The organism is Cyanobium sp. Maggiore-St4-Cus (genome assembly GCF_024345615.1).
GTDB classification, from domain to species: Bacteria; Cyanobacteriota; Cyanobacteriia; order PCC-6307; family Cyanobiaceae; genus Cyanobium_A; species Cyanobium_A usitatum.
On the sequence record NZ_JAGQBL010000003.1, the window covers coordinates 54,865 to 107,440 of the forward strand.

The 52,576-nt window shown below is 61.3% G+C and carries 70 protein-coding genes, 1 tRNA gene and 1 pseudogene (2 of these 72 running past the window's edge); 45 read left to right on the forward strand and 27 right to left on the reverse strand.

Annotated features, from left to right (window positions below; genetic code table 11):
• From KBY99_RS03360 to KBY99_RS03415, 11 genes are all read left to right on the forward strand, one after another.
• Positions 1–210, forward strand: the final stretch of a protein-coding gene (locus KBY99_RS03360) for a carboxysome shell carbonic anhydrase (RefSeq protein ID WP_254997362.1). It extends 1,296 nt beyond the left edge of the window; only the last 210 of its 1,506 coding nucleotides appear in the window; the start codon falls outside the window, past its left edge; it ends in the stop codon at positions 208–210.
• Position 211: 1 nt separating this feature from the next.
• Positions 212–493 carry a carboxysome peptide A gene (locus tag KBY99_RS03365; protein ID WP_254941122.1) on the forward strand — a complete coding sequence of 94 codons (282 nt, stop codon included), beginning with the start codon at positions 212–214 and terminating at the stop codon, positions 491–493.
• Positions 493–744, forward strand: coding sequence for a carboxysome peptide B (locus KBY99_RS03370; RefSeq protein WP_254937079.1), 252 nt, complete (start codon positions 493–495; stop codon positions 742–744). The genes KBY99_RS03365 and KBY99_RS03370 overlap by 1 nt, the downstream gene beginning before the upstream one ends.
• A gap of 63 nt (positions 745–807) precedes the next feature.
• Complete coding sequence (locus KBY99_RS14855; protein WP_315857949.1) at positions 808–1,437, forward strand: BMC domain-containing protein; 630 nt, start codon at positions 808–810, stop codon at positions 1,435–1,437.
• Between the two features lie 5 nt (positions 1,438–1,442).
• Entirely contained in the window at positions 1,443–1,910 is a 468-nt protein-coding gene (locus KBY99_RS03385; RefSeq protein ID WP_254997364.1) for a bacterioferritin, read from the forward strand.
• 22 nt (positions 1,911–1,932) lie between these two features.
• Positions 1,933–3,792: an NAD(P)H-quinone oxidoreductase subunit F gene (locus KBY99_RS03390; protein WP_254997365.1), complete on the forward strand. Its 1,860-nt coding sequence runs from the start codon at positions 1,933–1,935 to the stop codon at positions 3,790–3,792.
• Positions 3,793–3,802: 10 nt separating this feature from the next.
• Positions 3,803–5,344, forward strand: coding sequence for an NADH-quinone oxidoreductase subunit M (locus KBY99_RS03395; protein ID WP_254997366.1), 1,542 nt, complete (start codon positions 3,803–3,805; stop codon positions 5,342–5,344).
• A complete protein-coding gene (locus KBY99_RS03400; protein ID WP_254997367.1) occupies positions 5,344–6,483 on the forward strand; it encodes a CO2 hydration protein in 1,140 nt (379 codons plus the stop codon). Before KBY99_RS03395 ends, KBY99_RS03400 begins: the two co-directional genes overlap by 1 nt.
• Before the next feature lie 45 nt (positions 6,484–6,528).
• Complete coding sequence (locus tag KBY99_RS03405) at positions 6,529–6,786, forward strand: 4a-hydroxytetrahydrobiopterin dehydratase (protein ID WP_254997369.1); 258 nt, start codon at positions 6,529–6,531, stop codon at positions 6,784–6,786.
• Positions 6,783–7,709 carry a CbbX protein gene (cbbX, locus tag KBY99_RS03410; protein WP_254997370.1) on the forward strand — a complete coding sequence of 309 codons (927 nt, stop codon included), beginning with the start codon at positions 6,783–6,785 and terminating at the stop codon, positions 7,707–7,709. The genes KBY99_RS03405 and cbbX overlap by 4 nt, the downstream gene beginning before the upstream one ends.
• A gap of 24 nt (positions 7,710–7,733) precedes the next feature.
• Complete coding sequence (locus KBY99_RS03415) at positions 7,734–8,222, forward strand: hypothetical protein (protein WP_254941114.1); 489 nt, start codon at positions 7,734–7,736, stop codon at positions 8,220–8,222.
• 24 nt (positions 8,223–8,246) lie between these two features.
• On the opposite strand, the gene dnaA is transcribed toward KBY99_RS03415, so the two are convergent.
• Positions 8,247–9,638: a chromosomal replication initiator protein DnaA gene (gene dnaA / locus KBY99_RS03420; RefSeq protein ID WP_254997371.1), complete on the reverse strand. Its 1,392-nt coding sequence runs from the start codon at positions 9,636–9,638 to the stop codon at positions 8,247–8,249.
• A 97-nt stretch (positions 9,639–9,735) separates the two neighbouring features.
• On the opposite strand from dnaA, the gene KBY99_RS03425 reads away from it, so the two are divergent.
• Genes KBY99_RS03425 through KBY99_RS03435 form a run of 3 tightly spaced genes read left to right on the forward strand, consistent with a single transcriptional unit; the run spans position 9,736 to position 12,202 of the window.
• Positions 9,736–10,860, forward strand: a complete 1,125-nt coding sequence (locus KBY99_RS03425; protein ID WP_254997372.1) for a trypsin-like peptidase domain-containing protein — start codon at positions 9,736–9,738, stop codon at positions 10,858–10,860.
• A complete protein-coding gene (locus KBY99_RS03430) occupies positions 10,857–11,474 on the forward strand; it encodes a TIGR04282 family arsenosugar biosynthesis glycosyltransferase (RefSeq protein WP_254997373.1) in 618 nt (205 codons plus the stop codon). Before KBY99_RS03425 ends, KBY99_RS03430 begins: the two co-directional genes overlap by 4 nt.
• A complete protein-coding gene (locus KBY99_RS03435; protein ID WP_254997374.1) occupies positions 11,465–12,202 on the forward strand; it encodes a TIGR04283 family arsenosugar biosynthesis glycosyltransferase in 738 nt (245 codons plus the stop codon). The genes KBY99_RS03430 and KBY99_RS03435 overlap by 10 nt, the downstream gene beginning before the upstream one ends.
• A gap of 9 nt (positions 12,203–12,211) precedes the next feature.
• Here KBY99_RS03435 and KBY99_RS03440 read toward each other — a convergent pair whose 3' ends face one another.
• Positions 12,212–12,700: a GNAT family N-acetyltransferase gene (locus KBY99_RS03440; RefSeq protein ID WP_254997375.1), complete on the reverse strand. Its 489-nt coding sequence runs from the start codon at positions 12,698–12,700 to the stop codon at positions 12,212–12,214.
• An 8-nt stretch (positions 12,701–12,708) separates the two neighbouring features.
• On the opposite strand from KBY99_RS03440, the gene KBY99_RS03445 reads away from it, so the two are divergent.
• On the forward strand, positions 12,709–13,530 hold the full coding sequence (locus KBY99_RS03445; RefSeq protein ID WP_315857950.1) for an alpha/beta hydrolase: 822 nt from the start codon (positions 12,709–12,711) through the stop codon (positions 13,528–13,530).
• Positions 13,531–13,561: 31 nt separating this feature from the next.
• Here KBY99_RS03445 and KBY99_RS03450 read toward each other — a convergent pair whose 3' ends face one another.
• Complete coding sequence (locus tag KBY99_RS03450; RefSeq protein WP_254997377.1) at positions 13,562–15,361, reverse strand: ABC transporter ATP-binding protein; 1,800 nt, start codon at positions 15,359–15,361, stop codon at positions 13,562–13,564.
• Positions 15,361–16,008 carry an ATP phosphoribosyltransferase gene (hisG, locus tag KBY99_RS03455; RefSeq protein ID WP_254997379.1) on the reverse strand — a complete coding sequence of 216 codons (648 nt, stop codon included), beginning with the start codon at positions 16,006–16,008 and terminating at the stop codon, positions 15,361–15,363. The genes KBY99_RS03450 and hisG overlap by 1 nt, the downstream gene beginning before the upstream one ends.
• Before the next feature lie 52 nt (positions 16,009–16,060).
• On the opposite strand from hisG, the gene gloB reads away from it, so the two are divergent.
• On the forward strand, positions 16,061–16,804 hold the full coding sequence (gloB, locus tag KBY99_RS03460; RefSeq protein WP_254997381.1) for a hydroxyacylglutathione hydrolase: 744 nt from the start codon (positions 16,061–16,063) through the stop codon (positions 16,802–16,804).
• On the opposite strand, the gene KBY99_RS03465 is transcribed toward gloB, so the two are convergent.
• A complete protein-coding gene (locus KBY99_RS03465) occupies positions 16,801–17,916 on the reverse strand; it encodes an ABC transporter ATP-binding protein (RefSeq protein ID WP_254997613.1) in 1,116 nt (371 codons plus the stop codon). The genes gloB and KBY99_RS03465 overlap by 4 nt on opposite strands.
• A gap of 74 nt (positions 17,917–17,990) precedes the next feature.
• Here KBY99_RS03465 and KBY99_RS03470 point away from each other — a divergent pair, with 74 nt between their 5' ends.
• Positions 17,991–18,395, forward strand: coding sequence for a RidA family protein (locus KBY99_RS03470; RefSeq protein ID WP_254997382.1), 405 nt, complete (start codon positions 17,991–17,993; stop codon positions 18,393–18,395).
• A 15-nt stretch (positions 18,396–18,410) separates the two neighbouring features.
• On the opposite strand, the gene KBY99_RS03475 is transcribed toward KBY99_RS03470, so the two are convergent.
• Complete coding sequence (locus KBY99_RS03475; RefSeq protein WP_254997383.1) at positions 18,411–18,578, reverse strand: hypothetical protein; 168 nt, start codon at positions 18,576–18,578, stop codon at positions 18,411–18,413.
• A 358-nt stretch (positions 18,579–18,936) separates the two neighbouring features.
• Between KBY99_RS03475 and KBY99_RS03480 the strand changes: the two genes are divergently transcribed.
• Both KBY99_RS03480 and KBY99_RS03485 read left to right on the forward strand, forming a co-directional pair.
• Positions 18,937–19,083, forward strand: a complete 147-nt coding sequence (locus KBY99_RS03480; protein WP_254929442.1) for a hypothetical protein — start codon at positions 18,937–18,939, stop codon at positions 19,081–19,083.
• Between the two features lie 43 nt (positions 19,084–19,126).
• Positions 19,127–19,200 (forward strand) — tRNA-Pro (locus KBY99_RS03485).
• A gap of 207 nt (positions 19,201–19,407) precedes the next feature.
• Here KBY99_RS03485 and KBY99_RS03490 read toward each other — a convergent pair.
• On the reverse strand, positions 19,408–21,603 hold the full coding sequence (locus tag KBY99_RS03490) for a WYL domain-containing protein (RefSeq protein ID WP_254997384.1): 2,196 nt from the start codon (positions 21,601–21,603) through the stop codon (positions 19,408–19,410).
• A gap of 101 nt (positions 21,604–21,704) precedes the next feature.
• Between KBY99_RS03490 and KBY99_RS03495 the strand changes: the two genes are divergently transcribed.
• The 10 genes from KBY99_RS03495 to KBY99_RS03540 all read left to right on the forward strand — a co-directional run bounded on the left by KBY99_RS03495 (position 21,705) and on the right by KBY99_RS03540 (position 34,632).
• A complete protein-coding gene (locus KBY99_RS03495; RefSeq protein ID WP_254997385.1) occupies positions 21,705–22,619 on the forward strand; it encodes a hypothetical protein in 915 nt (304 codons plus the stop codon).
• 139 nt (positions 22,620–22,758) lie between these two features.
• A complete protein-coding gene (locus KBY99_RS03500) occupies positions 22,759–24,810 on the forward strand; it encodes a class I SAM-dependent DNA methyltransferase (RefSeq protein WP_254997386.1) in 2,052 nt (683 codons plus the stop codon).
• Positions 24,807–26,162: a restriction endonuclease subunit S gene (locus KBY99_RS03505; protein ID WP_254997387.1), complete on the forward strand. Its 1,356-nt coding sequence runs from the start codon at positions 24,807–24,809 to the stop codon at positions 26,160–26,162. The genes KBY99_RS03500 and KBY99_RS03505 overlap by 4 nt, the downstream gene beginning before the upstream one ends.
• A 281-nt stretch (positions 26,163–26,443) precedes the next feature.
• Positions 26,444–27,037, forward strand: coding sequence for a DUF4357 domain-containing protein (locus tag KBY99_RS03510; RefSeq protein ID WP_254997615.1), 594 nt, complete (start codon positions 26,444–26,446; stop codon positions 27,035–27,037).
• Complete coding sequence (locus tag KBY99_RS03515) at positions 27,034–30,159, forward strand: type I restriction endonuclease subunit R (protein WP_254997388.1); 3,126 nt, start codon at positions 27,034–27,036, stop codon at positions 30,157–30,159. The genes KBY99_RS03510 and KBY99_RS03515 overlap by 4 nt, the downstream gene beginning before the upstream one ends.
• Before the next feature lie 5 nt (positions 30,160–30,164).
• Positions 30,165–30,746 carry a hypothetical protein gene (locus tag KBY99_RS03520; RefSeq protein ID WP_254997389.1) on the forward strand — a complete coding sequence of 194 codons (582 nt, stop codon included), beginning with the start codon at positions 30,165–30,167 and terminating at the stop codon, positions 30,744–30,746.
• A 728-nt stretch (positions 30,747–31,474) separates the two neighbouring features.
• Positions 31,475–32,491, forward strand: a complete 1,017-nt coding sequence (locus KBY99_RS03525; protein WP_254997390.1) for a hypothetical protein — start codon at positions 31,475–31,477, stop codon at positions 32,489–32,491.
• A 35-nt stretch (positions 32,492–32,526) separates the two neighbouring features.
• Positions 32,527–32,979, forward strand: coding sequence for a hypothetical protein (locus KBY99_RS03530; RefSeq protein ID WP_254997391.1), 453 nt, complete (start codon positions 32,527–32,529; stop codon positions 32,977–32,979).
• A 227-nt stretch (positions 32,980–33,206) separates the two neighbouring features.
• Positions 33,207–33,509 (forward strand): hypothetical protein, encoded by a 303-nt coding sequence (locus KBY99_RS03535; RefSeq protein WP_254997392.1) that lies wholly within the window; start codon positions 33,207–33,209, stop codon positions 33,507–33,509.
• Positions 33,510–34,044: 535 nt separating this feature from the next.
• Positions 34,045–34,632, forward strand: coding sequence for a sigma-70 family RNA polymerase sigma factor (locus KBY99_RS03540; protein ID WP_254997393.1), 588 nt, complete (start codon positions 34,045–34,047; stop codon positions 34,630–34,632).
• Positions 34,633–34,663: 31 nt separating this feature from the next.
• Here KBY99_RS03540 and KBY99_RS03545 read toward each other — a convergent pair whose 3' ends face one another.
• The gene (locus tag KBY99_RS03545; RefSeq protein WP_254997394.1) at positions 34,664–34,801 is read right to left on the reverse strand and encodes a hypothetical protein; all 138 of its coding nucleotides are present in this window, start codon (positions 34,799–34,801) and stop codon (positions 34,664–34,666) included.
• 346 nt (positions 34,802–35,147) lie between these two features.
• On the opposite strand from KBY99_RS03545, the gene KBY99_RS03550 reads away from it, so the two are divergent.
• From KBY99_RS03550 to KBY99_RS03570, 5 genes are all read left to right on the forward strand, one after another.
• Entirely contained in the window at positions 35,148–35,366 is a 219-nt protein-coding gene (locus tag KBY99_RS03550) for a hypothetical protein (protein ID WP_254997395.1), read from the forward strand.
• A gap of 62 nt (positions 35,367–35,428) precedes the next feature.
• On the forward strand, positions 35,429–35,827 hold the full coding sequence (locus KBY99_RS03555; RefSeq protein WP_254997396.1) for a LexA family protein: 399 nt from the start codon (positions 35,429–35,431) through the stop codon (positions 35,825–35,827).
• A gap of 157 nt (positions 35,828–35,984) precedes the next feature.
• Positions 35,985–36,308 (forward strand): hypothetical protein, encoded by a 324-nt coding sequence (locus KBY99_RS03560; protein WP_254962242.1) that lies wholly within the window; start codon positions 35,985–35,987, stop codon positions 36,306–36,308.
• 345 nt (positions 36,309–36,653) lie between these two features.
• A complete protein-coding gene (locus KBY99_RS03565; protein WP_254997397.1) occupies positions 36,654–37,001 on the forward strand; it encodes a hypothetical protein in 348 nt (115 codons plus the stop codon).
• Between the two features lie 498 nt (positions 37,002–37,499).
• Complete coding sequence (locus KBY99_RS03570) at positions 37,500–37,652, forward strand: hypothetical protein (RefSeq protein ID WP_254997398.1); 153 nt, start codon at positions 37,500–37,502, stop codon at positions 37,650–37,652.
• Between the two features lie 104 nt (positions 37,653–37,756).
• On the opposite strand, the gene KBY99_RS03575 is transcribed toward KBY99_RS03570, so the two are convergent.
• Together KBY99_RS03575 and KBY99_RS03580 are read right to left on the reverse strand one after the other, a co-directional pair.
• Positions 37,757–37,993, reverse strand: coding sequence for a chlorophyll a/b-binding protein (locus tag KBY99_RS03575; protein WP_254937202.1), 237 nt, complete (start codon positions 37,991–37,993; stop codon positions 37,757–37,759).
• Between the two features lie 250 nt (positions 37,994–38,243).
• A complete protein-coding gene (locus KBY99_RS03580; RefSeq protein WP_094560385.1) occupies positions 38,244–38,387 on the reverse strand; it encodes a chlorophyll a/b-binding protein in 144 nt (47 codons plus the stop codon).
• Positions 38,388–38,653: 266 nt separating this feature from the next.
• On the opposite strand from KBY99_RS03580, the gene KBY99_RS03585 reads away from it, so the two are divergent.
• Positions 38,654–38,824 carry a hypothetical protein gene (locus tag KBY99_RS03585; protein ID WP_254937203.1) on the forward strand — a complete coding sequence of 57 codons (171 nt, stop codon included), beginning with the start codon at positions 38,654–38,656 and terminating at the stop codon, positions 38,822–38,824.
• A 132-nt stretch (positions 38,825–38,956) separates the two neighbouring features.
• Here KBY99_RS03585 and KBY99_RS03590 read toward each other — a convergent pair whose 3' ends face one another.
• The 12 genes from KBY99_RS03590 to KBY99_RS03645 all read right to left on the reverse strand — a co-directional run bounded on the left by KBY99_RS03590 (position 38,957) and on the right by KBY99_RS03645 (position 45,468).
• A complete protein-coding gene (locus KBY99_RS03590) occupies positions 38,957–39,109 on the reverse strand; it encodes a hypothetical protein (RefSeq protein WP_254937204.1) in 153 nt (50 codons plus the stop codon).
• A 16-nt stretch (positions 39,110–39,125) separates the two neighbouring features.
• Positions 39,126–39,386, reverse strand: coding sequence for a hypothetical protein (locus KBY99_RS03595; protein ID WP_254937205.1), 261 nt, complete (start codon positions 39,384–39,386; stop codon positions 39,126–39,128).
• 128 nt (positions 39,387–39,514) lie between these two features.
• A complete protein-coding gene (locus tag KBY99_RS03600; protein ID WP_254937206.1) occupies positions 39,515–39,727 on the reverse strand; it encodes a Nif11-like leader peptide family natural product precursor in 213 nt (70 codons plus the stop codon).
• A 149-nt stretch (positions 39,728–39,876) separates the two neighbouring features.
• On the reverse strand, positions 39,877–40,425 hold the full coding sequence (locus KBY99_RS03605) for a hypothetical protein (RefSeq protein ID WP_254937207.1): 549 nt from the start codon (positions 40,423–40,425) through the stop codon (positions 39,877–39,879).
• 3 nt (positions 40,426–40,428) lie between these two features.
• Positions 40,429–40,992 (reverse strand): hypothetical protein, encoded by a 564-nt coding sequence (locus KBY99_RS03610; RefSeq protein WP_254997400.1) that lies wholly within the window; start codon positions 40,990–40,992, stop codon positions 40,429–40,431.
• A gap of 111 nt (positions 40,993–41,103) precedes the next feature.
• On the reverse strand, positions 41,104–41,745 hold the full coding sequence (locus KBY99_RS03615) for a hypothetical protein (protein WP_254997626.1): 642 nt from the start codon (positions 41,743–41,745) through the stop codon (positions 41,104–41,106).
• On the reverse strand, positions 41,706–42,155 hold the full coding sequence (locus KBY99_RS03620; protein WP_254997627.1) for a hypothetical protein: 450 nt from the start codon (positions 42,153–42,155) through the stop codon (positions 41,706–41,708). The genes KBY99_RS03615 and KBY99_RS03620 overlap by 40 nt, the downstream gene beginning before the upstream one ends.
• Positions 42,156–42,325: 170 nt before the next feature.
• Positions 42,326–42,484, reverse strand: coding sequence for a hypothetical protein (locus KBY99_RS03625; protein WP_254997402.1), 159 nt, complete (start codon positions 42,482–42,484; stop codon positions 42,326–42,328).
• A gap of 284 nt (positions 42,485–42,768) precedes the next feature.
• The gene (locus KBY99_RS03630; protein ID WP_254997403.1) at positions 42,769–43,572 is read right to left on the reverse strand and encodes a hypothetical protein; all 804 of its coding nucleotides are present in this window, start codon (positions 43,570–43,572) and stop codon (positions 42,769–42,771) included.
• 13 nt (positions 43,573–43,585) lie between these two features.
• Entirely contained in the window at positions 43,586–44,083 is a 498-nt protein-coding gene (locus tag KBY99_RS03635) for a hypothetical protein (protein ID WP_254997404.1), read from the reverse strand.
• Positions 44,084–44,088: 5 nt separating this feature from the next.
• Complete coding sequence (locus KBY99_RS03640) at positions 44,089–44,517, reverse strand: hypothetical protein (RefSeq protein ID WP_254932206.1); 429 nt, start codon at positions 44,515–44,517, stop codon at positions 44,089–44,091.
• Positions 44,518–44,520: 3 nt separating this feature from the next.
• Positions 44,521–45,468 (reverse strand): major capsid protein, encoded by a 948-nt coding sequence (locus KBY99_RS03645; RefSeq protein WP_254997408.1) that lies wholly within the window; start codon positions 45,466–45,468, stop codon positions 44,521–44,523.
• 100 nt (positions 45,469–45,568) lie between these two features.
• Between KBY99_RS03645 and KBY99_RS03650 the strand changes: the two genes are divergently transcribed.
• Together KBY99_RS03650 and KBY99_RS03655 are read left to right on the forward strand one after the other, a co-directional pair.
• Positions 45,569–46,168 (forward strand): C39 family peptidase, encoded by a 600-nt coding sequence (locus KBY99_RS03650; protein ID WP_254997410.1) that lies wholly within the window; start codon positions 45,569–45,571, stop codon positions 46,166–46,168.
• A 167-nt stretch (positions 46,169–46,335) separates the two neighbouring features.
• Positions 46,336–46,632, forward strand: a complete 297-nt coding sequence (locus KBY99_RS03655) for a hypothetical protein (RefSeq protein ID WP_254942953.1) — start codon at positions 46,336–46,338, stop codon at positions 46,630–46,632.
• 47 nt (positions 46,633–46,679) lie between these two features.
• Here the strand turns inward: KBY99_RS03655 and KBY99_RS03660 are convergent, their stop codons facing one another.
• Positions 46,680–46,949 (reverse strand): hypothetical protein, encoded by a 270-nt coding sequence (locus tag KBY99_RS03660; protein ID WP_254937217.1) that lies wholly within the window; start codon positions 46,947–46,949, stop codon positions 46,680–46,682.
• Positions 46,950–47,653: 704 nt separating this feature from the next.
• Here KBY99_RS03660 and KBY99_RS03665 point away from each other — a divergent pair.
• The 5 genes from KBY99_RS03665 (at position 47,654) to brnA (ending at position 50,258) form a co-directional block, all read left to right on the forward strand.
• Positions 47,654–48,097: an SLOG family protein gene (locus KBY99_RS03665; RefSeq protein ID WP_254997412.1), complete on the forward strand. Its 444-nt coding sequence runs from the start codon at positions 47,654–47,656 to the stop codon at positions 48,095–48,097.
• A 52-nt stretch (positions 48,098–48,149) separates the two neighbouring features.
• Positions 48,150–48,779, forward strand: a complete 630-nt coding sequence (locus KBY99_RS03670; protein ID WP_254997414.1) for a siphovirus Gp157 family protein — start codon at positions 48,150–48,152, stop codon at positions 48,777–48,779.
• A 91-nt stretch (positions 48,780–48,870) separates the two neighbouring features.
• Positions 48,871–49,626, forward strand: coding sequence for an RAD52 family DNA repair protein (locus KBY99_RS03675; protein ID WP_254997415.1), 756 nt, complete (start codon positions 48,871–48,873; stop codon positions 49,624–49,626).
• 127 nt (positions 49,627–49,753) lie between these two features.
• Positions 49,754–50,017, forward strand: a complete 264-nt coding sequence (locus KBY99_RS03680) for a BrnT family toxin (protein ID WP_254961981.1) — start codon at positions 49,754–49,756, stop codon at positions 50,015–50,017.
• Positions 50,004–50,258 carry a type II toxin-antitoxin system BrnA family antitoxin gene (gene brnA / locus KBY99_RS03685; RefSeq protein WP_254997416.1) on the forward strand — a complete coding sequence of 85 codons (255 nt, stop codon included), beginning with the start codon at positions 50,004–50,006 and terminating at the stop codon, positions 50,256–50,258. Before KBY99_RS03680 ends, brnA begins: the two co-directional genes overlap by 14 nt.
• A 160-nt stretch (positions 50,259–50,418) precedes the next feature.
• On the opposite strand, the gene KBY99_RS03690 is transcribed toward brnA, so the two are convergent.
• Positions 50,419–50,631 (reverse strand): type II toxin-antitoxin system HicA family toxin, encoded by a 213-nt coding sequence (locus KBY99_RS03690; protein WP_254997417.1) that lies wholly within the window; start codon positions 50,629–50,631, stop codon positions 50,419–50,421.
• The gene (locus KBY99_RS03695; RefSeq protein WP_254931688.1) at positions 50,632–50,829 is read right to left on the reverse strand and encodes a type II toxin-antitoxin system HicB family antitoxin; all 198 of its coding nucleotides are present in this window, start codon (positions 50,827–50,829) and stop codon (positions 50,632–50,634) included.
• 337 nt (positions 50,830–51,166) lie between these two features.
• On the opposite strand from KBY99_RS03695, the gene KBY99_RS03700 reads away from it, so the two are divergent.
• Both KBY99_RS03700 and KBY99_RS03705 read left to right on the forward strand, forming a co-directional pair.
• On the forward strand, positions 51,167–51,451 hold the full coding sequence (locus KBY99_RS03700; RefSeq protein WP_254997418.1) for a galactose oxidase: 285 nt from the start codon (positions 51,167–51,169) through the stop codon (positions 51,449–51,451).
• A gap of 7 nt (positions 51,452–51,458) precedes the next feature.
• Positions 51,459–51,611: pseudogene (locus KBY99_RS03705) on the forward strand (hypothetical protein); the annotation flags it as partial.
• Here KBY99_RS03705 and KBY99_RS03710 read toward each other — a convergent pair.
• Positions 51,551–51,976: a hypothetical protein gene (locus KBY99_RS03710; RefSeq protein WP_315857952.1), complete on the reverse strand. Its 426-nt coding sequence runs from the start codon at positions 51,974–51,976 to the stop codon at positions 51,551–51,553. The pseudogene KBY99_RS03705 and the gene KBY99_RS03710 overlap by 61 nt on opposite strands.
• Positions 51,977–51,981: 5 nt before the next feature.
• Here KBY99_RS03710 and KBY99_RS03715 point away from each other — a divergent pair, with 5 nt between their 5' ends.
• Positions 51,982–52,266 carry a galactose oxidase gene (locus KBY99_RS03715; RefSeq protein ID WP_254997419.1) on the forward strand — a complete coding sequence of 95 codons (285 nt, stop codon included), beginning with the start codon at positions 51,982–51,984 and terminating at the stop codon, positions 52,264–52,266.
• Positions 52,267–52,440: 174 nt separating this feature from the next.
• On the opposite strand, the gene KBY99_RS03720 is transcribed toward KBY99_RS03715, so the two are convergent.
• Positions 52,441–52,576: the final stretch of a DMT family transporter gene (locus tag KBY99_RS03720; RefSeq protein WP_254997420.1), read on the reverse strand. Its footprint extends 953 nt past the window's final position; 136 of the gene's 1,089 nt are visible here — the last part of the coding sequence; the start codon falls outside the window, past its right edge — the gene reads right to left on this strand; it ends in the stop codon at positions 52,441–52,443.

Below are 52,576 nucleotides of genomic sequence, written 5' to 3' on the forward strand. Positions count from 1 at the left end.
CGCTTTGATTACAACGGCCAAGTGCCCGGGGCGAGGCAGCGAGCGATCCGCAATTGCCAGAGGGTGCAAGCCGCCATGGAAAACCGCTATCCCGAGTTGTTTGAGCAGGGCCTATTGCATGCTCTGCTTACCGTGCGGGATCAAGACCGTCACACCCCAGCTGAAGCTGTAGGTTCCACCATCACATTCGCGAGCGGAGGAGGGCACTGACATGTTGATCTGCAAGGTGGTTAAACCACTGGTGTCTACCAATCGCATTCCAGATTTTGAGCACAAGCACCTGCAGGTGGTGCTCGATGGCAGCACTCAGAAAGTGGCAGTTGATGCGGTGGGTTGCGTGCCAGGCGACTGGGTGATCTGCGTCGGCAGCTCAGCTGCGCGTGAGGCTGCTGGTAGCAAGTCGTACCCGAGCGATCTAACGATCGTGGGAATCATTGACCACTGGGATCCTGATGCTGGCAAGGCGCAAGCTCCGCCAGGAGGGGCTAGCTAATGGAAATCATGCAGGTTACCGGCTCTTTGGTTTGCAGCCAGCGGGTTGCTGGATTAGATCACTCCAATCTGCGCGTGCTTCGCACCGCTAAGGGCAAGCTGAGCGTTGCGGTAGACCCTGTCGGTGCATCCCCAGGTAACTGGGTATTCACCGCCAGTGGCTCTGCCGCCCGCTTCGCCTGTGGCAACCCCGAGGTGCAGACCGATCTGACGATCGGCGGAATCATTGATTTCTGGGAGCCCGATGGCTAGGTGGCCCGGGTAGCTAGCTGCCCGATCGACCTGTCATCACTCCAGCCCCCATACTCCTGAGCCATGGCCACCCCCACCCCTAAATCCACCACCAGCGGAGCTGCTGCTGCCAAACCCGCCCCCGCGGCAGCGGCAGCCAGCTCCACATCGGTGGCTGCAGCGGCGGCGGCCAGCTCGACCCCACCTGCAGCGGCCCCCAAAGCCCTGCCGGCGGCGGCAGCCCAGTCCCCTGCGGCGAAAGCCGTAGCCAAGCCAGCTGCCTCGACAGCGCGCCGTGCTTCCAGCACGACCCGCCGCTCTAGCGCCAGCTCAACCGGCGCCCGTACTGGTGCCGGCAAGGGCGCCGGCACCACCCCCCCAACCACTCCTTCGCGCAGCAACGCCATGGCTCCTTCCATTCAGGGCATCGCCCTCGGCATGATCGAAACCCGTGGCCTGGTGCCGGCGATTGAAGCCGCAGACGCCATGACCAAGGCCGCTGAAGTAACCCTGATCGCCCGTGAGTTCGTTGGCGGCGGCTACGTCACCGTGATGGTGCGCGGCGAAACAGGTGCGGTGAATGCAGCAGTGCGTGCCGGCGCTGATGCTTGTGAGCGCGTCGGTGACGGCCTGGTTGCTGCCCACATCATCGCCCGTCCCCACAGCGAAGTGGAGCCTGCCCTGATCGCAACTGCTGCCACCCGTCGCCTCTGATGGCCATGGGCGCCGTTCATCCGCGCGTCCTGGGTTACCTCGGCCGCGCCCTGAGCTTGGAATTTTCCGCAGTTCAGCAGTACATGACCCAGGCCTCCCTAGTGGAGCTCTGGGGTGATGGTGATTCGGCTGCCCGGTTTCGACGCGAAACCGTGGAAGAAATGCAGCACGCCGAACGCCTGGTGCAGCGCATGCTTGCTCTGGGGGTGGCTCCTGCCGCATCCCAGTTGAGGCCCGTTGCCCATGCCGCCGACCTGGTCGGACTGCTCCGGCTCAATCTCGCCCTCGAAAACGACCTGATCCATCACTACGCCGAGGCTGTTCGCTTTTGCGTTTTGGTGGGTGATGGCGCAAACGAAGTCCTGTTCAGGAGTCTCTTGAAAGACGAACAGCACCACGGCGAAGATCTGGGGGCCTGGCTGCGCAGCCTTGGCTACAGCCCCAACCCATCGATGGAACGGGCCACCTTCTGAGCCGACCGACGCCCATCCCCCCTTGTTCGCCCCACCCCTGCCACTTTCGATCCAGCTGGCCTGGTTGATCCCCCTCTATGGGTTCAGCGGGATGGTTTTGTCCCTGCCGTGGGCTGCTGGATGGATCAAGCGTCACGGTCCTCGCCCGGCGGCCTATCTCAACCTGATCGTCACGCTGTTGGCGGTGGTGCATGGCACCTTGATCCTGCAGCAGGTTTGGCTGCTGGGTCCCCAGCACATCGAGCTGCCCTGGTTTCAGGCTGCCGATCTCGACCTGCGCATTGGCTTCGACCTATCCCTGACCAATCTGGCCGCCCTGGAGTTGGTGACCGGACTGAGCTTGGTGGGTCAGGTTTTTGCCCTGGGCTACCTGGATAAGGAGTGGGCCCTGGCGAGGTTTTATGCCCTGGTGGGTTTCTTTGAAGGCGCCCTTGCCGGAGTTGTACTGAGCAGCAATCTGTTCATGAGCTATTTCCTGCTGGAAATGCTCACCCTTTCCACCTATCTGCTGGTGGGGTTCTGGTATGCACAGCCGCTGGTCGTTACGGCGGCCAGAGACGCCTTTTTGACCAAGCGGGTTGGCGATGTCTTGCTTTTGATGGGAGTAGTCGCTCTCTCAGCCTGGGCTGGCTCGATGGAATTCGACGACCTTTACGTGTGGGCAGCAGAAGCCCATGCCAATGGCTCCCTAACCCCGCTTGCGGGCACCCTGCTCGGGCTGGGCCTCATCGCCGGCCCCATGGGTAAGTGCGCCCAGTTCCCCATGCACCTCTGGCTTGACGAGGCCATGGAGGGTCCAAACCCTGCCTCGATTCTGCGCAACTCCGTAGTTGTGACAGCTGGAGCCCTTGTGCTGCTCAAGGTGATGCCGCTGCTGCAGTTTTCACCTCTTGCCGTTGATGTGTTGCTGGTGGTGGGCACAATCAGTGCCCTGGCTGGTGCCCTGGTGGCGATCGCCCAGGTCGATATCAAGCGTGCCTTCTCCTACTCCACAACCTCCTATCTGGGCCTGGTTTTCATCGCAATCGCCCTGCAGCAGCCTGCTATTGCCCTGTTGCTGTTGTTTGCCCATGGCCTGGCCAAGGCCCTGCTGTTCATGAGTGTGGGCAGCGTTATCGCCACCACCAGCTGCCAGGACCTCACCGAGCTGGGTGGACTGGGCTCACGCATGCCTGCCACCACAACCGCCTACCTGGTTGGTGGAGCGGGCCTGGTGGGTTTGCTGCCCCTTGGCTGCTTCTGGTGCTTCGGCCTGCTAGTGGAGGCGCTAGGCCGCACCGCACCATTTTTCGCCGCAGTTGTGCTGATCACCAATGCCCTGACAGCCTTCAACCTCACCCGGGTATTCCGGCAGGTGTTTATGGGAGCGCCACTGCCGAAAACTAAGCGGGCCCCTGAGGTGAACTGGCTGATGGCCTTACCAATGGTGAGTCTGACTGTGCTGGTAACCCTGCTACCAGCCTTGATGGCCCGGATAGATCCGGTACCTGGCCTTGCCTCCTTCCCCCTGCCCCTAGCCACTGCAGTGGTAGCAAGCGGGGTGGCTGGAGTAATCGGCGGCTGCCTGGCGCCGTTGCACAAGTTCTGGTCCCGATCCATGTTCCAGCCCCTGCGGTTGCTCCAGGATCTACTGGCATACGACTTCTACACCGAGCGCATCTACAAGGTGACGATTGTGGCAGCGGTAGCCGGCCTGGCTAGATTTAGCAACTGGATCGACCGGGCCCTAGTGAATGGCTTTGTCAATGGCATTGGCAGGCTGTCCCTGGCGAGCGCTGAAGGGCTGAAACTCTCGGTTAGCGGCCAGCTGCAGACTTACGTCCTGACGGTTTTGTTGGCCATCGTGCTGCTGCTCACCTCGCTGCAGTGGTTGCACGGATGAGGAGCACTCAATGCTGACCTTGCTACTGCTGATCCCCTTTGTGGGAGCTCTAGTCCTGGCCCTCTGGCCCGGCAACCCTGCGCCCGGACGCATGCGCACCGTGGCCCTGGTGGTGCTTGGCCTGCAGTTGGTCTGGAGCCTGCTGGTGCTGCTCCGCTTCGACACCGGCCTCAGTGGCATGCAGCTGCAGGAGTCATTTGTCTGGGTCGGCAGCATCGGCCTCGATTACCGGCTCGGGGTCGATGGTCTGTCGATGCCGCTGGTGCTGATCAATTCAGCTCTCACCTTGGTTTCGGCGATCTGCACCCGCGACATTAACCAGCGGCCCCGCATCTACTTCGCCCTTTTACTGGTTATCAGTGGCGCAGTCAACGGTGCTTTCTTAGCCGAAAACCTGCTGCTGTTTTTCCTGTTCTATGAGCTGGAACTGATCCCTCTCTGGTTTCTGATCAGCATCTGGGGCGGCGCCAACCGGGCCTACGCGGCTACAAAGTTTCTTATTTTTACAGCCGTCTCGGGAATTTTAATCCTCGGCGCATTCTTGGGCCTCTCCCTGTTAACCGGCAGTGTGGACTTCAGCCTCACCCCGGTCACCAGTGAAAGGCTGGCGATGGGAGGTCAGCTGGTGCTACTGGGGGCCCTGCTAGTGGGATTCGGCATCAAGGTGCCCCTATTCCCATTTCACAATTGGCTGCCCGATGCCCACACCCAGGCCTCTACACCTGTGTCAGTGCTGCTGGCAGGGGTGCTGCTGAAGCTGGGCACCTACGGCTTGCTGCGCTTCTGCATGGGTCTTTTCCCGGAAGCTTGGGCCCTGCTTGCGCCGGGATTGGCCATCTGGGCAGCAGTTTCTGTGCTGTTTGGCTCCCTGGCAGCTATCGCCCAGCAGGACATGAAGCGGATGGTGGCCTACAGCTCCGTGGGTCACATGGGCTACATCCTGCTAGCCGCTGCAGCTGCCACACCGGTCGCCCTGCTCGGGGCGGTCTTCCAGATGGTGAGCCACGGTCTGATTTCAGCTCTGCTTTTTCTGCTGGTGGGCATTGTGTATCGCAAGACGGGCACCCGGGATCTCTCGGTGCTGCATGGTCTGCTCAACCCGGAAAGGGGTCTGCCCTTCACAGGCACGCTGATGATTTTGGGGGTTATGGCCAGTGCCGGTATGCCTGGCATGGCCGGCTTCATTTCGGAGTTCATGGTGTTTCGCGGCAGCATCACCGCCTTCCCACTGGCGACCTTGCTTTCGATGGTTGGTTCGGGCCTTACGGCGGTTTATTTTCTATTGCTCGTTAATCGCGCCTTCTTCGGCCGCCTGGCAGTGACACCGGCCAGCGATGCGATTTCCGATGGTCGCCTCGATGTGCGCCTGGCCCCAGTGGCGCCCCGCGAAACCATTCCCGCCATGGGGCTGGCCTTTGCTGTGGTGGCCATCGGTCTGCTGCCCTCGGGCCTCGGTAAGTTGAGCGAGGTCGCTTCCACCTCCATGGCCCAACTGCCAGCTCTGGTGGCCGCCCTGCAACTGGCAGCCCTGCATCCATGGGGGGTGGGCTAATGCCAATCATCTCTGCCGAACTGGTCCACGCTGGGGGTAGGCCTGCTGCCGCAGAACTCGAACAGCAGCTACTCAGCGGCCAGACCCTGCTCAGCGAATCCGCAGACCACCTGATCGAAGTGGTGGATGTGCTCAAGAGCTACGGAGAGGTGCTGGATGCCTACAGCATCAACCTGATCTTCCAAGCCGAGCAGCAGTTCCTGCTGCCTTTCCCACTGTTCAAATACCTTGACGGTGACAAAAACCCAGCCAAGATCTGGAGCCACCTAATTCACGACCGGATCAACTTCGAATACGCCGAATATTGCATGAAGTCCATGCTCTGGCATGGCACCGGCGGCCTTGATGCCTATCTGGATTCCGATGCGTTTGCGGCCAACTGCGCAGCGATCATTCGCCGCAAGACCCGGCTTGATCCCTTGCTGGCCCTACTCAACCCCCTGTTCAGGGGCTTCCTGCCCGAGCTGATTCGTACCGCGGCCACCACCCACGCTCTCGGTCAGTTTTGGCGGGTAATGAGCGATCTTTTCATCGATCTGGCCGAGGCTGAGGCAGATGGCAGGGTGGCCAGCATCGACGCTGTGGTCGAGTTCATCAAGGACGGACTTGTCGTCGCCGCTGCCAACCCGATCACCTACGGAGTGGAGGTTGACGGCGAACACTTTTGGGTGTTGCCACCGGAGGCTGGTCTTACCTTTCTTGTGGATGTGGCCGTGCCCTATGTGGAGGCTGTCTTTCTGCGGGGCATGCCGTTCCTGGGCACGGTTAGTTTCAACGCCCAGGCCCAGCAGATCTCACCGGACCAGGCGCAGTTTGCCTACGGCGCCCTATTTGCCGACCCCCTACCGAGCATGGGTGCCGGCATTCCACCCAGCCTGCTGATGCAAGACATGTTCCGGCATCTGCCGGAGCGGTTGCACCAGTGGTATCGCGAGCGCACTCGGGGGGAGGGAGATGTGCGGGTGAAAATCTGCATGAGCTTCCAGAAGTCGATGTTTTGTGTCACCAATGCGGCGATACGTGGCACCTTCCCCCAGCCGCTCAATAGCAGCGAACCAGCAGCCCAGGCAGCAAACCGCGCCTATGCCGCAGCCTGGGCCTCCCGCCTGGCCACTGCCCGCACTGATTGCCTTGACTGATCTTGCCTTGACTGAGCCCCAAATGACCTGTTTTAGCTTCAAGTAATGGACCAACCCTGGACCCCGCGCCCCAAACCCGAGCAGGCCGAAAGGCTGGAGCGGCGCATTGAATTCAGCGACTACGCCACCACCAGAGACTTTCTGGAGCGGCTCAATGCCCTCTGCGAGACCGAACAACGCTTCCCTGATATCAGCTTCGGGCGCACCTACGTGAACCTGACCCTGCGCGCCGAAACTGAAGACTCCCCAATCGAACCAGGAGACTGGGCCTTCACAGCAGCCATTGATGCTCTGGTCTGTTGACTTTCCCAGTCCCCGGCAACGACACGCTGATTGATCTACAGGCGGCCTATGAAGGAGCAGGCATTCAGGCGATGCTAGATCAACTCGACTTGGAGCTGATTGGCCTACGGCCGGTGAAGGCGCGCATCCGAGAAATCGCTGCCTTACTGGTGGTCGACAGGGCCAGGCAGCAAGTGGGGCTCGAGACCAAGCCGCCAAGCCTGCATATGTCATTCACGGGGCGACCGGGCACGGGCAAAACCACAGTTGCTGCCCGGATGAGCAAAATCCTGCACGGTCTCGGCTATGTGCGCAAAGGCCATGTGGTGACCGCTACCCGCGACGATCTGGTGGGGCAATACATCGGCCACACCGCGCCAAAAACCCGGGAAATGCTCAAGAAGGCACTGGGCGGCGTGCTCTTTATCGATGAGGCTTACTACCTCTATCGACCAGAAAATGAAAGGGATTACGGCGCCGAAGCCATCGAAATATTGCTGCAGGTAATGGAGGGTAATCGCGACGACTTAGTAGTAATTTTTGCGGGCTACAAAGATCGAATGGATATTTTTTATCAATCTAATCCAGGGCTCTCATCCCGTGTAGCAAACCATATCGATTTCCCGGACTACAGCGCCGAGGAACTGCTTGCCATTGCCCAACTGGTGCTAGCCGCCGAAAACTACCGCTTCAGCCAGGAGGCCACTGCAGCTTTTGCTGACTACATCCACCGGCGCATGCAGTTGCCCTTCTTCGCCAATGCTCGCTCCATTCGTAACGCCATTGATAGAGCGCGAATGCGCCAGGCCAACCGCCTATTCAGCCGCATCGGTAGCCCCCTAACCAAGCTCGACCTGATGACGATCGAGGCAGAAGACATCACGGCCAGCCGTGTATTTGACGGTGAAGTCGAGGGACTAGACCCATCTAGGCCCCTAACCTAAAATCAGAGCTGATTTGATCGCCCCATGTCACTTACACGCCTTACTGCAGCCGGATTTGCCCTGGGAGTGGCCCTTTGGGGCGGCAGTGCCGGTGCGGCCCCCACATGCACCTTTCTGCAACCGGTTGGGGGAAATGGCAGCTCACGGATCGTGTCCAAATCGGTGGGAGCGGCCAAGGTCACCCCGATCGGAATGGCCTTCGGTCGCACCAACTGGAACACCGACTTTCTGGTGGACCAGCCCTACACCAGCTTCAAGTTCTTTTTCACCGCCAACAGCTCGGACCCCAAGGCCAAGTACCCCGTTGAGGCCTACATGAAGTTCAGCGATGGCTCAAGCCTGCAGATGTTCAATACAGAGATGAATCCGCCGATGGGCACAGGCAAAATGTTCGGCCCCTTTGCAAGCGTGCCCGGCAAGCAGGCAACCCAGATGAATTTCAAAGTAGGGGCAAGCAAGGATCCCGGTGCCTTGGGCTTCAGCTATAGGATTTCAGTGCAGGGGTGCCGCTAAATTTAATATAATTTAAGCAGAGCTTTAACGACGCTTTCGGGAGTCTATCTGCAGCAGGTCTCGCACCTGCTGCACTTGGCGTGAAAGAACCGGATCGCTATTTAGTTTGCGGTCGATTTGTTCAACGGCATACATCACCGTGGAGTGATCCTTGCCACCAAAAGCCTCGCCGATGCGCGGCAGGCTCAGATTGGTGCTCTGGCGCATCAGGTACATACCCACCTGGCGGGCCTGGCTGACGGCTCGCTTGCGGCTAGCGCTGCGCATCTCTTCTACGCCCACACCGAATACCTCGGCCACCTTCTCGATTACTTGGACCGGCTTCACTTCCACATCCCCACCACCGGGATCGAGCATGGGGGCCACCGATTCCACCGTCATCGGCAGGCCGGTGATCGAGGCGAAGGCCACCGCCCGGGTTAGTGCCCCTTCCAGCTCGCGGATGTTGGAGGTGAAACGGCCGGCGATGAACTGGATCAGGTCGCGGGGCAGCACCATCTGCTCCTGCTCGGCCTTCTTGTGCAGGATCGCCATGCGGGTTTCCAGGTCTGGAGCCTGGATATCGGCAATGAGGCCCATCGAGAAGCGGGAGATCAGCCGCTCCTGCAATCGAGGAATCTGGGACGGAGGGCGATCGGAGGCAATCACGATCTGGCGGCCCGCCTCGTGCAGGGCGTTGAAGGTGTGGAAAAACTCCTCCTGGGTGTATTCCTTGCCCTCAATGAATTGAATGTCGTCCACCAGGATCAGGTCGGCGGCGCGGTAGCGGTCGCGGAAGGCCTGCATGCCGTCCTTGCGGATCGCCTGGATCAGGTCATTGGTGAAGGTTTCGGTGCTCACATAAAACACCCGCGCCTCGGGGTTGATTTCAAGTCGGTAATGGCCGATCGCCTGCATTAAATGGGTTTTGCCCAGCCCGACTCCACCGCACAGAAATAGGGGGTTGAACTCCCGGCCCGGTGCCTCGGCTACCGCTAGGGACGCAGCGTGGGCCATGCGGCTGTTGGGTCCCACCACGAAGCGGTTGAACACGTAGCGGGGGTTGAGGCCCGGCGCCAATTTTCGGGGCGTCTCGCCCGTAGCACGCGGCGCGGCATCACGACTGTTCACGGCCACCGGAGCCAGAACCGCCGCCGCACCACTGGCGGACGCCGCAATGATGTCATCACCGCTGGCTGCGGAAACCCGAACCTGAACCTGGCGGCCGGCGATCTCACTGGCAACCGCCTCGATCGTGCCGAGGTAGTTCTTGCGCAGCCAGCCACAGGCAAAGCTATTGGGGGCCTCAAGCTGGAGCTGGCCGGCCTCAAATCCCTGACAGCGAGCCGGTCGTATCCAGGTCTCAAAGGTGGGCTTGCTGAGGTTGGCCTGCAGAGCCTGTTGAACCTGGTGCCACAGCTCCTCTCCCTGCTGCACCGAATTCCGCCGTATCGAAGGAGCCGAATCTACGCATGGTTGCGCAGCAGGGCCGTCTTTAATGAAACGGATTCAGACCTGGCCCAGTTCCATCCCCATGCTCCGCCTCTCCCCCCGCTGTCGAGCTGCGCTAGTCGCCCCTGCAGCGCTGCTGCTGGTGGGCTGCAGCCAAGGGCTGCCTGGGCTGCCTGGCCGCCAGAGCACCCAGACACCGATCAGTGATGCACCCCCAACGCCGTCGCTGCAGCAGGGCAACACCCTGATCGTTGATGCGGTGGCCAAGGTGGGGCCAGCCGTAGTGCGAATCGACACCGTCAAGCGCCTGGTGAACCCCTTGGGCGGCCTGTTTGGCCGCGGGCCCACCATTCAGCAGCAGCAGGGCCAGGGCTCGGGCTTCATTACCCGTTCTGACGGAGTGTTGCTCACCAATGCCCACGTGGTGGAGGGAGCCAGTGAAGTGACCGTGACCCTGCCCGATGGCCGCAGCTTCACCGGCAAGGTGCTCGGCAGCGATCCGCTCACCGATGTAGCGGTAGTGAAGGTGGTGGCTTCCAAGCTGCCGGTGGCTCCGCTAGGAGATTCCTCCAGAGTGCGCCCGGGCGAGTGGGCCATCGCCATTGGCAATCCGCTGGGCCTTGATAACACCGTCACAGCTGGAATCATCAGCGCGATCCAGCGCACCAATGCGGTAGGTGAGGGCCAGCGCGTGCCCTACATCCAGACCGACGCTGCCGTGAATCCCGGCAACAGTGGCGGCCCCCTAATCAATGACCGGGGTCAGGTGATCGGCATCAATACAGCCATCCGTCAGGCCCCAGGCGCCGGGCTGAGTTTTGCGATCCCAATCAACGTTGCTCGCCAGATCGCCGCCCAGATCCTCGAGAAGGGCTCCGCCAGCCATCCCTACATCGGCGTACGACTGCAGGCCCTCACGCCCCAGTTGGCTAGGGAGATCAACGCCAGCACCGATGAATGCCGGCTTCCCGAGGTGAATGGGGTGGTGGTGGTGGAGGTGATGCCCGGCAGCCCAGCCGCAGAGGGTGGCCTCAAGCCCTGCGACTTGATCGACCAGGTGGGAGGCAAGGCCGTAAAGAACCCCTCCGAGGTGCAGCTGGCCGTGGACCAGGGCCGGGTGGGTCAGCCCCTGGCCGTATCCCTGCGTCGCGGCGACGGCCGGCTGACCCTGCAGCTAAAGCCAGCAGAACTGCCTCGCCAGGGGTGAGTGCTACCTGCAGTCGCCAGCTGATCGTGATGGCCCGCTGGCCGGCTCCGGGCCGTTGCAAGCGACGCTTGGCCCAGGAGCTTGGCGCAGCCAGGGCCGCCCAAATCCAGGCGCGGCTAACAGTGCACACCCTGGCGGCGGCTAGGGACGCCCGCCAGGGTCACGGCCTTGAACTGGTGCTTGCCGTTGAGGGCTTGGGTGGCCTCGCCGCCAGCCGTTGGGGCAAGGCGCTCGGGGCGGACAGAACCGTGCTGCAGGGACGAGGGGCTCTGGGATTGCGCATGCAGCGCCAGTTTCAGCGTGCCGCCAGGGAAGGGGCCAGCAAGGTGGTGCTGATCGGCAGCGACCTGCCCGAGCTCGAAGCCAGCGACCTTTCAGCCGCCTTTACGTCCCTTAGGCACTGCCAGGGGGTGTTGGGCCCGGCCCTCGATGGGGGCTACTGGTTGATTGGGCTGCGGCGTCCCGAGCCGGAGCTGCTCGCAGGCATCGCCTGGGGGGGCGCGCAGGTGCTCGAGCAAACCCTGGCGGCAATGGCGCGTCGGGGCCTGGAGCCGGAACTGCTAACCCGACGCGGCGACCTCGACTGGGCCAGGGACCTGCTGCCATGGCGCTGATCACCCCAACCATCACTCCAACCATCACCCCAAAAATCTCCGTGGTGATTGCCGCCCGCAATGAGGCGCCGCGGCTGCCTCTGTTGCTGGCCGATCTGGCGGCGGGGTGGGAGTTGCTGAAGGAGATTGTGGTGGTGGATGGCGGCAGCGCCGATGCCAGCGCCCGGGTGGCGGCCCTAGCCGGTGCCCAGGTGCTGGCCAGCCCCCCCGGCAGGGGGAGGCAGTTCTGCTTGGGAGTTGAAAGCAGCGGCGGCTCCTGGCTACTGCTGCTGCATGCCGATGCACGCCTGCCAGAGCGCTGGCAGCAGGCCGTGGCACGGGCCATCGACCGCGATGGGCCAAAACAAATCGATGCGGCCTGGTATTTCGACCTGAGGATCGCTGGGGCTGGCCTTGGCCTGCGGCTGGTGGAGGCGGGAGTAGCGCTGCGCAGCCGCTGGCGGCAGCTGCCCTATGGCGATCAGGGCTTGCTGCTGCCCCGATCGCTGCTGCAGCGGGCAGGGGGCCTGCTGCCCTTACCCCTGATGGAAGACCTGGCACTGGCGCTGCGGCTGCGGCACCACTGCCGGCTACGGCCGCTGGGTGCCCAGCTGAGGGTTGACGGTCGCCGCTGGCAGCAGCTGGGCGTATGGCAGACGGCACTTAGCAACGCCCAGCTGCGGCGGGCCTGGCGGCGGGGCGGCAGCGCCGAGGAGCTAGCTAGCAGCTACTACGAAGGGGGTTCATAGAAGCCGGCGTTAAGGCGAGTACCAGAAAGCGCAACGGCGCTGCAGCGGCTCAAGCTCCCAGCCCTGGGCGACATAGAAGGCCACCACCTCTGGGTCGGCAAACAGGCTGACCCGATCCACTTCCATCGAGCGCAGCTGATCGAGGACGTAAACCATCAACTGCTTGCCCAGTCCAGCGCCCTGATAAAGGGGATGTACGGCCACGTCCCAGACGGTGGCTTCGACGACGCCATCGCCGGTGCAGCGGGCGAAGCCCACCAGCTTTGGCATCCGGGTGTCATGGCGCCACAGACCCACCCGCAGCAGGCTGTGCTGGAGGGCTTTGCGCACGCGGCGCAGGGGCCGGCGGCTCCAGCCCACGGCATCGCAGAGCCGCTCAAGCTCGAACAAGTCGATTTCCCGCTCGCGGCTGAGCACCAGGCTGAGCTGGGAATTGGGCGTGGGGCAGAGCCGGTGCTTGTCCCCGTAGAGGCTGGTGAGGAGCTCGGCCGAAGCCACAGGGGCGGGTGCAACGCAATGGAACGATCCTGCCCGATGGTCGTTCGAGCTGCGATCGCTGCGCCAGCCTGGGGGGCCCGGATTGCCGAGCGCTGGTGCACCAAGCCCCCTCCCCCCTGCTGGTGGCAGTGCATGGCTGGCTGCTGGCCGGCAGGTTGTGGACGCCCCTGGCCGCCGCGCTGGCACCACGCTGGGAGCTGTGGAGTCCGGATTTACCGGGCTTCGGCCAGCGGCCCAGGCCCCGGGGGCTGCAGCCAAACCTGGCCAGCTACGGCCGCTGGCTAGCCGCAGCGGCCCAGGAGCAGGCGGGTGGCAGACCAATAGTGCTGCTGGGCCATTCCCTCGGGGGCAGCATCGCCCTGCATGCGGCGCCCCTACTGGGCGAGCAACTGGTGGGGGTGATCCAGATCGCCGCCGGCGGTGGTGTCTATCAGCCGCGAGCCTTTGCCCAGGTGCGCCGCGGCGGCGCCCTGTTTTTGCGCTGGCGTCCTGGCTGGCTGGCGGAGCTGCCGGGCAGCGATTCGGTGCGCAGCCCCCTGCTCGCCGAGCGCCGGGCAGCCCAGGGCCTGCTGGCCTGCAGCACCGGCCCTGGGGCGGTGCGCCAGCTGCCCCAGCTCACTGCCCGCCTGCAGGTGCCAAGCCTGTGGATTGCCGGCGAACGCGACCAGGTGATGGCATCTCGCTATGTGCGCCATCTGGCCGGTTACGCCCCAGAGCACGAGTTCATCGAGCTGGCTGGAGCTGGCCACCTGCCGATGGGCCAGATGCCTGAGCAACTGGCGGAGCCGATTCAGCAGTGGCTCAGTCAGTTGCCAAGCAGCCAGTTGTAAATCAGCAAGTTGCCAGGGTCTGAAGACTGATTCAGAGCGCGGCCAGGCCCCGCTCCTGCAGGTCGGCCAGCTGGGCGTAGACACCGCCCGCCAGGCGCAACTCGCTGTGGCTGCCCTGCTCAATCAAGTGCCCCTTGCGCAACACCAAGATGCGATCTGCCGCCTCCACCGTGGCAAGGCGGTGGGCAATCACGATGGCGGTGCGCTCCTGAAGCAGCCGCGAAAGATCCCGTTGCAGGGTGGCTTCGGTGGAGGGATCCATAAAAGCCGTGGCCTCATCCATCACCAGCACTGAGGGATCGCGGATCGCCACTCGGGCCACTGAGAGGAGTTGGCGCTCGCCGGAGGAGAGGTTGCCGCCGCGCTCACGCAGCTCGGTGGCAAGCCCATCAGGCAGGCGCCGCAGCAGGGGCTCTAGGCCCAGCTCAGCGCAGATCTGATGCAGGGCTTCGCTGCTGATCGGGGCGTCGAGGCGCAGGTTGTCGGCCACGTTGCCGCTGAACAGGAAGGTGTCCTGCAGGACCACCCCTAGCCGCTGACGCAGGGTGTGAATCGGCAACTGGCGGATGTCGATGCCATCGAGCAGGATCCGGCCGCGCTGGGGCTCATAGAGCCGGCACAACAGCCGGATCACGGTGGTTTTGCCTGAGCCGGTAGGGCCCACCAGGGCCACGTGTTCACCGGGAGCAATGCGGAAGGAAAGATCGGTGAGGATCGGGTCGTCTTCTCGATAGGCAAACGACACGTTGTCGAAGATCACTTCACCAGCACTGGCCCGCTTACTGCCGCTCTGAATGGCTGCAGCAGAGCGTTCACTAGCTGGTAGATCAGCGATCTCGATCGGTTGCTCGAGCAGCTCGCCGATGCGTTCAACAGCGGTGAGCCCCCCCTGGATCTGGGTGAAGCGCTCCGCCAGCTGGCGCAGGGGATCAAACAACCGCTGGGAATAAAGGATGAAGGTGGTGAGGGTGCCTAGGCCCATGGCACTGCCGAGCACCATCCAGCCGCCCAGGGCAAGCACCACGGCCACTGCGCTCAGGGCCACCCATTCGATGAAGGCCGAGATGGCGCTGTCAAACAGGATTGTGCCGTTGACGGCCTCGCGATAGGCGGCGGTGACCTGGGAGAAACGGGCGCTGTTGGTGGCCTCGCGGCGGAACATCTGCACCACCTCCAAGCCCTGGAGGTTTTCCTGCAGATCGGCGTTGAGCTGGCTGAGCTCCTCGCGAACCCGGTAGTTGGCCTTACGGAAGCGACCCTGCAACCAAAGAATGCCGAGCACCACTGGCACCTGGCTGACCAGCAGCAACAGGCCGAGCCGCCACTCGATCGAGATCATCGTGACTGCGATCACCAGCAGGGTGACCAGGTCGGCCAGCACACCTACGGCGCCACTGCCAAACACCTCCGCTAGGGCATCGACATCACTGGTGAGCCGGGTGAGCAGCTTGCCAACGGGAGTGCGGTCGTGGAAGCGCAGCGACAGTGCCATGGCGTGGGCAAACAGGTCGTCGCGGATGCGGGCGGTGAGCCGCTGGCCAACGGCCTGAACGTTAAAGGTTTGGATGCCCTGCAAACCCAGACGCAGCATCACCGCACCAAGCAGCAACAGAACCAGCAGGCGCAGGGCCTCCGGCACCGCCATGCCATCAAGCCAGCCCAGGGTGGGCTCTCGCCGCAACACGGCGATTGCCTGGCCCACCAGCAGCGGCTGCACCGCAGCAGCGAATGCCACCGGGATCAGCAGCAGCAGGGTGAGGCCGAGGCGGCGGCGATCACGGCCGAGGTAGGGCAGCAGGCGGGCTAGGCGTTGCCGGTCAAGGCCTGCCATCAGCTACCTCGGGGGGTGGCAACCAGAGCGATGCGGTCGACGATTCCCTGTAGGGGACCGTCGTCGAGTCGCAGAGCTAAGGGGTGGCCCACCAGCCTGGCGGTGGAGTGGAAAAGATCTTCAATGGCGATCAGGCCGTTTTCCTCCAGGGTGCGACCGGTGGCTACCAGATCGACGATCGCCTCACTCATGCCGGTAATCGGTCCCAGCTCTACAGATCCAGCTAGATGGATCAACTCCACCGGTAGGTCGAGGGCATCAAAGAAGGCCTGGGCGCAGCCGGTGAATTTGCTAGCAACGCGGCAGTGGGCGGGCAGGTCGGAAGCGCGCCGATAGCCACTACTTGCCTTCACGGCCACGCTCATGCGGCAACCACCGAAACCCAGATCGAGCAGCTGGGCCACCGGCAGCTGGTGTTCGCGGATCACGTCGTAGCCCACCACGCCGAGCTGGGCCTGGCCGTAGGCCACGTAGACGGGCACATCGGCATTGCGCACCAGCAGGGCCCGGGCCTGACCGCAGGCGCTGGGCACCATCAACTGGCGGTTGCCGGGCTCAAGCAGGCCAGCGAAATCGAGACCAGCGGCCGCAAAACGGGCCACCGAATCCTTCAGCAGGGCACCTTTAGCGAGGGCGACGGTGATCATGCCGGGGCTGCAGCGGTGATCATGGAAAGGCGCCACAAACTGGACTTTAACGATGCAGCAACTCAGCGTCGGGCTGATTCCGGTACTGCGCGACAACTACATCTTTCTGATGCAGCGCCAGGGCCAGGCGGTGGTGGTCGATCCTGCCGTGGCAGAGCCAGTGATCGCTGCCCTCGAGCAGCAGGGGCTGGAGCTGGTGGCGATCCTGCACACCCACCACCACAGCGACCATATCGGCGGCACCCCCGGACTGCTGGCCCGCTGGCCCGAGGCGGCGGTGCTGGCCAGCCGCGACGACCTGCTGCGAATTCCGCTGCAAACCATGGGGGTGGGCGATGGCGACAGCGTTGAGTTGCTGGGTGAGCAGGTGCAGGTGATCGCCGTGCCGGGGCATACCCGCGCCCACATCGCCTACTACCTGCCCGCTTCCGGGCACCTGTTCTGCGGCGACACCATGTTTGCCGGGGGGTGCGGGCGATTGTTTGAGGGCAGCGCAGCCGACATGCATGTCTCGCTGCAGCGGCTGGCCCAGCTACCGGCAGCCACCAAGGTGTGGTGCGCCCATGAATACACGCAAGCCAATTTGGGCTGGGCCGCCGCGGTGGTGGCAGCCAGCGATCCCTGTGCCGGTGCTATCGAGGCGCGGCTGACGGCGGTTGGGGCGGCGCGGGGCCGCGGCGAAGCCACCATCCCCAGCAGCTTGGAACTGGAGCGAGTCACCAATTTGTTTGTGCGAGCCAGCAGCCCGGAGCAGTTGGCCGAGCTGCGGCTTAGTAAGGATCACTGGCCCAGCTAGGGCCGCTGGGCAGGGGGGCCAACCTGCAGGGCCTGCTGGGTTGGGAAGATCACACCAAGGGCTCCGGGGCGCAGGGCTAGCCGGCAGCGTTGGCCCCGGCTGTATTCGGCCTCCAAAGGCAAGCGCAGCCGCAGTTTCAGATCACCGAGCTGCACTCTGTAGAGCCATTCCCGGCCCAGGAATTCGCGCCCCTGCACCCAGGCCTCACCCTCCGCATCTGGATGGAGACCAATCGCCTCAGGACTGACCAGCACCTCCTCGCTTTCACCTGCAGTTCCCGCTTGGGGCAACAGGGAGGAGCCGGCTGTGGCGTGCAGGTTTCCTAGAGCTGTGATCACCTGCTCACCACACCGCTGGGCCGGCAGCAGGTTGCCTTGAAGCACAAAGCGCCCCACAAAGGAGGTGGCGGGGTGCTGCACCAGGTGCCTGGGGCTAGCGCATTGGTGCAGCACCCCATCGCGCAACACCGCCACCCGATCACAGATGGCGAGTGCTTCTTCGGGATCGTGGGTCACGATCAGGCCGCTGGCACCACAGCGCGAAAGCACGGCGGGCAGCTCGCTGCGCAGCCGCAGGCGCACCTCCACATCAAGATTGGAGAAGGGTTCATCGAGGAGCACCACGGAAGGGCCCGGCGCCAGGGCCCGGGCCAAGGCGAGCCGCTGGCGCTGGCCGCCCGAAAGCTCGTGGGGATAGCGGCACTCCAAGCCATTGAGCCCGAGCAGCTCCATCAACCAGCTAGCCCGGCTGCTGTCCTGACCGCGCCGCAGGCCAAAACAGGCATTGCGCCAGGCGTCGAGGTGGGGGAACAGGGCGTAGTCCTGGAAAACCATGCCAACGCCGCGGCGCTCCGGTGGCAGCCAGCGGCCGGGACCGGCCACGGCCCGGCCGTCGATCAATACCGAACCGCGCTCTGGACGCTCAAAACCAGCGATCAAGCGCAGCAGGGTGGTTTTGCCGCAACCGGAGGGTCCAAGCAAGCCCACCAATTCGCCCTGATGGAGGGCTAGATCAATGCCCTGCAACGTCCAGTCGCCTGCTGTGGCATTGGCGTAGCGGTGCCACAAGCCTTGCAGTTGCACGTGTTCGCGCAACGGCAACTCGGCAGGCATCAGCTCGGCAAGGGGGCTGGCGATCGGCGCAGGACCGGCAAGGGCCATAGGCTCAGCCACCATCCTGACCTGGCATGAGTCACCCGATGCAGCCCGAAGCCGTAATCACCGCCAGCGCCCCTGCGCCAGTAGGCCCTTACAACCAGGCGGTGAAGGCGGGGGGAGTGCTGTATTGCTCCGGTCAGATCGCCCTGGATCCCAGCACTGGCTTGATGGTGGGGGCTGGTGATGTGGAGGCCGAGACCCGCCAGGTGCTCAGCAACTTGCAGGCCGTCCTGGAAGCTGGCGGCAGCAGCCCAGGACAGGTGCTGCGCACCACGGTCTTTCTGGCAGACCTGGGCGATTTCGCTCGGGTTAATGCGATTTATGCGGAGCTATTTAGCGATGGGGTTTCGCCAGCTCGGGCCTGCGTCGAAGTCGCTGCTCTGCCCAAGGGGGCTCGGGTGGAAATCGACTGCATTGCCTTAGTCGCTGAGTAACTGACTGCCAAGGAATTAGTTGGGCGGATTTAAGGGGCAATCCATCAGCCCGGCAGCTTGCTCGTCTACGGCGCTGAGTCGCTCCAGGATTGAACGCAGGTCGAGGACGGACAACTCGCCATCTTGCCCCCACTTCATCACCGAGCGACCGATATCAGTTGAGTCGCTATTGCCGGAGCTCATCACCATGACCAGGACCCCGCGTGTTGATTTCAACACTAGCTAGGCGCGGGGAGCATGAATTCAAATAATTCGCCCTGCACCAGCACCGAGCCCTGGCAAGGGCCAGGGGACTGGGGATGACCCCGGACTGGAGCAGCGCAAAAGGTCTGCAAATGTGACGTCCACTCTTCGGCGCGGAAGACGGCGTACGGGGAGGAAACCGGGGCGGATGCTGGGGCGGATGCCGGGGTGGAAATCATGACCCTGGGCAATTAATACACCCGTACTATAAGCGAGAGTTTGCATTGTCAACGGGCCATGCCAGCCCTGGTATGGCCCGCTTTGGCCAGGATGATGGATTCGCCTGTCTGCGATTGAGATGAAACTGCCAGAGGGTTGGCGGGTCTGGCTGCTGGTTATTGGGCTGAATGTCCTAGCCGGCTATCTCTGGTTTATCGATCGAGGCGTCGAGCCGCCAGCCGCTGGCGGCAACCTCCTCGACCTGATCCGATCCCTGGGCCGCTGAGCCTTGCCTGATGGCGCCGGCGCACCCTTAAGCTCATCAGCGACGGGGCGTGGCGCAGCTTGGTAGCGCGGGTGCTTTGGGAGCACTAGGTCGCAGGTTCGAATCCTGTCGCCCCGATTGACTTTTCACCGATAGGCCTTCAAGGCTAGTCCCCAAAAAGGTCCCCAAAGCGTGCTCAAGCGTTTTGGGGCTATCTCTTTAGGCGGCTGCTTTCAGTGTCAAAAGGGTTCCACCCGCGCCGGCAAAGCGAGGAACCCGGCCACTTCTCAGGGGCCTTCCATCAATTGCTCAGCGGGATTTAGTCGTGGCTGCGTAGTGAATGACTCAGTCACTACGCAGCCGATTGGAAAAACGGCTGCGCAGTGCTTGCTCAGCAGGCTCTGAACTTGGCTGCCGGCTGCCATTGGCCTCAATCGCTTCCCGGCAACGGTCCACCAGCTCCTGCCGCAGCACGTCGGGGCTTTCAATGCGAATGCCACCGCCAAAAGCAAACAACCAGCTGCGTAGGTCTATGTCGGCTGCCACGGTCCAGAGAGGTAGGTCCAGCTCCACCGGATAGGGGTGGCTGTCGCTAGGGCCGGGCTCCAGCACATGCGGCGCCTTGGGGTGGTGCCACCAGCTATCGCCAGTCAGCGGCTTGGAGAAACGCGTGTGCTCGATTGGGTAGCGCTGCAGCCCCTCGCGGATGAAGGCAAACGCCCAGGGGGCGCAGCAAAAGCGCAGGGTGACGAGTGCCTGGCTGCGCCGCTGGGCCGATGGGCTGGCAATCGCCAGCTGCTGCTCAAGATCACTCCCGAAGTAGATGCCACCGCTGTGGTGCAGCAAGCGCTCCAGGCGGCTGAGGGCGGCGGCGTGCTCTTCCGGGCTGCGGCGTAGGTCTCCATTGCTGGGGGGAGAGGCGAGGCGATCGAGCCGTTCGCTGCGGATGAGCCCTTGCTCATGGCCCACCTGGTCTTCCTCGTAGAGGAGATACCAACCGACGTTGTGGAAGATCAGCTGCAGCGGCCATACCCGCAGCTCACCAGCGGGGCTGTCAGCAAAGCTGCCAACCCCCGGGTAGCGCTGAAGCAGAACACGCCTGTGCTCAACGATTGCGGCCTCAATGGCGTCTGCCCGCCTAGGTGCTGCCAGCGAATCGCGCCGCACCAGGGCGGTGTCCACCACCGCATGGCGCGCATAGCTGCGCACTGGCGCTACACCATTGGCGCTGATGCCTGCCCAGCCCAACCGCTCATCCAGCTCCACCAGCAGGTTTTGAGCAGAAGGGTCGGCCAGGCGGCCGGCGCTCTGGCGCAGCACGTTGTGCAGCTCCTGCAACCGCGCCGCAGGCAGCACAGCGGTGCCCAGGCAGTAGCCGTGTCGCACGTTGTCATTGCGATTGCGGAAGCCGTAGGGCGTAAGGATCTTTTCGAGGTCCTTACGCAGCGTTGCCGTTTCACCGCCTAGGTAGGCACCAGGGATGGCCTCGGTGGCGACAATCAGGTACTGGTGCAGGTTGGCGCCGCGTTCTGCCGGCCGATCAAAGGGCTGTTGCAGCAGATGGCGCAGAAGCGTCATCACCCGCAGAAACACCGGTCCATCGCCCATGGGCGGCAGCCCGCCATGGCTTGCGCCACTTCCAGCATCACCCCGCATGCGCTGGGGAACCTCTGCCAGCTGGATTGGAGCAGACACCGGCACCGCGCTGCAGAAGCCATTGGCCTCCAGCCAGGCCAAATCCCCCCGGATCGCAGTGGCATCAGCAAAACACTGGCCATGCAACTGGCCTAGAAACGCCGCCGCACGAGCGGCCAGATCACCCTGGGGCAGTGGCGAGAGGATCGCCTCCAGCTCCTCGGTGCTGGCCGGATCAGTTGGCGACAGATCAGGCCAGCTGCTCAGCAGCTTGATCAGATACAGCAGCCGCTCGAGATCAAGCAGCCGCGAGTAGCCGTGGCGCTGCAGCTTGCGCTCACGGTTGGTGGCAGAGCGGATGCGCTTATCAAGCCCGGACAGTTCGGCCTGCAGCACTGGCGTCAGCTCGCCGTGATGGGTTGGCACCACAGCGCAGATCGCCGCAAACCCCTCCGCTCGGCATGGCCCGAAATGCGGATCGGCAAGGGCAGCGGCCATCTCCTGGATTACTGGCACCGGCACGGCCCGCTCGCGCCGGCTGTTCCACTCCAAAGAGGTGGGCAGGTCTGTGTAGAGCCACCAACCGATCCACTCCACTGGCGCTGGTAGCGGGAGAGCATGGGTGATGGCCAGGCGCCAGGGGCGGCGGGCATGGGTGGCGTCAACAATCACCGGAGTGCCCGCAGCCACGGCCTCTTGAATGCGCTGGTGCAGCCGCTGCTGGATATCAACCCAGGGGCCCTGCACTGCTGCATCACCAAACAACTCCGCGCGGATCACGTCGGTGGAGAGCACCAGCGCAGGGGCCTCCCCGGGTCCAGTGAGCAGGGGCGCCAATGCTTTTGCCAGCGTGGTTTTACCGCTGGCGGGCTGGCCGATCAGCAGGTGGCAGCGCAAGGTCGCCATCGCGGCAGAGGCAACAGGGGCTTCCACTATTTCGCACGAAAAAGAGCATCGCCAGCCCCCGCAGCGTTGACGCTGCATTCAGCAACACGTTCCTGCCTCCCTTGGCCCATTCCTGCAGCAGCAGTGCCCGCTCCACACCACGGCGGGCTGAGAACTCCTACGCGCCGCCAACGCCCTTAGAAGACCTGCACATCCTCGATTTCCTCGAGCTTGCTGGATCCCAAGCCAAGGCAGGTGCGGCGCTAGCGATGCACCAATCGACGGTGTGCCGCAGCTTGCAGTTGATGCAGCAGCAATTCCAGCTGCTGCCACGCCGTGGAGCACCCATTTTCCGGCACGGCCACAACACCTGTCTGCACCACCTGCGGCTGGCCTACAGAGAGCACCGGCTGATGGCTGGGCTGATCCGGCTCGGTACAGACCTGCTGCACCAAAGCCTTTTGCATGGCATGGCCGGCGTACAGCTTGTGCCGCCCCGCTTTCGCAACGCTGAGCACTGGGCTGAGCTGGTGAACCATGGCCTCCTCGATGGCGCAATCGTTAGCTCCTTTTGTCTGGAGCAGCAGCTGCAGTCAGGTCAATCGCCCAAATGGGACGGGCTAACCGCCATGCCCATGGGGCAGCTGGCCTTGCAGCTGGTGGCCACAACTACAGAGGCAAAGCAAGTGTTGCTGCCGCGACGGGGTGCGCTGCCGCTGCTGCATCAAGCCCTGGAGTGGCACGGTCTTGGAGTTGCGGCGCAACCAGAGGCCTGCCAGGAACCTGCTGCCTGGCTCAAGCGGGCAAGGGACCGCAAGCTGGCGATGCCCGTCTGCGCTGAGCTGCTAGGGCCTGGCTGGCTAGAAGCCAATGCTCTGGTGCCGCTAGCAGCGCAGCCACCACTGATCGAGCAGCTATGGCTGCTGCTACCCCGTAGTGCGGCTCACAGCAAGGCGGCACGGCTTTGCCTGCGGCTACTGAAGGTCCGGATCAATCGGGCAGCAACAGCGCCAGTGGCAGCAGGGGTTGGGGCGTGAGGAGCAGCAGCAACGCTGGCTGGTATGCCCCTCAACTATGCGAGATCTGCATGAAATCCAGCACCAGCCTGGATTTCAAAGGCCACAGCGCTGCTGACAAGTCCACTAACCCGCAGCAGAATTGGCTGTCTTGCAGCTGATGCTTTTCTCGGTGGATTCAGGCTTGGCCGAGCAAGAGTTCACCGGCGCATTAGAAGCCCTAGGTGGCTCCACCAGTAATGGCCGATTGCGCGAGCTGTTGGGCTGGAGCGAGCAGGTTTATGACGCCGTCAAAGCCACCCTGCTCTCATCAGATCGAATCAAGACGGGACGAGGCCGAGGTGGTTCGGTTGCCTTGATCGACCCTTCGACAAACCAGAACCCTTCTTCTACTGCGAAGTCAGCCTCCTTAAATCAAACCGTGACGACCACTTCCACACAGCTCGGTTCCCAGTCGAGCCCTCAGTCCGCTGGCCAGCAAAACCTCTCCGCCTTTATCTGGTCCGTCGCCGACCTGCTGCGGGGCGACTACAAGCAGAGCGACTACGGCAAGGTCATCCTGCCCTTCACGGTGCTGCGGCGGCTGGACTGCGTGCTGGAGCCAACCAAGGCGGCAGTGCTGGAAGAGAAGGCCCTGCGAGAGGGTCAGGGCCTCGACCCCGAACCCTTCCTGCTGCGTAAGGCGGGCCACAACTTCTGCAACACCTCGCCGCTGGATATGAAGCGGCTGATGGGGGATGGCGACAACATCGCCGAGAACCTGCGCAGCTACATCCAGGCGTTTACCCCAGCGGTGCGGGAGATCTTCGAGAGCTTTAAGTTCTACCTGCAGGTGGACGAGCTGGAAAAGGCCAACCTGCTGTACCTGGTCACCGAGAAGTTTGGCCAAATTGACCTGCACCCAGAAACGGTCAGCAACGCCGAGATGGGGTTGGTGTTCGAGGAGCTGATTCGCAAGTTCGCTGAATTATCCAACGAGACCGCAGGGGAACACTTCACCCCCCGCGAGGTCATCCGATTGATGGTGAACCTCATCTTCATAGAAGACGACGCCGCCCTGACCCAACCGGGCATCGTTCGCAGCCTCTACGACCCAACCGCTGGTACAGGCGGGATGTTGAGCATTGCAGAAGAACACCTGGTTAGCCATAACCCCACAGCCCGCCTGGTGTTGAGCGGCCAAGAGCTGAACGCAGAGAGCTATGCCATCTGCAAAGCGGACATGCTGATCAAGGGCCAGGACATCAACAGCATCTGTTTTGGCAACACCTTGTCGGATGATCAGCTTCCGGAGGGGAAGTACGACTACATGCTCTCCAACCCACCGTTTGGCGTGGAGTGGAAGAAGATTCAAAAGGAAGTAGAAGCTGAGTCAAAAGCACTGGGGTTCGCCGGTCGCTTTGGCCCTGGGCTGCCAAGGGTGAGTGATGGTTCCCTGCTGTTTTTGCTGCACCTGATCAGCAAGATGCGGTCAGCTCAGGACGGCGGCTGCCGCTTTGGCATTGTTCTCAATGGATCTCCACTCTTTACCGGAGGAGCAGGCTCAGGCGAGAGTGAAATCCGCCGCTATGTGTTGGAGAACGACTTAGTGGAGGCGATCATCGCCCTGCCCACCGACATGTTCTACAACACGGGAATCAGTACCTACATCTGGATTCTGAGCAACCGCAAGCCAGCCCAAAGAAAGGGCAAGGTGCAACTTATTGATGCCAGTAGCTACTGGCAGAAGATGCGCAAGAGCCTGGGCAGCAAGCGCAAGGAGCTATCACCTGAGCACATTGATGAGATTACAAAGCTGTTCGGGGCCTTCGAGGAAGCAGAAAAGGAGGGCAAGCCAATCAGCAAGATCTTCCGTAACGAGGACTTCGGCTACCAGACCATCACGGTTGAGAGGCCGGTGAGAGATGAGGCAGGGAACATTGCCCTTGGCCAGAAGGGTAAAGCGAAGGGGCAACCTCAGGCTGATAGCAGCTTGAGAGACACAGAGAACGTGCCGCTATCAGAAGACATCGAGACCTATTTCGAGCGAGAGGTGCTGCCGCACGTACCTGACGCCTGGATTGACCACAGCAAGACCAAGAAGGGTTACGAGATTCCCTTCAACAGGCACTTCTACGTCTTCACGCCGCCTAGGCCACTGGAGGAGATAGACGCCGAGCTGAAGCAGGTGACCGACCGGATCCTGGAAATGATTGGGGGGCTGTCGACATGAGCCTGCACTCATATCCAGAGTATGTAGACAGCCCTATCCATTGGCTTCACAAACAGCCGATTACATGGGCCGCCAAGCCTGTGAAAGTAATAGCAAGCATCAATGATGAGACACTTACGGAAGCTGTCGACTCTGAGCGCACGATTGAGTATGTCGACATTGGCTCAGTCAGCCTGTCAAAGGGAATAGAGAAGACAGAGACCCTGCTTTTTGGTGAGTCGCCATCAAGAGCCCGGAGGGTACCAAGAGAGGGCGATGTTCTTGTCTCAACAGTGAGGACGTACTTAAAAGCAATTGCCCCGGTAACCAACCAACCCTCGAACCTTGTTGCATCTACGGGATTTGCAGTTGTAAGACCAAGACCAGAGATAGAGCCCAGCTATCTCAAATACGCGCTTCAAGAAGAGCACTTTATTCAGGAGGTGATATCACGCTCCACTGGGGTCAGCTATCCGGCAATTAATGCCTGCGACATTGGGCGAGTACTGGTCTCCGTTCCAGGCAAGGATGAGCAGCAGGTGATTGCAACCTTCCTCGACCGCGAAACCACCAAGATTGACGCCCTTATCAGCGAGCAGCAACGCCTGATTGAGCTGCTTCAAGAGAAGAGGCAGTCGGTCATCTCACATGCGGTGACCAAGGGGCTAAACCCGAACGCACCGATGAAGGGCTCGGGAGTGGAGTGGCTGGGTGAGGTGCCGGAGCACTGGGAAACAGGGAAAATCAAGCACTACTTCAGAACTACCAGTGGCAGCACACCCAACAGCGATAAGCCAGAGCTCTACTACACAACAGAGGAAGACGAGCATGGAACACCCTGGATAAGAACGACTGACATCGACAATGACGAAGTCAATACTGCAGTAGTGTTTATAACCCCGAAAGCCCTTGGGGACACAGCGTGCAAAGCACTACCTGTGAATACAGTTCTCGTTGCTCTCTACGGTGGTGGCGGGACAGTAGGCAAGAACGGAATACTCAAGATTGAGGCAGCTGTAAACCAAGCTCTGTGTGGCATTCTGCCTTCGCCCAAGGCTCTCCCCGAGTATGTCCATAAGTACATCCAGTTCTTGAGGCCGTTTTGGATGGAAAGGGCTGTTAGTTCCCGAAAAGCAGGCAACATCAGCCAAGAACTTGTCGGCGACACAACCTTCCCCATTCCGCCACTTCAAGAGCAAATGGCAATCTTGAGAGCCATTGAGGAGAAACTCAAGGAACTGGATGAGCTGGCAATACAATCTTCTGAATCACTTGTATTGCTGGAGGAACGCCGCTCGGCCCTCATCTCTGCTGCGGTAACGGGGCAGATAGACGTCCGAGGACTGGTAGAAGCGGAGGCTGGCAAGCAGTGACCATCACTCCCAAGACAATCCAAATCTTCCTGCCCAGCGGCGAGCCTCACGGCATTCGCATTGCAGAGATAACCACCCGGATTGTCCAGGTCATTGAGGTCCCACGAAGTCTGCTGAACAGCTTCCTGGGTATGGAGCAAAGCTCCCAGGTAGGCGTCTACTTCCTGATTGGAGAAGACACAGAAGACGGCGATCGCTTGGTGTACGTCGGTCAAACGGGCGATCTACGTGCCCGGCTTACTGCCCACAACCAGAGAAAGGACTTCTGGGAAAGGGCCTTGGTGCTGACCTCCAAAACCAACAGCCTCACTCAAACCCACGCTCTTTTCCTGGAGTGGCATTCTCTTCAGCAGATACGCGATGCAGGCCGCTTTGCCGACGAGAACGGCAACAGTGGCTCAAGGCCGCACACACCAGCCCCGCTGGAAGCCGAGTGCTTTGAAGTGTTTGAAACAGGAAGTGTCCTTGTCTCCAGTCTTGGGTACCCCCTGTTTGACCCTGTAGCCAAGCCAAAGCAGAGCCAGGAACCAGCGGAAATCCTCAACCTCCGTAGCCCCTCAAACGGAGTAGAAGCCAAAGGTCTCTACACAGCAGAAGGCTTCGTCGTACTGGCCGGTTCAGTTGGCCGTGTTGACACAGCCCCCTCCCTTGGGGAGACCAACGAACGATGGAGACAACGACTTCTAGACAGCGGCGTCATGCAACTTGATGACCAGGGCCAGCTTGTGTTTCCGAAAGACCACTTGTTCAAGTCCCCAAGCGGTGCTGCCATTGCCTTGCTCGGTCGCACCGCCAATGGGTGGAAAGAATGGAAGAGTAACCAAGGGCAGACTCTGCATCAGCTGATTCGGGAGCCGGAGGCCAGCAACCCATGAGCGTCCACTTCGAATCCGCCTTCGAGAAGGAAGTCTGCGAGTACCTCGGCAGCCATGGCTGGCTCTACCAAGACAAGACGGCAGACAACTACGACCGCAAGCTGGCGCTCTACCCGCCAGACCTGACCGCTTGGCTTGAAGACTCGCAGAAGGACGCCTGGGATACCTACAAGCAGAAGAACGGCAGCAAGGCAGAAGCCAACCTTCTGCAACGCATTCGAGAACAGCTCGACCAGCAGGGCACCCTCGACCTGCTCCGCAACGGCATCGAGGTCATGGGTCTACCCAAGGCCCTCAAGCTGGCGGAGTTCAAACCCGCCCTGGGCCTCAACCCAGAAATCCTTACTCGCTACAACGCCAACCGCCTGCGAGTCGTCCGCCAGGTGCGGTACTCGCTGCACAACGAGAACAGCATCGACCTGGTCCTCTTCCTCAATGGCATCCCGGTCGCCACCGTTGAACTCAAGACCGACAACACTCAGTCGATAGACGACGCGGTGTGGCAGTACAAGACCGACCGCCTACCCAAGCTCGCTGGCAAAACCCCTGAACCCCTGCTGAGTTTCCCCAGCGGTGCCCTGGTGCACTTCGCCGTGAGCTGCCGGGAGGTACTCATGACAACGAAGTTGGCAGGGCCGGCCACCGTGTTCCTGCCCTTCAACAAAGGCAGTGACCCTGGCGGCAAGAACTGCGGCAAGGGCAACCCCGTGCCTAATGGCCCCGGCTACCCCACCGACTACCTGTGGCAGGAGGTGTGGGAGCGGGAGAGCTGGCTTGAAATCCTCGGCCGCTACTGCATTGCCGAGCGGAATAAAAAGAAACAAATCACGCGGATTCTCTTCCCTCGCTACCACCAACTTGTGGTCACCCGGCTGCTGCAGGAAGCGGTGCGGAGCGAAGGACCAGGGCAGAAGTACCTGATTCAGCACTCGGCTGGCTCTGGCAAAACCAACTCCATTGCCTGGACCGCCCACTTCTTCTCTGAGCTGCACGACGCCAACGATCAGAAGGTCTTCGATTCGGTGCTGGTAGTCAGCGACCGCAACGTCATTGATACCCAGCTGCAGGAAGCCCTCGAATCGTTTGAGCGCAAGAAGGGCGTGGTCGCTTCCATCACAACGGACAAGGGCATCAAGAGTGACCAGCTGGCAACGGCCTTAGGCGGGGACAAGAAGGTGGTGGTCTGCACCATCCAGACCTTCCCGGCCTTGATGAACAAGATGCAGGAGATGACGCTTAAGGGCGGCAAGCGGTTTGCTGTCATTGCCGACGAGGCCCACAGTTCCCAGACCGGCCAGGCCGCCGAAAAGCTCAAGAAGGTGCTCAGCGCCTCAGATGTTGCAGACCAGAGCGACGGCGCTGAAGTCTCCATAGAAGACGTACTGGCGGCCCAGATGTCAGAGCGGGTGAAGGAAGACGGCATTACCTACGTCGCCTTCACTGCCACGCCGAAAGCCAAAACCATGGAGCTGTTCGGCAGGCGACCCAACCCCCATGAACCAGCTGGCGACGGGAACCTGCCGGAGCCATTCCACGTCTATTCGATGCGGCAGGCCATAGAAGAGGAGTTCATCCTTGATGTCCTGCAGAACTACATCTCCTACTCATTGGCCTTCCGTCTGGCTCAAGACGGGCGGGGTTTGGCGGATGAGGAAGTGGAGCAGAGCGCAGCCAAGAAGAAGCTCATGGGCTGGGTGAAGCTGCACCCCCACAACATTGCCCAGAAGGTCGAGATCATCGTCGAGCACTTCCGTCAGTTCGTCTGGCCACTGCTCGATGGCAAAGCCAAGGCGATGGTTGTGGTGGGATCGAGGAAGGAGGCAGTGCGCTGGAAGCTAGCAATCGACAAGTACATCAAGGCAAAGGGCTACCAACTAGGCACCCTGGTGGCCTTTAGCGGTGACGTTGACGACAAGGAGTCAGGCCCTGATCCCTTCAACGAGAAGAGCAGCAGCTTGAACCCAGGCCTTAAAAGCGACATCCGTGAGGCATTCAAGGGCGAGGATTACCAAATACTGCTGGTGGCCAATAAGTTCCAGACTGGCTTCGATCAGCCGTTGCTCTGCGGTATGTACGTGGACCGGCGGCTATCTGGCATCCAGGCCGTGCAAACCCTCTCACGTCTGAACCGCTGTTCCCCTGGCAAGGAAACCACCTATGTCGTGGACTTTGCCAATGAGCCAAACGACATTCTGAATGCGTTCAAGGCCTACTACCAGACCGCTGAGCTGGCAGAAGCAACAGACCCAAATTTGATTCTCAGCCTTAAGGCCAAGCTAGATAGTCAAAACCACTACGACGAATTCGAGGTGGATCGGGTGGTGAAGGTACTGCTCGCCCCTGGCAGCAAGCAGAGTGAACTGATCGGGGCACTGGAGCCTATTGCCCAAAGGCTGATGCACGCCTTCAAGGAAGCACGCCTGGCCAAGCGCAATGCAGAAGATGCCAACGAACCAGACGGGATCAATAAGGCAAAGGATGAAATAGATGCCCTCACCCTGTTCAGGAGCGACATGGGCACCTACGTGCGCTTCTATATCTTCCTGTCGCAGATCTACGACTATGGCAACACCAGCTTGGAGAAGCGAGCACTGTTCTACAAGCGGCTGCTACCGCTGTTGGAGTTTGAGCGAGAGGTGCCAACCGTTGATCTAAGCAAGGTCGTCCTGACGCACCACACGCTCCGGAACAAGGGACAATCAAAGCTTGACCTTCAACAGGGAGAAGTGGTTCAGCTTGCAGGCTTAGCCCCTGGTGGTGGTTCAGTTCAGGACAAGGAGAAGGCCTTGCTATCAGCAATCATCTCCAAGCTGAACGACCTATTTACAGGCGAACTCAGCGACGAAGACAAGGTGGTCTATGTGCGCTCGGTGATCCGCAGCAAGTTGCTGGAATCACCCACCCTGCAGCAGCAGGCCTCTGCCAACAGCAAAGAACAATTTGGCTCGTCTCCCGATCTTGGTAGTGCCCTGATGGACGCAATCATCAGCGCTCTAGATGCCCATCAAACGATGAGTAGTCAGGCCCTGGGTTCGGCCACCATTCGAGATGGCATGAAGGAGATCTTGCTGGGCCAAACAGGTCTCTACGAAGAACTGCGTGAACGCGCCGCCGCCGCCTGATCGCCATGGCCACTGATTCAGGCACTATTGCCGTCGCCCAGGCCGCCCAGCAGATCGCTCTGCAGATGCTGGAGGAGCGCGGCCGCGGTGCGGTGCTCGTGGGCGTCGCCCGCGTTGACACAGCTCTGGAGCATCTGCTGCAGGCGGTGATGATGCCCGCTCCAGCCAAGGGCGACGGACTATTCCTGCCGGATCGTCCGCTGGGCTCTCTCGGCGCCAAGGTGGCCCTGGCTAGTCGCCTGGGCTTGATTGATGCCGGCGTGGAGCGGGCCCTCAATGCCCTCCGCAAGCTGCGCAACGCCTTTGCCCACTCCGCCGAATCAGCCTCCCTTGCCGATCCTGCCCACAGCTCTCGATTAGCGGAGGTCTACGAGCTTGCCCGCGCCAATCCCCTCTGGAGGCCGCTGGATACGGTGCTGGCAGCCCAGCCGCCGACGGCCCATGGGCCATTGGACCAAGCCCTGCGCGACTACATCCTGCTGGTCACAATCCTGGTGGCCTTTCTAGAAGCCACCGCCCAGCAGCTCAAGCCAATCCAGCCACCTGTAGTGATGGAGCTTGGCGGCGTGAATGCTGTGAACGGCTGAGCAACCTTGACCGGATACACATTCGGCAAGATCTGCCACACAGGTCGTTTCATTCTTCGAGGCGCCGAGTCATGCCAACTGTGCATGGCCTTGACCACGCCCCTCGCTGGAGATGGCGCCATTCGCTGAGCCCTCAACGGAGCCCCTCAGATTCGCCCACACCGCGGGGCCCCTTCACTCGTCTGCCAGCGGCGAATGCTTGCTCATCTGGCTCAGCAAAGAGTGCTGAGGCCGTGGGCTGACCAGGTTCGCGAGGCTCTTGGATGAGCCGGTCAACAAGCTGCAGGAAAACAGCCCAGCCAGGGCAACCGCAGTCGACGAATCCTGAGTCTGAGGCGCTGCTGTTCTTCAAAGAGCTGGGGGCTGAGGGGCCCTCTATCAGCAGACTTCGGTGGGGTTGAGCAAAGCCATCGCCGAACTGGAAGCAGACAAGGAAGCCAAGGCGCTGCTGATACCCGTTTCGGCCCGTCGCTGGCGAAATAATCTACCCAGTGATCTCAGGAGGGCACCTCGAAAAATTCGGGATCTGCGGGATCCTGTAATTGAGACTCATTGCCCCGTCTGCCCAGGCTTGAGTGCTCCGTCTTGGTAGAGGCTATTTTTCGAGGTGCCCAGGAGTAAGATTTCGATTGAGTTTTATATAGATCCCCAGGACGCGATGTTTAAGCGATTGGAGAAATAGGCATATTGCCATGTATATTCACCCCAAAGACTACTATGAATGAATTATGAACTCCATTCAAGCCCACTCGGACGATCTTGGATTTGACAGCGAAGGCATTCACTTAATGGCCTCCATTAAATACTGGGCGTTGCTGGACGAGGCAGGCAAGAGCGTGTCATTCAGCAGGCTTCGTAAGCATTTCATGAATGATCAGAGCAAAGACCGCGAAAGACAGGCTTACGGCAATAGAAAATATGAATGGATTCAGCAGTGGTACGAGCTAACCGCCAAGCTGCTTGGCCTTGGGCCAGTACTGCCAGAAGATCAACTAAATCTCAAAGTCTGTGAGTCCAAATTTACTGAATTAAAGAAGTCTGCAATTTGCGTGGAACTTGCCACGTTCTCATCCTATTACTTGACAAGTGAGAACAAGGAGGGAGAAAGCCTTTCCTTCGACGATGACGACAGAAAGCTTTATCTTAATTATTGTGCGGGGATCATGGATGAAAGCCCAGCAACACTCTGGCTAGCCTGGAAGGAATTTAATAACTGTATTGAAAAGATTGTTAAAGCCAATAGCGGCCAGAATTACACCTGGGCCTTTGTTGGTGTAGGTGTCGCAGCATTGGCGGTATTTGCCCTACCAATTGCTGGCGTTATTGGTGGTGTTATGGGTCTTAGTGGAGCTGCGGCCAGTTCAGCAGGTCTTGCACTTCTTGGTGGGGGATCACTTGCGGCTGGGGGTCTGGGCATGACAGGTGGGTACATTATTCTTGTAGCCGGTGGTGCGATCATTTCTTACGGAACAGGCTCAATGCAGCATCAACAGAAACTACGCGAAATTAGCAAGGAAGATCTACTGATTAACTGCGGCAAGCTATTTGCGGCAGCCAAAGTTTTTGATCTTTATGGGGAGCAAACTGCCGACATCTGCAAACAAGCCCTACGCCTACAGACAGATCTAGAAGCCGATGCCGACAAGGCTTTTCTTAGTGGCAACAAAGAAATTGGACAAGCAATGGAAGCTAAGTCCCAGGTTATGCGTTCATTTCGAAGACTATTAAGGGGTGACCTTCACTAGCATCTTCATCACCAACCTCTTTACTCCAGAAACCAATGGTAAACAAGTTTTGGTCCTTATTCCTTAAAGCTCTTTGGCCAGCACTATGGCCCATCATTAGAGAGACGGTTGTAGAGATCACGCAAGATCTGTTTACACGCCTGAGAGAACTAATTTCAGAACGATTTACTAAGGCGACCTCAGATCAAGAAAAACAGGCAGAACAGAGGGCGGTTGACGCCGAAGAGAAGTCACGAGAGGCATCTGGCGACAACGAGCGGATCCAGGCCGAAGCAGAGGCCAAGGCGTGGAGAGAAGTCGCCCAGCAACTGAAGGCCGACAACGCCACTTTGAGGCAGGAGCTTGAGGAAGCAGTCCGTCTATCTCAAGTTTATGCGCGTAAGCGGATTGATTCTGAGGCTGAACGTGACAAAGCTCAGGAGCGGATTATGAGCCTTAAGCCTCCTTCCGAGGCAGGGAGGCTACCGACAACAGAAAACCAGGACTAACTATAGGCCTAGAAAGTACTTTTGCCAGTTTCTTTTGGTGCCAGTCCAGATATATACTCACCTCAAAGGGCGCTTTTTTTGGTTCCAGCAGTGGATCAGCGTTGATGTTAACAGTGCCGCTTACGGACTACTTGCTACGGTAATGTGTATACACTTGCCGACGCTGCTCTCTAGTCGCATATAAGATCTCTCCCCCAGACCACTTCACTGATGGAAGAACTAAAGAGATGATCTTCCCCTACTTCAAGTTTGCGCAACTCGCCATTCGCCCCAACTGGTACGACAACCTCGACGACTCCAAGGACGAGGAGGCTCGCGTCGCATCCATGCGCACCTCTGCCGGCTGGGAAGCCGGCGAAGGCGGCTGGTCCTCCCCCGACGGCATCCACGAAACCGACTGGGCCGACGAAGGCTGGCCCTTCCCAGAGGACGCCGACTTCGCCACCTGGTTCAGCGCCGCCCACCACAGCGAGGCCCTGGACGCTGGCGTCAACCCCATCCCCTACCCCAATGCTCCGTCCAGCGCCTAATCCCCCTACTTCACGTAGAGAACAGAAGCGGAGCAAGCCTCAGCAGAATAAATAAACCTTCGTCCATTTATAACCAGCTAGACAGTAGCAGGGTAGAAGAAGTTCCAGTAGTCATCTACCAGATGGTTTCTTTAAAGCCATTGCCCAGCAGCTCAAGCAGGCCATGCCACCTCCGAAATTAATAGAGCGCTCTGGGTAACTGAACAAATAGCTGCATAGCGCATATTGCGGTTGGATGGCCTGCACCTCCTGCGCTGAATTGGACGGAAGTGGGCTTATTGAGCTTCTAAACGCTGCCGGAACTGGTCCAACACTTCAGCAATGCAATCGGGTCAGGCGTGGGGATGCTTGCTCAAGGTTGGCTTGCTGCAAAGCGCTCGCGGCAATTGGGTTGCCACCAGGCCGTCAAACACCCACCTGAATCCCTCGTCCAGTCCTCGCGCTGCGTCAAGGATCGGGCCATGCGCCCCGTTGGGGCGTCCTTGTCACATCCCTGCGGCTGGCCGTTGGGGGTGGGGTTCTCTGCCGTCCCCAGATGGCTGCCCCGCTTTCCCGCACTGCCCTCCGTGCCCGCGATGCCCTGGTGCTCCAGCACCTTTCTCTTGCTGATGCCGTTGCCTCAGCTGTAGCCCGCCGCTTCTCCCCTTTGGTCGAGCGGGAGGATCTGATCCAGGTGGCTAGAGAAGCCCTGCTCCATTCAGTCCTGCGCTGTAAAGCAGGTGAGCCAGCTGAGCCCTATCTGCGCCGGTGCATCTCAGGTGCCCTGCAGCATCACCTGCGCGATCGGGTGCGGCTGGTGCGCATTCCACGCCGGCTGCATGAGCAGGGTCTGTGCCCCCTGGGTCACATCAGCCTTGATGGCCATGCCGCTGGCGAGCCGTGCCTGCTCGATCAGCTGGCCAGCCCAGAGCAAGAAGCAGCCGGCCCCGCTGATGATCTGGCGCTGGAGCAGCTGGTAGATCAGCTGCCTGCGCCGCAAGCCACGGCCCTGCGGCTCACCATCCTTGAGGGCCTGTCGCTCCGGCAGGCAGCAGAGCAGCTGCAAATCAGCGCCATGTCGGTGCAGCGGGCCCAAAAGAAAGCTCTTGAGGCTCTGCGCCAGCAGCTGGTGGGGGCGGGATGAGGCCCTATCGATCTATTGCTGCCAGGGCCGTTCAGCGCAGCAGCCCTGGTAGGCGGCGGATCGGCCGCACCTGCGGCTTGAGCGGCGGCGGGATCTGCAGTTGCTGATCGACCCAGTGGGCAGCAAGGGCCGCCAGCAGGCTGTTGCGGTCGCCGTGGATGCGGAGCATGGCGTTAGCTGAAAGTGCTGCCCGCCAGCCTGATCGGGCCGGCCCGCTCCGCCAGCGCAAAAGGCAACAGGGCCGCGCAACCAATGGCACAACCGCGGCCATCAAAAGCACCAGTTCATGCTCCGGGAATGCATGTCATTACGCGCTGCTGCCTAGCAGTTCGAGATCAGCGCCATGCCGGTGTCGCACCGTGAGGTGCGCTTAGCGCCTTTCCGGCGACATCGAAAACTGAGCCAGCTAGCGGACGATCCATCGAGCAATCGACCTGGGGGTGTCCTTGTTCCGCTCGTGCCGGAGGGGGCTGCGGCTTGGCAGCCAATCGCCTGTGGGTTTCTACGGTGCAGCGATGGCCCCAGACCTCAAGCACCCCGCCACTGGCGATTTGATTGTGTTGGCAGGTGATGAGCAGCTTTGGCGGATCGGCTGGCCCGGTGCACCGGTCCTTGTCGTCACCAAGAACGGACCAGACGGCAACGCCATCTACCGGCTAGCTGATCCCAAATGCAAAACCTGGAACAAGGTGGGAGACATGAAGCTGGTTCCCTGGCCAGAGGCAGGCAGCTGAGCCGGTCCAACCCACCTCACCAGGAGTAGAACAGCTGTACTGCTGCCACTACTGGTTTGATGTTGGCCGACCTGCCCATTGGCGAGCCTGTTCCCTTCTGCCCGGGATCGTTGGGTGAGGGCTTGGATCTCCAATCCGCCCTGATTCCCAACCCGGTCTGCACCTTTTACATGCGGGCCAGCGGTAATGGCATGCGCCAGCACGGGATCAACGACGGCGACCTGATGGTGATCGACCGCAGTGTGGAACCCTGCTCCGGCCATGTCGTCGTCGTTGCCCACCAGGGCAGCTTCTTGATGCGACCGCTGTTGCGGCAGGGGGAGCAGTGGTTGCTTGAGCCGGTGCGGCCAGAAGAGGTAGCAATTCCTTTGGACCTGGAGGTCTTTGATCGCTCAGGGCTGTTTGGCGTAGTGGTCCATGCGGTGCATCACCTCAATAAGCCGCGCTTGCGCAAGATCTGATCTGTGCCGCCTTGACCTGACCAGTGCAGAAGCCTCGCTCTGGCTGGGTCGGCTTCCGGTGGGGCTTACTCCGGGTCCTCTCCATTGTGCTTCCTTCCTGCGTCAGTACGCCTCTGGGATCGGTCCCATCGCTGCGCCACACCTGGCGCCGAATCCCATGGCATCACTAGCTGCCCAGTCCAAGTTCTGCCGGCCAGAAGAAGATCCCTTCCTGCTGCTTGATCGCGCTTCGCGCTCCATTGAGCAGCTGTTGCGCCGCGATCTGCCGCTGCGCCGCACCTGGAGCGAGCAGCCCTATGGAGAAGAGGAAATCACCCTCCTAGAAGAGGAGGTGCTGCCTGCCATCGCTCAGTGCCTGGCGCGAATCGATGCCATCGATTCAGCCCTCAGCGCTGCTGGAGAAGAGCTCTATCGCCAAGAGGTATTGGCAGCAGCCCAGAAGCGCCGGGTTCTGCTCCCTGGGGAGGTGGCGCTTATCTGAGCCGGCAATCCAAGGGCCAGTTTCTGCTGGCCCATTTTTTTGGACTGGCTGAAGCCGATCAATTGAAACAACCGAAATTCGGTTGTTTGAACCAGAGCCCTGCCGCCGCCAGTTTTGGGAAGGGCCTCTGGCCCCCCAGCTGGGCGCTCACGGGTGGCTGACAACGGGTGCCTGAAACGAGATGCTTTTTCTTGCCAACTAGCAGGACCGCATCCCTTGAGGTGTTCTCACCGCGCCCCAACTGCTTACAGGCAGGACTCGGCCCCGCTTGCTTTGGTTGATCCCGGCCGTAGCAACCAGCAGGCGGACAGAACCAGCACCGTTGGCTTTGGACACTGCTGGTACTTGGTCGAGCACCCCTTGCAGGCTGCCCTCACTTGCTCGCAGACGGAAAGGGCTACGCAAGTGGCTACGCCACCCTTGCCTGCTGCTGCGCCGTGGGGCGTGACCTGGGGGTACCTCGCCAAAATTTCCATGGCAGCTCCACAAGGCCCCGTCTGCAATATCCGCCTGCTGATCGTCCATCGCTATGCGCCCGGTATCAAAAAGAGTGGCGCTGTGCCCTGCACCGTTGAGCACTTCGGGAGGCGCGGTAAGCCCGTCAAGAAGATGCGGTTAATCCCTGCTGAAAAAGCATTTGCCTTTGCCCGCAAGTTCCAGGGCCTCCCCGGCGTCACCGTCTCAGTCTGCTGAGCCGGTCAGGAGAGCCATCGGCCCCCTTTCTATTGGGGTGCTGGCTTGGTGGCAGGACTAAGGGGTAGGGGAGCGGGGAAAGGGATAAGAGCAGCGGCCTTTCTTGCTCCACCCGCTCCCGCCTGGTCGAGGTTGCGCGGCGTTTGCGGCCGCTGAATAAACCGTGCAAACCGGGCACTTACCGGTGGGACAACAGCGAGTCAGGGGATTCCACCGCTCCCGCCTGGTCGGGTTCCATTGCCCCTTCTGCTCGCTTGTCAGCTGGAAGTAGAGCAGCGGCCTGCCTGCTCCAGCCGCTCGCTCCCGCTCGGGCATTCCGCATAGGCCCGTGCCCGCTGTCGCACCGCTAGGTGCGCTGAGCAGAACCGCCCATTCAGCACCTCAGGTGGGTGGAAGGGGCCCATCGGGTCTGCAAAACCGCTCTCCAGTTTTCCCCGCTTCTCGGGGTGTCAGGTGCGCGTTCTTTGCATCACAGCGATGTTCCCGCTCTCCACCACCATGCAGTCCCTCATTGATGCTTGGGAAGAAGCACAAGTGTCCGGTCAATGGCAGGAGCCCCAGCCCGAGCCCGCCTATCCAGCAGCCTGGTGGCTAATCCAGCTGGAAGAAGAGCACCAAGAGCTCGAGCCTCCACTGCGCTGGTCCGTCTAGCCGGCCAACCGGCGGCCTTGGAGGCCGCCGGTTAATCCATTGGCAACCAACAAAAAAAACCCAGGCAATACCTAGGGGTCAGAAAATAAAAGGCCTGCAGAAGCTCAGAAGCAGAAGGGCAGGAACTGAGTGCGGCAAGCGGCGTAGCCATCAACCAAGGCGCCGAGGCCAATTTGATGGGCGATGCCAAAGCCGGTGAGGCCTTCCACCACGATGCCTGTAACGATGCCAACCATGGCGGCGCGGCCGTTAAACAGTTCAACTTGCTTGAGCTGCTCCATGAGGTTCAGCTGTTCGGTGCTGTCATCAAGCGCTGGGTCGTTAGAAGGAGTGTTGGTCATGGCTTTTGGTGGCGGAACAGTTGCTGGCAAGCAGAAGAAGCAAGAGTTAGAAGCTCAATCGGCAAGATCCGGCTGATTGAGAGCACCAACAATCCAGGCACCGATAAGAACGATGGTGATTGCGGAAATCATCAAACCCTCTTAGCCAGGTCCGTAGGCCGGCTCAGCACGTAGATCGTCATTGCCGAGAGCACAACGGTGATCAGGGCTACGACCGAAATTGCAGTGGTGTAATCGGTTTCCATGACGTTCAACCCAGACCGATTTGGGAAAGGATGCCCTGGCCGGTGAGCAGCTCGGTGCCAAGACCGATCACAAAGCCGAGCATGGCCAGACGGCCATTCCAGGTTTCGGCGAAAGCGACAAACCCGAAGCGAGAAGCGGACTCAGTCATGATTGTGACGAAGTGTTAAAGCCAATGTAACAGGTTGTGAACATGCGATGCAAGGGGCGCCCAGCTCTGGCCTGCTCGGCTACTAGCGACGCTTTCTGTCTGCTCCCACTGACAGGAGCAGCAGCCGCCAGCCGTCACCAGCAGGGTTGATGCAGAGCGCTTTGCCGCAGTCATTGGCGCCCGCTTTGATCTCCATGACAATTGATCATTCAGACCGCAGGCATCTCGCGCTAGCAGCAGAGCTGGTTTCAGGTGAGCAGCAGTCCATGCAGCAGGACCTTGACTACCGGCTTTTGGAATCCACCTACCGTCAATCAGCTGAATACGCAGCGATGGTTCAGCGCTACCCGCTGCTGCGTAGCTGGATCACCGCTTGCGAGTCTTCTGAGCTGGTGGGCCATCCACCTTCGGTGGGCGATGAGCAACAGGCGGCATAAGTTCGCCGAGCCGCTACAGCACCAGCGCCCCCAAGGATTGAGAACTGGAGTTGTGGGAGTTCTGCCGGTGATCAAGGCGAAAGGAGGACCGCCACCGGGGGTGCTGCCCCCGCCCCTGAAAGGGACTAGCAGTTACCCCTCAGCTGAATCCTGAGCAGCGAGGGGATCTGGAAGCCCCTGGGTAATCGCCAGTGCTCGTTTGTAGATGGCACTTGAGGTTGCACCGGCAGCCTCCATGGCGATCCGCATGTTCTGCCAGTAGTGCAGTGTTTTGTCTTGCGTCATGGGAGCTGCTGCGGTGTCAGGCGCAAGCGGCCGCTACGCCGCGGCGCCGGCCGAGCGGTTCGATCCATTCGTTGAGCACAAGCTTGTGCTGAACAAGACGACTAGGCAGGCGGCACCCGAGGTTGATCTGCCCCTCATCTACCAAGCGCCCCAGCCGTAGCGCCAGGGCTTCCTCGTGGCGGGCAAAGGCGCCTTGATGGGAGGCAACCCAGGAGATTTCATGTTCCGTGATCACACCGCTAGAGATCGACTCCAGAAAGACTTCCCCGACTGTCATGAGAGCTGTGTAACGACTTCGTTACATGCTGTCGCGCCCGGCCTCGCTGCGTGGCTCGAGCGGGCTCTGGGGCTGGCTAAGGCAGTGGGCTGACTAGAGCACGCCAGTCCTTGCAGAAGCGTTGGGGCTCAGTAATTGGAGGCTTTATCCGCTCCTTGCACTTCCGCTGCGTTGTGGTGCTCCAGCCAGGCATTCAGCAGGTCGCTTTTTGTCACCCGATAGCCCAGCTGGCGGGCGGTGCGTAGGAGCTCCTGGCGGCTATGGCACTGGCCCAGGACCTGCTGGAGCGCCGGGCTGCTTTCTGCATCAGCCACCAACCGCTCCAGATCAGACCAGCTCATCTACTCAAAGCAGAGATGGGCTCAAGCTCGCGTGAACTGGTGCCTGCTGCCAGGTTCCCTGCGGCACATTGCGGCACATTGGTGCATTGGTGGGGCGTTGCGATCGCAGGAGCGATCTGCTGAGAGCAAATCAAGCCAGTAGCAAGCCCTCAGCTCGCAGTCTTGAGGGCAGCCACCTCTGCCTTGAGGGCCTGCAGCTCATCTAAAAGCGCGCTCACGAGCTTGTCGATATAGCCCTTATTGGTCAGGTCACTGGCCGCAACCGGCGGGTCAGCTGCTGCAGGACAAGAGCCAAAGGTCACCTGGCCGCTGCTGTTCTCAATTCGCCAGGCCGATCTAGAAGACGGCAGCTGGCAGCGAAAGAAGGTGCCGTCGTAGTACAGGTAAACGTCCCGGCCATTGAAGGTTGAAACACCGCCGCTATTGGCAAAGCGCAGCGGGCCGTTCATCACATCGCCAGCCTTATTGACGTAGGTGGTTGCCATCGCAGCGCTGAGCACGCCATCGGCCGTCATGCTCAACCCAGCACCCACCTTGATGCCGCCCAACACCTTGGCCGTCGCTGCGGGCAGGACGTAAAGGGAGGAGGGCACAAACACCTTGGCGTCAGTGCCCAACCTGGCGCTGTTGCCGGCATCAGCCGACACCGCACTCGGACCAGCCGGGCCCTGCAGGTTGGCAGCAAGCGACCAGGCCACCACTCAGCTCAGGGTGTACACGTCGCCCGTGGCGTTATCTAAATACAGATCACCAGGAATCGAACCTGGGATGTCAGCTGCAGGAGCGCCGCTGCCGTTGAACCAGCCCGTACCGCGCATGCCCTGCACGCCAGCTGGTCCTTCCACGCCTTGAGCGCCAGCAGGGCCTATTTCTCCTTGAACACCAGCAACGCCTGCAGGGCCCTCAATTCCCTGTGGTCCCTGGATCGAGCCACCATTCACCCAGGTGCTGGTGGCGAGGTCCCACACCTGAAAGGAGTCATCGGCCTGCACGATGTAGGCATCGCCTTGGGCTGCATCAGCTGGCAGCTCAGTTTCTGTTGCCACCTGGCCCTTAAAGGTGATGCCCAAACCCGCAGCACCCTGGATGCCCTGCTGGCCTTGAACACCATCAGGACCAATCGGACCCTGGATACCAGCCTCACCTTGTGGTCCTTGGACGCCTTGAACGCCATCAGCGCCAGCAAGGCCCTGCACCCCTTGGGCGCCCTGAATGCCTTGCTCACCCTGTGGACCCTTAAGAGAGCCGCCTGCTACCCAAGCCATGGTCAAGCGGGCCAGTAGCCCGGTGTGTCTACAGCAGCTATTGCCGTATCGCACCGCTAGCCGGTGGGTGGCTAACAGCAAGCCGCAACTGCGTTCAGCAAGCGGGCTGGATTAGAGCGACCCGTAGGGGATCTTGCGCATGGCGCGCACGGGTGAAATAAATATCTTGGGCATCCAAGAGAACAAGCCGCTATCGGTACTCAACACGTAGCAATCGCGCGTATCCCTCTCTGATGATGTCCAGTGAATAATTGGTATAAATGCTTCCGCGCCTCCCCACTGAAATGCAGGGTTTAAGCACTGGGCTGGCACGTATGGGGGGAATAGGTAGTCACGCCTTGGCACGGCGCATGGGTTGATCCCATCTCCATAGGCGGGATCAGCTACGTTTGGCGTTGCTGTTGGCTTGAGATGGAAGTAGGCAATCTCCAGCTCGTAGTGCGCTGGCATGTACCAGTCGTCGTAGCCGTTGATATTTAATGCCGCACACCACTGGGCAGCAGGGTGAACACCATTTTGGATCATCCACTCGGTGTTCGCCCAGCCGTCATGCCTGCTGCCGCAACCACCGCTTGGCCCATAGTCCCTATAGGTCGGGTTATAAGCCTGCGGGTAAACCTCGGGCATGCCGGTATTTGAGCCGCCAGTAGCACCCGCATCACGCGGCGCGACGATTAGGTAATGGGTGGGATTGCCATCTGCCGTATGGCTAATCAACCCAGCAAAGTAACCGCCGCCAATCGGTGCGCCCACCTCTGGAACAACAGGAGCAAGCGGCTCAATGCCAAGCGGCACCCAGGTCCCCTGATTTGCCATATAGGCATGGGGAACGCCAGCAAGCACCTGGAAATCACTTGTAGCTGCAGGGCCTTGCGGCCCCGCTGCACCAGTAGGCCCCATGACGCCTTGCGCTCCTGCTGGACCGGGATTGCCTGCAGGGCCTTGCGGTCCCTGTGGACCTTGAGCGCCTTGGCTGCCTTGCACGCCGGGCGCTCCTTGAGGGCCCTGAGGACCTTGAGGGCCAAGGGGCCCTTGATCTCCCTGCAGGCCAACAGGGCCCTCAGCACCAGGCTCGCCAACTGCCCCTGCTGCCCCAGGTGGTCCAGCAGGGCCTGGTGCTCCTGCATCTCCTTGTGCACCAGCAGCACCAGCCGGCCCGGCAAGGTTGAGCGCTTCTAGCCAGCTCATTGGCCCGCGCCAGAGGTGGCGCTGTCTTGGCTTATGGCTGAATCAAGGGAGCGGGCCTCAAGGTTTGGATCCAGCTCAGCCATTGCAATAGCGGGCGCAGAAGCCACTGCCAAAACAGCAAGGTTTCCCCAGCGACCTTCTGCAGCTAGGTAGTACTGCGGCACACCTGCATCAACGCGGAACTCGGTATTACAGGCAGCGCCAGCTGGTCCTGCTTCTCCAGTAAGGCCCGGTTCGCCAGGGGGTCCAGCTGCCCCTGGGGGGCCATCAAGGCCAACAGGGCCAGGCTCTCCAGGGGGGCCATCTATGCCAGTAGGACCCACATCACCAGCTAGGCCGGCCACACCTGCAGGGCCACTTTCACCAGCCGGGCCAGCCAGGCCAGCAGGACCCTGCGGCCCTGCTGGGCCTATTTCACCTGCAGGTCCATTTTCTCCAGCCGGGCCAGCAGCACCTGGTTCTCCGCTTGCTCCAGCAGCACCTGCAGGACCGGTTGGACCAACAAGGTTCAAGCTCTGGTTCCAGGGCATCAATCAGCTGCAACGTTGCCGCGCGCACCGCTTGGTGCGACCTGCTCGCTATTGCCGATCAACCCTCCAGCACATAAAAGTTGCCGCTGAGGTTGTCCAGGTAGTAGTCACCGGGGTTAGCACCACTGATCGTCGGCGGCGGTGGTCCAGCACCGTTAAACCACTGAGTGCCGCCGTTACCGCCCGGCGGCATGGCCCAGGTGCCATCAGCGCAAAGGAACAAGGCGCTAGATCCATCGCTGGGCGGCACACCACCAGCACTGCTGCCGCCACTCCATCGCGTCAGGCTCCACTGCTGGGTTGTGCTGCCGTCGTAAGCAGCGCCCGCAATGCCAGCACCAGGGATCAAGGGCAGCACAGAGCCAGGCGCTGTTCCACCGCCTCCTCCATCGGGTGGTGGGGTGACCTCGGGCTGCCAGATCGGACAGCCCGCCAAGCTCACCAGCAGCGTTGCCGTAACACCGCTGCCGGTGAGTTCTGCTGTGATCGTGTATTCCCTGCGGCTGGTGTAGCCGTGCCGCAGCCGGCCGTTGCCATCGCCGCCAACGGGCCAGGGCAGGGTCTCCGTCACCCCATCACCCCAGTCCACCGTCACCGCATTGGGGGGCGTGGTGCGTGGGTTGAGTAGTAGCTCGATCGGGATCAGCCCGCCCGACTCCGGGCCAGCCGGCTGCCAGCTCAGTTCCAGATCAGCCGCCGGGATCGGCGCACGGCCAAACCCCAGCTGCTCCCAGCGCTGCACCTCATTGGACGGCACCCACACCGCCTCACCAGGACAGCCAGCAGGTGGCAGCAGGCGGATCAGCTGCGCGCTGATGCCACCACTGCTGATCGCAACGCTGGTGCGCATGGCAATGGTCATCTGCTGATCCTCGTTAAATCAGGGGGTCATCCAGCAGCAGATCAGGCAGTGGCTGCTCAACCGGTTGCTGCGCCAGTGCCGTGGCCTGCTCCACCAGCTCTGCCTTGGTTTGGCTGCCATCAAGCTCGACGCCATAGACGCTGTAGCAGTGCTCAAGGATCTGCGCCTTGGTCATGGCCTGAAAATCAGGCGCTGGTACTGGCACTAGCTCGGGCTCTGCTGCTGGTTCGGGCTCTGGTTCCAATTGCGCTTCTGGCAATGCTTCTGGTTCAACAGCAGGCAGTGGCTGAGCTACTTCTTCTGGCTCTGGCGCGAGCGGAGCAGTTAGATCGATCGCAACAGTTGGTGCGACGGGTAGCTCTGCTGCAGCCTCTTGCAGCTGCCAGCCCAGGCTTTGCCAGCCGCCTAGGTGCACCGGCCATATAAAGCGGTGCTCTGCTCCAGCACTGATCCGCACCATTCCCTCAGGAATGGCTGGATCACTTAGGTCATGGCGAACAAGAGTCGTCATGGCGCTCAGGCGGGGATGGTGGCGGTCAGTCCCACGTGCATCCCCTCTGGGGTCTCGGGGCTCACCTCTGCTTTGGCAAAGCAGACCGCTGGCAGGTCCACATCGGCTAAATCAGCAGCATTGAGCTGGATGTCACGTCCACTGATGAACGCCTCCACCCGGCCGCCTTCTGCTGGTAGTGCAACGGTGGTAGCAACCACCCAGCTACCGGTTGTGCCATCACGCAGCACAGGGGCAAAGGACACCTGAATTTCAACAGCAGCAGCAGAGCCTGGGTTACTTGCTACTACTGAGAAGCGTGATGCCGCATCGAGCTTGGTTGTAAGCAGCACCTCTTCTCCAGAGAGGAAGGTGCGCTCCAAATTGCGTATGGCGCTGCGGTTGGTCCAGCCCACCAGGGTGGTCTCCGCATCAAGCAAGGGATTGCCGTTCATGGCTCAGTTAGCAGGTGTGATGTTGAAGAGGCGGCCAGCAGCGCGGCTTTGCAGCACGGCAAAGCCCACGTACCAATCGACGCGGGTGCGAAACACCGGGGCATCAGGTACCTCGCCCAGGTCCCGCACCGAAATGCCATAGCGGCCCTGGAAAGGGCCCTGCAAACCAGTGACGCCTTGATCACCAAAGGTGCAGCAGTAAATCGAGCTGGTGCCACCCGCCTCGTCGTAACCCATCACCTCAATGCCCTGGGCATCGCGGTCAACCGTGACGAGCTCGCAGTCCTGGTAGCGGTGCACCGTCATCCCAAAGGAGTTGGTGCTGGTCTGATACACCCCACCACCAATGGAAGCGCGGGCCATGGCATTGAGCTGGCGGCGCATTGCCTTGCTCATCACCAGCACCTTGCTGCCGCCATAGGCATTCACCGAATCGATCAACTCATCGAGGCGATCAAAATCAAGCGGTGCACCAGGAGCAGTGCTGGTGCCAGCACCGCCATTGCCGGCGTTGTCGATTGCCATCGCATCGCCTGGCTGCAGGCGCTTACTGAGGCCGTCAAATGCCCTGGGGTTGGCGCTGCTATCGCCATTGATCACCGTTGCCTCCAAGGTCAGGCGCATGGAGCGCACCTTCATCTCGATCTGACTGGCACGGGCCTCCGGGCCCATCAGGTCAACGATCGAGCGATCCACATCCACATCACCGCCAAAGAGGTGCACCGCTTCTGCGCGCTGGTCCACCACGCCATAGCTCTGGGTGTAGCCCTCATTTACAGCGCGAAAGCCAACAGATGGCAGCTCCTGTTCTGCGGAATAAAACAGGCCGCTGCCGGCAATATTCATGAACGGCAGCTGGGCGAGCAGTTCGCCCTCTGAAAACGTCTTGAGCACAGCTAGATGCTCAAGACGGTTCTCGTATTTGGCTGCCTCGATCAAGGTGAGGCCCATGGCACAGGGGGCAGCGCCCCGGGGAGGTCAGGGGCTATTGCCGAGCGGCATCAGCTGGAGATGAGGCACTACGGCAACAGCAAAGGACTGCCCTGCTGCCATGACCACAACCTCTCCTGCTGCCCAGGCACCGTTCACAGCTGAGCGCTGGCAGCAGTTCTGGAACGCCTGGAAAGCCCAGCCCCAGCAACTTGAGGGCATCGAGCAGTTGCGGCTCGCCGTGATTGCTGCAGACCCAGCGATCCTCACCGAGGCCGCGCCCTGGCGGCAGAGCTTCTCATCGACACCCCCGGCTCCAGAGGCATCAGGCCATGCCAATCCCCTGCCGGTGGCCTGGGAGAACCAGAACGACAACGTCTCCGGTACCGGCTACCGCGAGTGCTTCTCCAGCAGCTGCGCAATGCTCGCCCGCTATTGGGGCAAGGTCGGCTCTGACGATGAATACAACGCCATCCGCGCCAAGTACGGCGACAGCACAAGTGCAGAAGCCCAGCTCTCAGCGCTTCGCTCACTGGGGCTAACCGCCAACTTTGCGACCAATGGAGATCGAGCAGCACTGGAGCAGCAGATCAACCTGGGACGGCCCGTGGCCGTGGGCTGGCTGCATCACGGTTCTGTATCTGCTCCATCAGGCGGTGGCCATTGGAGTGTGGTGATCGGTTTCACCGAGGCGGTCGCCATTCACAACGACCCCAATTGAGAAGCTGATCTAGTCGCTGGTGGTTACACCGCCAACACCAACGGCGCAGGCCAGCACTACAGCTGGAAGAACTGGCAGCCCCGTTGGGAAGCAGATGGCAAAGGCACCGGCTGGCTTCTGACCTGCCATCCCTGAGCAGGGAGAGGGCAAAGGCACCGAGCAGGTCCATGAGCGATGAGCTGCCGCCCTTGCAGCCACCTGCCCAGAGGGGCGGCAAGCCTCCCTTTGATCGTGAGCGCTTTGTCTTTAAGACCCTGGCGGTTGTGATCTGCACCCAGCTTTTGATCTATTCCCTTGCTGCTGGGGTCTGCGGTCAGCGGGCATTGGCGGGCCGGCCAGTTGGTCAGGTATGCCCAGGCACGCTTGAGAAATTGCAGATGGGTCTTGATTCCACCCTCAACCTGCTGCTGGCGCTGCTGGGCGGTGCAGCGCTGACGAGGGTTGGCAGGCCGCCTGCTAGCTGAACTCCTCTGCACCTTTGACAGAGAGCAGCAAGCAGTAGCAGTGCGAATCAACCCACCAGCTGGAGGTGCCGGCTGCTGAAAAGCTCGCCGGTGCAGTTCACCGGCAATAACGCAGAGCGACCAGCCCGGTACCAGGCATCTACCAAGGCAGCGCTGGAGCGGGGGTAGAGCTCTCCGGCCAAGATCCAGAGCTCGTCATGCAGCACCTGGGTCTGATCTGGTGTGCCTACGTACCAAGGCGACTCAGGGTCCTGCGACAGCTCCTCATGGAGCAGCAGCAATCCCTCAAGTACGCAGTTAGCGAGCTCAGGCGTCATTGGCTTTGCTGGCCCCACCTTGCGGCGCGGCTACCCAAGAATGTCCATCCACGCACACCAAGGTGCGCCAGATCAAGCACTGGCACCTAGTGGGTTGCGCTGCAGGACGACGCAAAGCGGGAGCAAGGCAGGGCTGTTAGGGAATAGCCCGGCAACGCTGAAAAGAATGGAGCTAGCGCTAGAGAACACAGCAGCGCTGCGGTCGCCGGCGGCTGCCGTGAACTTGCCACAGCTGAGCTGTGGCTGACGTCAGACAGCCGCCGCCGCCCGCGGATGCTCTGTGCTGGGGTAATAGGGCCCGGCATCTCTCCCGCGGCTGCGGTGGCTTAGCGGCCAGCTGCCGGTGGCTGGCTGGAGTGGGGGCCCGGCTTTGCTCGCGCGGCTGCGCGGGCACTGGTCAATTTTGATCGGATCTGGTGGCCTTAGTTCTTAGTAAGCCGAGGCTGCTGGGCATGGGCTTTCCCTGTGCAGATCAGTTGCACTGCAGTGGTTCTACCGGTTTATAAGTGCAGTTGTACTGCTAGAATAAGGGCTGCGCCAAAGGCCCCTAGTCCATCGCCTGCGGTAATCCAATTCCCTGATCTCGCCAGCACTGCCGCTCTTTTATTTGCGGTATGTTGCCCCGATTAGTTGTCACCTCTGGCAGCTGATTTATGGATCTTTGTATTCCTTGTGGGCCCGCAATAGCCCCGTCCCATTCGCTTGTGATCGCTGCCGGGGGCGGTCGTGATCTGGCATGGTCCCATCAGCGGATCGCCGCTGAGCTTCTGGCCCGCACTCGCGGCCGGCCGGTGCATCTGCTGCTTCACGGCGGCGCCCGCGGCGCTGATGCCGCCATCGGCCGGGCTGCCCAGCAGCTGGGTTGGTCAGCCCTGGTTTTGCCAGCTCAATGGCAGCTCCACGGCCGGGCCGCTGGGCCAATCCGTAATCGGGAGCTACTCGAGCAGGCCATTTCCCGGGCCGAGGCCCACAGCTCTCCTGGCTATCAGGCCTCGGTGCTGGTAGTGGCCTTCCCGGGCGGCACCGGCACCGCCTCGCTGGTGCAGCAAGCCAGGCGCATGGCCTCGCGCTCTCCGGTGCCGATCTCCGTGGCTGAGGTCCGTGCATTGGCCGGGCCGCTGGCTATCCCCGCCGCCGCCCACTCCTGAAGCCTTCTGCGCCTGCTGGCGCTCTCCGTCCCATTCATCCCCTCTCACCGTCATGGCCGTACTCACCCCCATTCCCGCCGCTGTCAGCGCTGTTTCAGCGGAAGCCCCCTCGGCATCAGGCCCAGCCTGCTCCCTCCAGCGCTCCGGTTCCCTGTGGCAGCTGGGCAGCGAGGCCCAGGAGCTCACCACCGCTATCTCCCAGCTAGCCGAGCAACTGGAAACCGAAGACCCCGAGCAGCGGGCCCTGGCCCTCGCCGAGCTGGAGGCCGCCCTGCTGGCAGAAGAGGGCAATAAGCAGGCCCTCGCCGCCAAAGCCGATGCCACCTGCTGGGTGATCGAGCATCTGCGCGGTCAGGCCACCTACCGCAGCCAGCAGGCCAAGCGGCTCGCCGATCTGGCCCGGAGTGATGCCGGCCGGGCCGATGCGCTGGAGGAATCGCTGATCTTTGTCCTCACCCAGCTGCAGCCGGCCGCTACGCGTTTCTCCTTCCCCGATCACGAGCTCACCTCCCGCAAGTCCCAGGCCGTGGTGATCGACGACGAGCTGGCCCTCGATGCCGAGTGGCTCACCTTCTCCACCACAAGCAAGCCGGACAAAAACGCCATCAAGGAGGCCCTCAAGGCCGGCCAACAGATCGCTGGGGCCCAGCTCCTCTCCCGCCGCTCCTGGCGCATCCACTGAGGGGGGGCAGAGCCCCCCCGCGACATGGGCCGCTGCAGTGGCGGGCCCATACCCCTTCCACCCAAATCACCTCTCACATCGCAGCATTCCCATGCCCACCGCTGTCTTCTCCACCGAGCAGATCGCTGCCCTTTCAGCTCCTCTCGATCGCGCCAAGGTCCAAACCCGCAGCCAGGCCGGCCGCTCCCTGGCATACCTGGAGGGGTGGCAAGCGATTGCCGAGGCCAACCGCATCTTTGGCTTTGACGGCTGGCAGCGCGAAACCATCGCCGTGCAGTGCGTCGCCGAACGCGAGCGCACCCTGGGCAGCAGCAACCGAGCCGGCTGGGGTGTCACCTACACCGCCCGCGTTCGCATCCGCGTCGGGGAGGTGATCCGAGAAGGCAGCGGCGCCGGCCACGGCATCGACGCCGACCTGGGCCAGGCCCATGAGTCCGCCATCAAGGAAGCCGAGACCGATGCGATGAAAAGAGCGCTGATGACCTTTGGTAATCCCTTTGGTCTGGCGCTCTACGACAAGCAGCAACGTGAGGTCACCAGCTCTGCAGCACCTACGCCGGTGCCAAGCGCTAACCCCAGCAGCAGGCCAGCAGAAGTGGCGCCCAGGCGCGAGTCCAAATCGACTGCTCAGCGAAAGTTAGATCCAAGCCTTGACCCGCTCGATCCAGGCACAATCCAGCAGATCCTCGCCACCGTTCGGGGATTGCCCCGCCCTGCTCTGGAGGGGTTTACCAAGGCCTTCCGCAAGCGGTTCCAGGTGCCGGGGGAGGCTGCTTCTATTGCCGATCGGATCTGCCAGCGGCGGCACCATGACTGGATCGAGACTTTTCTGGTGTCGCACCGATAGGTGCGCTCTGCAAATCAGCACCGATAGGTGCGCTCAGCAGAGCAGCACCAGCAGCTGGCCACCTGAATTGGAAGCAGCAGAAGCGACGCACGTCTTCTGCGCCAAAAAGGTATAGATTTTGAACTCTATGGACTTTGAGTTCGACCCGCTCAAGAGCAAGGCCAACCAGGCGAAGCACGGCATCGACTTCGTCGATGCCCAGGCTCTGTGGAACGATCCCGACCTGCTGGAAATCCCAGCCCGCACCACAGATGAGCCGCGGTTTCTCGTCATTGCTCAGATCCATGGCAAGCACTGGTCAGCTGTGATCACCCATCGCAGCCAGGCCATCCGTCTCATTTCTGTCCGTCGCTCCCGCCTGGAAGAGGTCCAGCTCTATGAACAGTTCTGAATTCGATCGTCGCTTCGACGCTGGTGACGCCGTGCTCGGCGCACTTGATCTCGACGCCGCTACGCGGCCCCGCCTGCAGCAGAAGCGCGTCAATGTGGATTTTCCCCTCTGGATGGTCGAGCAGCTCGATCGTGAGGCCACCCGTCTTGGCGTGACACGGCAGTCGATCATCAAAGTCTGGCTCGCTGAGCGACTGGAGCACCGCACTGAATCAAATCTGGGCACAGCCGCCGTCCGCTGAAGGGCCTCATCACCTATCGCCGATCGGATCTGCCAGCGCCGCCATCACGAATGGATTGAGGCGTTTCTTGTTTCGCACCGATAGGTGCGCCCTGCAGAACCACACCAAGCGGTTGCTTGATGCCGGTGTCCTCTCCTGGTCGAGATAGGGCTGCCTACCTTCAGAGCAGCTCGCGGAACTGCTGGGGAGTTAAGCCGGCATCACGGGCAATGGCCCCCATGGTGATGGCGTTGATCGGGTCATGGCGAGGGATCACCAGCCGTCGTTCTCCATTGCTCAAAATCAAGTGGCCGGACTCCCGCACAATGCGGTAGCCCAGCTTCTGGAACACACGAACCGCATCCTTTTGGCTGATGCCGGGCAAGCGAGGCATTCAGATCGCCAGCTCAAGCGTCTCCACCTGCTTGATACCGGCTTCTTCTGCCTCCACTTCAAGCCAAAGACCGATGGCCTCACGGATGCTGGCAAGAGCTTCTTCCCTGGTCTCGCCCTGGGAGTGGCAGCCAGGCAGATCCAGGCAACTCACCGACCAGCCCTCCTCTGTCTCCAGTAAACGGATCCTGTACGACACCGCCGGTTCCTCGTTATTCCTTGAACCTAGCCAGATCCAGCCTCAGCGCTGCAGAAGCCAGCGCATAAGCGACAGACCAATGATCAGCCCGATGCCGGTGTTCCAGAGCCAGGAAGGGCGCTCGGCCAACCGCTGCAACCAGGCCGGCAGCTAATCACGCCACTGCTCCATCGCCAGCACCGCCAGCAGCAGCAGGACCAGGGGGATGCCGATGGCCAGAACAAGTTCGCGGACCAACGGCACCTCTCCTCTGTCCAAACGGTATCCAGCACCGAGGCCCGCGTCACCCAAGCCCCTTCAACTGTGCTAGTACAAGCGTACGTATTGGCCGTGATTTATGGGTGCCCCTCTCCCCCGACCCGCAGCACTGAATACCCGGCTCGATCTCCCGATCGAGGAGTGGCCCTACCTCGATGAGGCGGTGCTGCTCAAGACCCGCAGCCGCAAGGTCTGCATGACCTGCCACTGGTTTCGGCACCACGCCGGGGTGAATTGCATCCCGGTGCTCACCTGCCAACTGCAACAGGGGCTGATCGCCCACGGCGAGCACCTCACCAGCCGCTGCCAGGGTTGGACTGATGACCTGGTGCGCCAGAAGGGCTGGGCGCCGGAGGTGGCCTGAGCCGCCCATGCACGTCGGTGATCGGCAGCGACCCCCTCTCTCACCCCTGGAAGGCTGGCTCAGCGATGGCTGCCAGGTGCTCCATTTCCAGCCGCGGCGCTACGACAGCTGGAGCCAGAGCTTGGAGGTGACTTTCGGGGAGGTCATGACCGGCGGGGAGCCGCCGCTGCTCAAGAAGCGCAGGGAACTGACGAGGGAACAGGCGATCAAGCTATGGGCACTGAACAGCTCGGGCAAATACTCCCGCAGGGAATTGGAGCTTTGGCCGAGCAGGTCGATGCCCTGCTCCTCCATCACTGTGATGGCTTCTTCTGCCAGACCACCAGCACCATCAAGACCTGCGCTGAAAACTTCGAGACCGGAGGACTCGCGGGCCTCCAGCAGGCCATGGGCCATCTGTGATCGCCGGGAGTTTTGCCGGCAAACAAAGATCACTCTGTGGATGGCGGTGGAGCCCATAGCCGCATTGTCGCCTTGGCGCAGCCCACCGCCAACCGTGCTAGTACAAGCGTACGCATTGGCCATGATTCATGGGTGCTCCTCTCCCCCGGCCCGCAGCACTGAATGCCCGGCTCGATACCCCGATCGAGGAGTGGCCCTACCTCGACGAGGCCGTCCTGCTCAAGACCCGCAGTCGCAAGGTCTGCATGACATGCCACTGGTTCAGACACCACGTAGGGGTGAACTGCATCCCGGTGCTCACCTGTCAGCTGCACCAGGGGCTGATCGCCCATGGCGAGCACCTCACCAGCCGCTGCCAGGGGTGGACTGACGACATGGCTCGCCAGCGGAGCTGTGCGCCGGAAGGGGTCTGACAGCTGCTGCAAGCCGGCGGCCGCCGCACTCCCCCAAAGAGGACTGGCTGAGCTAAGGCAGCCAGGTGCTTCGCTTTCGCCCGACCGGCTGGGATCGTACCGGCCAGCGGCTGGAGCTGATCAGCCCAGATCTGGCCATTGATCTGGATCTGTGGCGTACGCAGAGCGGACAGGTCAGTGCTGATGGCGGTGGTGAACGTCGCTGACGTGGGGGTGCTCGTGGGCCAGCGGGTCATGGCGGTGGCGATGGCTGTGCCAGAAGGGCTGGCCAGGCTCGAGGTCCGCGAGATCCTCCGGACGGTGGGAATGA

Coding starts and splice junctions, on each gene's coding strand:
- KBY99_RS03475 (WP_254997383.1), bottom strand. CDS start 18,578: ATGAGCTCCGGCAATAGCGACTCAACTGATATCGGTCGCTCGGTGATG.
- KBY99_RS03415 (WP_254941114.1), top strand. CDS start 7,734: ATGTCACTTACACGCCTTACTGCAGCCGGATTTGCCCTGGGAGTGGCC.
- KBY99_RS03470 (WP_254997382.1), top strand. CDS start 17,991: ATGAGTCACCCGATGCAGCCCGAAGCCGTAATCACCGCCAGCGCCCCT.
- KBY99_RS03505 (WP_254997387.1), top strand. CDS start 24,807: ATGAGCCTGCACTCATATCCAGAGTATGTAGACAGCCCTATCCATTGG.
- KBY99_RS03715 (WP_254997419.1), top strand. CDS start 51,982: ATGGGTGCTCCTCTCCCCCGGCCCGCAGCACTGAATGCCCGGCTCGAT.
- KBY99_RS03520 (WP_254997389.1), top strand. CDS start 30,165: ATGGCCACTGATTCAGGCACTATTGCCGTCGCCCAGGCCGCCCAGCAG.
- KBY99_RS03525 (WP_254997390.1), top strand. CDS start 31,475: ATGAACTCCATTCAAGCCCACTCGGACGATCTTGGATTTGACAGCGAA.
- KBY99_RS03635 (WP_254997404.1), bottom strand. CDS start 44,083: ATGACGACTCTTGTTCGCCATGACCTAAGTGATCCAGCCATTCCTGAG.
- KBY99_RS03465 (WP_254997613.1), bottom strand. CDS start 17,916: ATGCCTGCCGAGTTGCCGTTGCGCGAACACGTGCAACTGCAAGGCTTG.
- KBY99_RS03540 (WP_254997393.1), top strand. CDS start 34,045: ATGGCTGCCCCGCTTTCCCGCACTGCCCTCCGTGCCCGCGATGCCCTG.
- KBY99_RS03560 (WP_254962242.1), top strand. CDS start 35,985: ATGGCATCACTAGCTGCCCAGTCCAAGTTCTGCCGGCCAGAAGAAGAT.
- KBY99_RS03535 (WP_254997392.1), top strand. CDS start 33,207: ATGATCTTCCCCTACTTCAAGTTTGCGCAACTCGCCATTCGCCCCAAC.
- KBY99_RS03550 (WP_254997395.1), top strand. CDS start 35,148: ATGGCCCCAGACCTCAAGCACCCCGCCACTGGCGATTTGATTGTGTTG.
- KBY99_RS03490 (WP_254997384.1), bottom strand. CDS start 21,603: ATGGCGACCTTGCGCTGCCACCTGCTGATCGGCCAGCCCGCCAGCGGT.
- KBY99_RS03590 (WP_254937204.1), bottom strand. CDS start 39,109: ATGACGCAAGACAAAACACTGCACTACTGGCAGAACATGCGGATCGCC.
- gloB (WP_254997381.1), top strand. CDS start 16,061: ATGCAGCAACTCAGCGTCGGGCTGATTCCGGTACTGCGCGACAACTAC.
- KBY99_RS03675 (WP_254997415.1), top strand. CDS start 48,871: ATGCCCACCGCTGTCTTCTCCACCGAGCAGATCGCTGCCCTTTCAGCT.
- KBY99_RS03580 (WP_094560385.1), bottom strand. CDS start 38,387: ATGACTGAGTCCGCTTCTCGCTTCGGGTTTGTCGCTTTCGCCGAAACC.
- KBY99_RS03610 (WP_254997400.1), bottom strand. CDS start 40,992: ATGGCTTGGGTAGCAGGCGGCTCTCTTAAGGGTCCACAGGGTGAGCAA.
- KBY99_RS03480 (WP_254929442.1), top strand. CDS start 18,937: ATGAAACTGCCAGAGGGTTGGCGGGTCTGGCTGCTGGTTATTGGGCTG.
- KBY99_RS03405 (WP_254997369.1), top strand. CDS start 6,529: ATGGACCAACCCTGGACCCCGCGCCCCAAACCCGAGCAGGCCGAAAGG.
- KBY99_RS03585 (WP_254937203.1), top strand. CDS start 38,654: ATGCAGCAGGACCTTGACTACCGGCTTTTGGAATCCACCTACCGTCAA.
- KBY99_RS03640 (WP_254932206.1), bottom strand. CDS start 44,517: ATGAACGGCAATCCCTTGCTTGATGCGGAGACCACCCTGGTGGGCTGG.
- KBY99_RS03690 (WP_254997417.1), bottom strand. CDS start 50,631: ATGCCTCGCTTGCCCGGCATCAGCCAAAAGGATGCGGTTCGTGTGTTC.
- KBY99_RS03515 (WP_254997388.1), top strand. CDS start 27,034: ATGAGCGTCCACTTCGAATCCGCCTTCGAGAAGGAAGTCTGCGAGTAC.
- KBY99_RS03530 (WP_254997391.1), top strand. CDS start 32,527: ATGGTAAACAAGTTTTGGTCCTTATTCCTTAAAGCTCTTTGGCCAGCA.
- KBY99_RS03435 (WP_254997374.1), top strand. CDS start 11,465: ATGGCGCTGATCACCCCAACCATCACTCCAACCATCACCCCAAAAATC.
- KBY99_RS03660 (WP_254937217.1), bottom strand. CDS start 46,949: ATGACGCCTGAGCTCGCTAACTGCGTACTTGAGGGATTGCTGCTGCTC.
- KBY99_RS03650 (WP_254997410.1), top strand. CDS start 45,569: ATGACCACAACCTCTCCTGCTGCCCAGGCACCGTTCACAGCTGAGCGC.
- KBY99_RS03670 (WP_254997414.1), top strand. CDS start 48,150: ATGGCCGTACTCACCCCCATTCCCGCCGCTGTCAGCGCTGTTTCAGCG.
- KBY99_RS03500 (WP_254997386.1), top strand. CDS start 22,759: ATGCTTTTCTCGGTGGATTCAGGCTTGGCCGAGCAAGAGTTCACCGGC.
- KBY99_RS03400 (WP_254997367.1), top strand. CDS start 5,344: ATGCCAATCATCTCTGCCGAACTGGTCCACGCTGGGGGTAGGCCTGCT.
- KBY99_RS03680 (WP_254961981.1), top strand. CDS start 49,754: ATGGACTTTGAGTTCGACCCGCTCAAGAGCAAGGCCAACCAGGCGAAG.
- KBY99_RS03570 (WP_254997398.1), top strand. CDS start 37,500: ATGCAGTCCCTCATTGATGCTTGGGAAGAAGCACAAGTGTCCGGTCAA.
- KBY99_RS03600 (WP_254937206.1), bottom strand. CDS start 39,727: ATGAGCTGGTCTGATCTGGAGCGGTTGGTGGCTGATGCAGAAAGCAGC.
- KBY99_RS03645 (WP_254997408.1), bottom strand. CDS start 45,468: ATGGGCCTCACCTTGATCGAGGCAGCCAAATACGAGAACCGTCTTGAG.
- KBY99_RS03450 (WP_254997377.1), bottom strand. CDS start 15,361: ATGGCAGGCCTTGACCGGCAACGCCTAGCCCGCCTGCTGCCCTACCTC.
- KBY99_RS03385 (WP_254997364.1), top strand. CDS start 1,443: ATGGGCGCCGTTCATCCGCGCGTCCTGGGTTACCTCGGCCGCGCCCTG.
- KBY99_RS03395 (WP_254997366.1), top strand. CDS start 3,803: ATGCTGACCTTGCTACTGCTGATCCCCTTTGTGGGAGCTCTAGTCCTG.
- KBY99_RS03625 (WP_254997402.1), bottom strand. CDS start 42,484: ATGGCCCCCCTGGAGAGCCTGGCCCTGTTGGCCTTGATGGCCCCCCAG.
- KBY99_RS03630 (WP_254997403.1), bottom strand. CDS start 43,572: ATGACCATTGCCATGCGCACCAGCGTTGCGATCAGCAGTGGTGGCATC.
- hisG (WP_254997379.1), bottom strand. CDS start 16,008: ATGATCACCGTCGCCCTCGCTAAAGGTGCCCTGCTGAAGGATTCGGTG.
- KBY99_RS03575 (WP_254937202.1), bottom strand. CDS start 37,993: ATGACCAACACTCCTTCTAACGACCCAGCGCTTGATGACAGCACCGAA.
- KBY99_RS03370 (WP_254937079.1), top strand. CDS start 493: ATGGAAATCATGCAGGTTACCGGCTCTTTGGTTTGCAGCCAGCGGGTT.
- KBY99_RS14855 (WP_315857949.1), top strand. CDS start 808: ATGGCCACCCCCACCCCTAAATCCACCACCAGCGGAGCTGCTGCTGCC.
- KBY99_RS03365 (WP_254941122.1), top strand. CDS start 212: ATGTTGATCTGCAAGGTGGTTAAACCACTGGTGTCTACCAATCGCATT.
- KBY99_RS03425 (WP_254997372.1), top strand. CDS start 9,736: ATGCTCCGCCTCTCCCCCCGCTGTCGAGCTGCGCTAGTCGCCCCTGCA.
- KBY99_RS03655 (WP_254942953.1), top strand. CDS start 46,336: ATGAGCGATGAGCTGCCGCCCTTGCAGCCACCTGCCCAGAGGGGCGGC.
- KBY99_RS03700 (WP_254997418.1), top strand. CDS start 51,167: ATGGGTGCCCCTCTCCCCCGACCCGCAGCACTGAATACCCGGCTCGAT.
- KBY99_RS03545 (WP_254997394.1), bottom strand. CDS start 34,801: ATGCTCCGCATCCACGGCGACCGCAACAGCCTGCTGGCGGCCCTTGCT.
- KBY99_RS03595 (WP_254937205.1), bottom strand. CDS start 39,386: ATGACAGTCGGGGAAGTCTTTCTGGAGTCGATCTCTAGCGGTGTGATC.
- brnA (WP_254997416.1), top strand. CDS start 50,004: ATGAACAGTTCTGAATTCGATCGTCGCTTCGACGCTGGTGACGCCGTG.
- KBY99_RS03710 (WP_315857952.1), bottom strand. CDS start 51,976: ATGGCCAATGCGTACGCTTGTACTAGCACGGTTGGCGGTGGGCTGCGC.